This window comes from Pseudomonas sp. Sample_14, assembly GCF_004307515.1.
GTDB classification, from domain to species: domain Bacteria; phylum Pseudomonadota; class Gammaproteobacteria; order Pseudomonadales; family Pseudomonadaceae; genus Aquipseudomonas; species Aquipseudomonas atacamensis.
The window spans coordinates 1-57671 of the sequence record NZ_RCOC01000051.1 but is presented as its reverse complement, the minus strand read 5'-3'; the positions used below and the strand labels follow the sequence as shown (position 1 = coordinate 57671).

Below are 57671 nucleotides of genomic sequence, written 5' to 3'. Positions count from 1 at the left end.
GATCGACTCGATATTTCTTTTGCCGCAGTCCGCACTACCACCTCGGTCAGTTCCCTCTCCCTCCGGGAGAGGGCTAGGGTGAGGGGCTTTTGCTCTTCGCCTTTCAGGAACCCTTGTTGCCCTTTTCATGCGACGGGTCGTAGACCTTGGTCAGGTCGCCGCCAAGACGGAAGGTCTTGAACGGTTGCATGTCGCGCTTCTTCTCGATCACATCCGGCGCACAGGTGTAGAGCGTGCAGAACGGTTCGAGCCAGGCGAATTTCATGTCCTCTTTCAGGTCGGTCATGTCCTGCTTTTTGCCGTTCTTTTCTTCGAACTCGTCAGGGTCCTTGACGCCGGCCAACACCCGATCACCCAGACGCTTCAGTGCGCCATTGTTTTCCTGACGCAGATCGACACCGTTGACCTGGGCGAAACTGGCGATCATCGCCAGCGGCGGCAGGGCGTAGTTGTGATAGGCGAGGGCGCGTTGCTGGCGCTTGAGCTCGTTGGGCAGGAAGCCATCGGCATCGACTTGATTGACGCCAACCTTGTATTCCTTCACCGCCCAGTCGAACAGGTCGCGGCGGTTGGTGGCGACGGCGGTGGCCATCACCGACCAGGCGGCCCAGTACGAGTGGTTGTTGGTTTTTTCCAGCGGCAGGTTGTCCCAGTCGCTGACCACCTGATCGGCCATTTTGCTGAACCAGGCTTCGATCAGCTGCGCTTCCTGCTGATGCTGGGCCAGCGGATGCGAGTCGGAAAACTTCAGGCGAATGTACGACGAGGCCATGCTGCCCAGCGCCCATTTGCGCATCGACTTGCCGGTGTGGTTGAAGTCTTTGGACATCAACGCGTCAGCCTTGGCCCACGCGGTCAGCCAGTCGAGCGTGCATTCGAGCTGTTCCGGGCGACCGTCGCGCATGAACTGCATGACGCGCTTGGCGGTGCCGCGTTCCAGCGTGGTGATGTCTTTGGTGGTGTCGCGAAAGGCTTTTTCCGACTGCACGTTCAGCGTCGCGCGGGCCTTGTCCGAACCTTCGTATTTGCTGCGAAATTGCAGCGGACCGGTGTACGGCGCCGGCATCGCGTCGCAGCCATCGCTCTTGTCGCCGGTCTTGAATTTATCCACCGGGGCGAAGTAGCCCTGCGGTGGACGCAATGGCGCGGCAGCCTGAGTTGCCCCGGCGAACATCGCCAGGCTCAGGAGTGTCGGTGCCAACAGGTTTTTCAGTTTCGGATTTCGCATAGCAGACCTCATTGCCCGAGCTGCGCGGTCTGTTGACCAGCGCCCGGGAATACGTTGCGTTTGCAGATTTTCGCTTCGACTTTTTGTGGCGCGGCGTCAGGTCCGGCTTCAGGACCCTGGACTTCGACCGCCAGCAGGTTTTGCGAGGCCCAGTCTTCGTCCGTGCGCAGCTCAAAGGCGAAACGACCGTCGGTGTCGGAGGTTTCCGGTTTCTCGATCTTGATGTCCTCGTGGCGACCGTTCATGTACCAGAGGGTGGCTTGCAGGGTTTTCACCGAGGTGTCGGCGAAGCGGATGTCGACCTGATGGTTGGCGTTCTGCAGGTTCAGGTTCTTGCTGTTGACCAGCAGTTCTTGCTTGCTGCCCGGCTTCAGCGTGGCACTGGCGGACATCTGCGCGTCTTTGCCTTCGCAACCGTTATCGAGCAGCGCCATCATCTGGCGATAGATGGTTTCCTGATCGAGGCGATACAGCGGCGAGAATTCCCAGATGAGAATCTTCGGCGGGGTCTTCTGGAATTCCTCGCTGCCCAGGTATTGCAGCATCGAACCTTCGAAACCGCCGCCGGGGAAGGCCACGTTAAGGATGTCGGCGCCGATGGCTTCTTCAAGGAAACCGGCGAAGTTGTAGTTCTTGCCGCTGTGCGACGTACCGACCAGGGTGATCTGCGGATTGCCGGAATCGCCGAACAGATCGCCGTCACCGGCCTCGCCTTTCGGCTCGGTGGTGAACTGGTCCATGTACTGGATCGCGTAGCTGGTGCCGCACAGTTGCCCGGCCATGTTGTGCAGAGTGCCGGTCTTGCCCATGCGTCCAGAGCGCTTGGTCTCGAATTCACGCTTGGGAATGTCGGCGAAGGCCGGGATCTGCTTGACCTTTTCGGCGACGATTTTTGCCGTGCGCTGGGCACCGTAAGGTGTCCAGTGCTGGTCGCCACGGAAGTAGAAATCGTGGGCGGGCAGGGTGTCCGGCAGCGATTCGTTGGTCAGTGGCGACAGGTCCGGCACCACATAGCCCATCTTGGCGAAACGGCCGAGCATGGTCTTGTAGTTGCCCAGCGCTTTCTCGTAATCGAACGCGGCTTTTTCCTGCGGGTTGAGCTTGTTGCGGTTCACCAGGCCACGGGTCGGCTGGTAGACGATCACCAGCTCAACGCCTTTGCTCTTGAATGCATCGTGCAACTGTTGCAGGCGCTTGTAGCCGGCCGGCGTGGTGTTGAACTCGGTGCGCAGGTCTTCCTGGGTTCGGAACAGCCAGTCGCCCTGGGCCTGTACCAGGGTGGTGAAGTTCTGCTGATAACGCGTGGTGTAGTTCTTCGCGTCATGGGCCGCCGGGCACAGGTTGCAGCACGGTTCGGCGGTGAACTTCGGTGGCGTGACGCTTGCGCCGTCAGCGTCGGCGCGGGCGTTGCCGGCAGCGAGAATGCCGAGGGTCAGGGCCGAGAGGCTGAGCAGTTTGATCATGTGTGGGTGCATAAAAATTATCCTCAGTCCTGCAATTCGGTCTGGCGTTCGACAGGGTCGATCAGCACGGCTTTCTGCTGGCGCACCAACAGATCGAGAATTTCATCCTGGCGCTCGCCGAGGATGCCGTTGAAGCTGATCCCGCTGGACTTGGTCGGCGCCAGCATCGACACGCGATACAGCTCGACACTCAGCGGCGAGTCGATCGACAGCGGGCCGCTGCCGTTGGCTGCCAGCTCGCCGCCGACGACGATCAGCGAGACCTGCGCGTCGAACGGGTCGAGCTTGATGTCACGGTCGGTGTCGGTCAGGTCCTTGATGTGGCCGTAGATACCGGTCAGGCCGTTGGTCATGGCAACGTTTTCGTAGAGGCGGATGTTCACGCTGTTACGGATACGAATGCCGTGACGGGTATTGCTGATGACCTTGTTGCCCCACAGCAGGTTGTCGGCAGACTCGTAGAGCGTGATGCCGTCGGTGTGGTTCTTGTAGATCTCGTTGTAGGCAATGATGTTGTTGACGCTGTTACGGTCGATCACCAGGCCCGACAACTTGTTGTCGAAACTCTTGTTGTTGAAGATGAAGCTGTCGTTGACCTCACGGGAAATAATGATCCCGTGCTTCTTCTTCGTGCCGTGAACGGTGTTCTCGGCAATGATCAGACGGTGCGAGCGGTCATGCGGGTCGATGCCGTAGACGATGTTGTCTTTGTAGGTGTTGCCCTTGACCACAAAGTCGCTGGTTTCGTAGCAGTAGAAGCCGTACCACATGTCCGAGAACTCGGAGCCGACGATCCAGCCGGTCGGTTCCGGGCGCTTGAGGACCTTGGCCATGTTCGGCGTGTACTGGGAAATACTCACCCCGTACGACTTACTGTTGGCGTAACCGAAACTGGCCATCTTGCTGTTGACGATGTAGGTCTCGGTGCCGCCCCAGGAGAGCAGGAACGGACGGAATTCCTTCGGCGAACGGAAGGTCGCCGGGCCGTTTTCCTTCTCGCGCCAGCCGGTGACTTTGGTGTCACGCACGAACAGTTTGCCGTCATTGACCAGGAACGAACCGGCCTCTTGGGACAGGCGCAGTTCCTGGGTCTGACCGTCGATTTCGAGGATGCCTTTCTCGCCGACCACGATCGGCAATTTGGCCAGGTACACGCCCGGAGCGGTCTCGCTGAAATACTGCTTGGGCAGTTTTTTCGCCAGATCCTTGAGGTTCATGTAGCCGTCGTCGATGAAGATCGCCTGCGGGATGCCGTGCTGACGCACCACCCATTCGGCCATCTTGTTATCGCCGCCGATGAAGTCCTTAAGAGCGTTTTCCTGCATCATCCGGCGCACGCTGATCTTGCCCGGCTTGCTGCGCACGATCTTCGCCGCAGCGGCTTCGGCGGTGAAGCCGGACAGGTCGGGCAGTGTCGGCTTGGCCAGTTTCAGTGCGTCGGTCGGCGCGCTGCTGACGGTGTAGGTCTTGGCCTGTTGCAGTTCTTTGGCCACGGTCGCAGGTTTCGCCGGTTCAACATTGGCGAAGGCGCCGGCGCTGGCCAGCAGCATCGCGCCGGCCAGCAGGCTGAGTGAGCCTGTTCTGGTGCTGATCATGTCGGGCACTCCCTTGGCGGTTTGCATCAGAAGCGCCAGATCACGTCAATGAATGCGCGGTGCATGTAGGAATCAACCTGGCTGCCATAGGCATCGCCCGGTTTGAACACACCGCCACGGAAACGCACCAGTGCCGAAGGCTCGTCGATCGACTGGCTCAACGCCGCCGGCAACAGGCCCTGCTTGAAGTACTTGGTGACGACCAGGTCCATTTCCTGACCCAGGTCCTTGTTGCCATCTTCAAGCGGCAAGGATGTGCTGGAGAGGATTGCGCCGGTGACGTCGTCGGTGTTGTTTTCCACCGCGTTGATGCCGTTGCTGCCGACCGGCTTGTTGCCGTCGACACGCCAGAACTTGTGGTAGATCAGGCTGGCGTCGTACTCGTCGTTGACCATCCACGAACCGAACAGGGTGGCGGTCTGCATGTTGTTCATTTCGCCACGGAACGCTTCGCCGAAACGGTGCACGCGCGAGCGGGTACCGGTGTAGTTGGAGCGGTTGCTCTCCAGACCGTTCTGTTCGTAATCGGCACTGGCGCGGGCGTAGGCACCGCCGACTTGCCACTGCGGATCGAGGCGCAGACGCACGCCGACGTCGGCTGCCCAGCCGCTGATGTCATCGCTGCGCTTGGCTTGTGTCGGGCGCGTGCCATCGGCGTTCAGCGCGTTGACCGTGTCGCGGTCGCCGCTCATGCCGGTGATGCTGCCCCAGTAGTTGACGGTGTTGGTGTTGCGCCAGTTGTAGGCGTCGCTGTCGGCAGTCAGGCCGATCCAGCTGATGTCGCCGTTCTCGGTCTTGTCCAGCGAGTCGCGCGGTACGCCCGGCTCGGCGTAATCGAGTTTGCCGTCATCGTGAGTGTGGTGGCCGCGAATGCCGACCCACTGCCCTGGCGTCCACTGGTAAGCGGCGTCGGCGTAGGCGTGCAGGCGATCCTTGTCTTTCGGTGCCAGCTCTTTCAAGTCGGTGCGGTATTCGCTGAAACGCTCGGCAACACCGGCATTGGCGCGCAGCAGTGTGGTATCGAAGGTCCAGTTCAGCGCTTCGATGTTGGTGTCGCGCCATTGGCCGTCGTCATTGCGCAGACGCTGACGACCGAACTTCAGAATCTCGCCAGGGTAGGGCGTGAAGCCGCTGTAGCCGACCCAGAATTCGCGCATCGCCAGGTAGTTTTTCTTGGTTTCGCGATCACCGCTGTCGGTGGCCTGTTCGCCGTCCGATTGTTGCAGGGTGTCGGTCTCGATGATGTCGGTCGAGGTCACCGCCTGACCCATCGCATAGGCGCTCCACGCGCCGCTTTCGCCGTAGATCCACGGACGCAGGTCGAGGCCCACGCCGTTGACATCGCCGCCGCCGGCAGTGCCGAGGTCACGGTCGTCTTCGGACTGGCCGGTGAGTTTCACTTCCAGACCGAAGTTCTTGGTTTCAGTCATCGCAGCCAGTGTCGGGCAAGACCAGAGCAGCGCGAAGGTGAGGCCAATACCGGCCTTCACGAATGGGTTCAGCTTCATAGTTTTTCCTCGCCGTCTTCTTCTTGCAGGGCGTGCAGTTGCAGCGTGTTCGAGTTCAGGGCGCCACGGCTGGCCTGTTCCTGTTGCAACAGGCGGCGGGCTTCGGGCAGGCGCTCGGGCGGCAGTTGCGCCTCGAGGGTCGCTGCCAGTTCATCGGCTTGCGGGGTGTTCTGGGCCTTGGCCAACTGGCTGAATACGTAGGCGTTCAGCGGGTCGGGCTTGGTGCCCTTGCCTTGCGAGAACAGCTGGGCGATGGCGAAGTCGGCACTGTTCTGGCCGTTGCGCGCAGCGGTCAGCAGGTGGTCGAGAGCCTTCTGCGGGTAGACCTTGCCCAGGTAGCCACGACGGTAGATCTGGCCGAGGTAGTAATCGGCAGCGACTTCGCGGCCGACGGCTTTCTGGAAATGTTCCTCGGCGACTTTCGCGTCAGCCGGGACCATTTTGCCTTCGTAGTAGACCTTGCCCAGCAGCAGTTCGGCGCGCGGCTGGTCGGCAGCGCGGCCGTTGTCCAGATACTTCATCATCTGGTCGACGTCGCCCAGTTCGGGGAAGTCGTAAAGCAATTGCGCGAGGGTGACCCACGACGCCGGGTAGCCGGGAGCGATCGGCTCGAGCAGCGCCTGCGCGGTTTTTTCGTCGGTCTTGCCCAGGGTCGAATCGGCCAGCACGCGGGCCACCGAATCGACACGCTGCGCGGTGACGGTGCCACGGCTGTAACCGGCCTGCATCTGCTTGATCAGCTCGGCCTGTTGCTCCGCCTGGCCACGTTTCTGGTAAACGGTGGCCAGTTCGACGTAGCAGATGTCGGTGGTGTTGAGCGCGGCCTTGCAGATTTTTTCCACGTCATCCAGATGCTGGTCGTAAGTGCCCTGGGTGCGATACAGCAGCACTTGCGCCAGACCCGCTTCCGGGTAACCGGATTTGCGCCACTGATCGATCTGCTGCTGGGCGTTGATGTTCGGGAAGCTGTGCGGGTATTGCAGATACAGCATCGCCAGCGGGATCAACGTGTTGCCTTCGCCATTGGCGGCGGCTTTTTTCAGCAGGGTTTCGGCTTCGTGGTGCTCGGCTTCGGTGGAGCCCGGCTTGGCCACCAGCAGACGACCCAGACGTGCCTGGGCACGCGGCGACACGCTGGCCGCTGCGCGGTAAGTCGCTTCGGCCTGTTTCATCTGCGCCGGGTCACGGCTGTCGACCTGGATATCGGCCAGGCCGACTTGCGCCTCGCTGTAACCCAGATCGGCCAGTTGCTGGTAATTCTGCGCAGCGGTGGCGGTGTCGCCACGCTTGAGCGCTTCGTTGGCCAGACGCTGATCGGGCAGCCCGGCGCAACCGGCTAGAGAAACTGCTAGTGCCAGCGAGCACACCATCAATCCCATGTGGGAGCGAGCCTGCTCGCGAAGCAGTCGACTCGGTACTTCAGACAAACCGCGCTGGCCCTTTCGCGAGCAGGCTCGCTCCCCCAGGGTCGGCGGTGTGTTCAAGTTATGCGTAGTCACAGGCATGTCCTCGACTTAAAGACCGGCAGCCATGGCTTTGTCGATCAGCCAGTTCAGGTTCGGGCCACGGTCGCTGTTCACTTCCACCGGGCGGCCGGCCAGGCTGCTGTCGAGCGGCTCGTCAGGCTGGATCTGTACGCGAATGTCGGAGGACAGGTCGGCGCTCTTCAGGCTGGTGCTGCTGACGATCTTGCCGGTGCGGGTCTTGTCTTCGCCGGCGATCTGGAAGCTCACCGGGGTGCCTGGACGCACGTCGCCGAACTGACGATAGGAGAAGCGTGCTTCAACGTTGGCCTGGGTGTTGCGCGGCACCAACTGGAAGATCACGTCGCCCTTGCTCGCGTACTGACCGTCAGCCACCAGTTGCTGGGCCACGGTGCAGTCGCACGGCGAGGTCAGGGTGCCGGTCATTTGCTTGCCGAACAGTTCTTCAACCTTGGCCGGGGCCAGTTGGTCTTCGGCCAGATGGCCCTTGAGCACGTCGAGCATGCTGGTGCTGAAGGTCGCCAGTGGGGCGCCTTTGGCGGCAACGCCGTCGGACTTGACCAGGCTCTGCACGGTGCCGTCACGCGGCATGGTGATGTTCATCCCCGGCACGCTGACCAGACCGGCCTGGGCGTGGCTGACGAAGTACATGCCGTACACCGACTTGAAGATGAAACCGGCAGCGACCAGACCAACAGCGAAAATACCGGCGCTGAAGGTCACGGCTTTCAGGCGGCCGAACGGGGTCATGCCGGTGTCGTTGGTCTTGTTCTTGCGCGCCTTGGTGAAGTTGTCGCGCTGCAGGGTCGCCAGCACTTCGCCGATGCTGACGATGTCGCCGGCCAGGTGCGAAGTGATCAGGTGGCGCAGGGTGGAAATGTCCTGCGGCTCGAGGTTCTGGAACTGGCAGCCGGCGCGGCCGGTGGCGCGATCGAAGGAACGCACTTGCAGTTCAACGTCCATGGCCAGGCCGAGGTTGTCGATGACAAATTGCAGACGCGCCTTGTACACCTCGCCGATGGTCAGCGGCATCTGCCCGGCGTTGAACGCCAGACCGCCAGCCGACAGATCGAGGACCCGCGCTTCGAGCGGCGTCCGGTCAGGGCCGAAGAAACGCAGCTTGGCCGGGATTTTCACGCGAGCGTGCTGGCGCTGGGCTTCGGATTCATGCACTACGTTGACGTTGACGGCGGTATTCATAGGGGCGATTTCCTTGTTAATTCAATAGGAGCGGGTCAGACCATCATCAGCAGCACGGCGACAAAAATGCTGCCGGCGGAGAAGGTCATGGTCCGAGACGACCAGGTGTTGAACCAACGTTGAAAGCTGGCGAGATCACGGGTCAGGGATGTGGGCTGGCGAGTCCAGGATTGTTGGTCGAGGCGGAAGAACACGTAGATCTTCACCAGGGCGCCAACGATCTGGTTGTAATACAGAATCGCCGGGTAAGCAGGGCCGATGCGGTGGCCGGAACACGACAGCAACAGCGTCAGGATCAGGCGGGTGATGCCGATCCACAGCAGGTACACGAGGATGAACGCGGTGCCGTACTTGAAGCTGGCGATCAGCGCAACGGTCAGGCCGAGCAGCGAAGTCCACATCGATACGCGCTGGTCGAACAGCACCACCGAGGTGAACGCGCCCAGGCGGCGGATACCCAGACCCAGTGCACGGGAGTTCTGGCGCAGATTGTTGCCGTACCAGCGGAACATCAGCTTGCGGCTGGCCTTGATGAAGCTCTTTTCCGGCGGATGTTCAACGGTGTTGATCGCGGCGTCCGGCACGTAGAAGGTGTCGTAACCCAGGCGCATCAGGCTGAACCAGCTCGACTTGTCGTCACCGGTCAGGAACTTGAAGCGGCCCAGACGCCAGTGTTGCAGCGAGTCGCTTTCAACGTCGGCGATGAACTCCGGATTGGTCACCACGGAGGCTTTGAACACCGACATCCGACCGGTCATGGTCAGTACGCGCTTGGACAGAGCCATCGAGCACATGTTGATGTGGCGCTGGGCGAAACGCAGCTTGTGCCATTCGCTCATGATGTAGCCGCCACGCACTTCGCAGAACTCGTTGGTGGTCAGGCCGCCGACATTGCCGAACAGCTGGAACCACGGCACGGTCTTGCGCACGACGCCTTCGCCGAGCACGGTGTCGCCGTCGATCACGGCCACCACGGCACGGTCGTCCGGCAGGTGACGGGAGATCGCGCGGAAACCGAAGGCCAGACCATCGCGCTTGCCGGTACCGGGAATACGCACGAAGTCGAGCTTGACCCGCTCAGGCGGATTCATCCGCGCCCACAGCGCCTTGACCAGCAGCTCGTCGGACATTTCCACGATCGAGCAGACAATGGTGGTCGGCAGTTCGCAGTCGATGGCTTCGCGGATCACCGAGCTGTAGACCTGCGCGGTGGTCAGCGCGTCAATACGAAAGCTGGTGACCATCAGAAACACATGCGACGGATCGGCCGCTTTACCCAGCTTGCGTACTTTGCGACGCAAGTGCGGGTAAACGATGTAGAGAAAAATCATGCCGCGCACAAAGTGCGTTGCACCCATCGAGTAGCGCCAGATACCCACGGCGCCAATCAGGAAAATGAAGTCCTTCGACTCGGAGTCGAATGTGGACGTGGGCAGCATCAAGGCCAGGCCCATCAGCAGACTGAGATAAAAAAGCCAGCCGGCTGATTGCAGAAAAAAATGTTTGAGCTTGGTCATAACCGTCATCCGAAGGTGATGGAGGCTTCAAGCCGCAAGCGTGTTGCCTTTGCTTGCGGCTTGAAGCTTGAGGCTTGCCTTACCAGCAAATGCCTTCGGTGCGGCTACCGGCGCTGGTGGGCTTGGACATGAAGCCCACCAGGTCGATGACTTGCTTGCCGTGCGGCGCTTCCTGGGCCAGCGAACGGAATTTCTCGTCGCGGTTGCCGAGGATGATCACGTCGGAGTTGTCGATCACCGAGTCGAAGTCGGAGTTGAGCAGGGACGATACGTGCGGAATCTTCGATTCGATGTAGTCCTTGTTCGCACCGTGGACACGGGCGTATTCGACGTTGCTGTCGTAGATGCTCAGGTCGTAACCCTTGCCGATCAGCATTTCCGCCAGTTCGACCAGCGGGCTTTCGCGCAGGTCGTCGGTGCCGGCCTTGAAGCTCAGACCGAGCAGGGCGACTTTGCGTTTTTCATGGCTTTCAACGATGTCGAAAGCGTTCTGCACTTGCGATTCGTTACTGCGCATCAGCGAGTTGAGCAGCGGCGCCTCGACGTCCAGGGAACCGGCGCGGTAGGTCAGCGCACGTACGTCTTTGGGTAGGCACGAACCGCCGAAGGCGAAGCCCGGGCGCATGTAGTACTGGGACAGGTTCAGGGTCTTGTCCTGGCAGACTACGTCCATCACTTCACGACCATCGACGCCGACCGCTTTGGCGATGTTGCCGATCTCGTTGGCGAAGGTCACTTTGGTCGCGTGCCAGACGTTGCAGGTGTACTTGATCATCTCGGCAACGGCGATGTCCTTGCGGATGATCGGTGCGTCGAGTTCTTCGTACAGCGATTGCAGAACGTCGCCCGAAGCGGTATCGAACTCGCCGATTACGGTCATCGGTGGGTGATCGTAGTCGGCAATGGCGGTGGATTCGCGGAGGAATTCCGGGTTGACCGCTACGCCAAAATCGACGCCAGCCTTCTTGCCCGAGCAGTCTTCCAGAATCGGGATGACCACGTTGGCCACGGTGCCTGGCAACACGGTGCTGCGCACGACGATGGTGTGACGGGTGGTTTTTTCACGCAGGACAAAACCGATCTCGCGGCACACGGCCTCGATGTAGTTCAGTTCCAGGTCGCCGTTCTTTTTGCTCGGCGTGCCGACGCAGATCATCGACAGGTCGGTATCACGAATCGCCTCGGCGAAGTTGGTCGTACCGCGCAGACGAGCGGTCTGGACTCCCTGTTGCAGCAGTTCGCCCAAGCCCGGTTCTACAATCGGCGATTTGCCGGCGTTAATCATGTCGATCTTGTCTTTGGCAACATCGACGCCAACTACGTCATGGCCCCGTGCAGACAGGCAACCGGCACATACTGCGCCAACGTAACCCAAACCAAATATGCTGATGCGCATCGCAATTACCTCTGTATATATCAGGCCTTAGAGGCCGGAGTTAATGGTGTTCAGCGGTCACTAGTGCACTCGGAAGTGCGGCTTACAGGCGCAACAATGCCGTGTGCAGGCATACAAAGTTCCGAGTGTCTAATAAGTGCACTCAAGATGTGCGCAACTAGGCCTTGTTGTTATGACTTGCCCTGTTATGCAGCCGATCTTCCGTGCGGGAAGACTCTAGTGCAGTCGTGTAGCCTGCTCGACGTCCGGTAGGGAGCCGGTAAATCAAGCAGTTAGGTGCTCAGGCGAGCACGTTTATAGGGGCGCGGCCTTGGCCTTTGTAGGGGATATTAATGGTGCGTATCTCCTGTCCTTCGATTGTTTTGAGACTAGTTAGTCACTCAGGCAAGTTGCTGTGACAACTTGGTTACATGGCTATCAGCTCTGCGTAAGTTATCTCGTACAAACTCGGCGAGAATCGTTACCGGTGGTATGAGCAACGCATTTGGACATAGTTCCAGCCCGCTCATCGTGCCAGCCGAAATTTTTTGAAATATTGATGAAGATGGCACTGGGTGCAAATTGATAGCACTAACGATTTCGCCCTTTAATTATCGGGGCGAAACCGGGGCCGATAGTTTTGTGCCACTACGGGTAAAAAATTTAGGTGCCACTACTGAAAAAAACTTCAGTGTCGAGTGAAACTAAAATTAGAAAATAGAGTGTGGTTTTATTGGCGCCATGAATTTGGCGATATGTCGCGGGGGGATTTTGACTTCGGGCGGACTGCACGACTCCTGACGAAAAGAGTCGTGCAAAGGGCATGCTTTATTCCGGGGCGTGGTCACGCAAAAACACCAGGTTGTCGGGTTTCGACTGCTCGGCGCTGTAGCGATAACCCTGTACATCGAATTGCTTGAGCTGAGCCGGGTCGTTGATGCGTTCCTGGATAACAAAACGGCTCATCAGACCGCGCGCTTTCTTCGCGTAGAAACTGATGATCTTGTACTGACCGTTCTTCTGATCCTTGAACTCGGTGTTGATGATCCGCGCCTTCAACGCGCTGCGCTTGACCGCGGAAAAGTATTCGTTGGATGCAAGGTTGAGCAGTACGTCATCGCCTTGCTCGGCCAGCGCTTCGTTCAGCCACTCGCTGATGCGCGTGCCCCAGAACGCATACAGATCCTTGCCACGGGCGTTGGCCAGTTTGGTGCCCATTTCCAGGCGATAGGGTTGCATCAGGTCCAGCGGCCGCAGCAGGCCATAAAGGCCAGAGAGCATGCGCAGGTGCTTTTGCGCGTAATCGAATTGCGCCTCGCTGAAGGATTGCGCGTCGAGGCCGGTGTACACATCACCCTTGAAGGCGAGCAGCGCCTGCTTGGCGTTCTCTGGGGTGAAGGCGGGTGTCCAGCTGCCGAAACGCGCGGCGTTGAGGCCACCGATCTTGTCGGACACGTGCATCAACTCGCTGATCTGCGCCGGACTCAGCTCGCGCAACTGCTGGATCAATTCCTGGGAATGGTCGAGGTACTGCGGCTGGGTGAAGCGCTGGGTCGCCGGCGGTGTTTCGTAGTCGAGGGTCTTGGCGGGGGAAATCACCATCAGCATGAAGTCGTCTCCTTTAATCGTGGGGGCGATTCTAGGGGGTTGTCCGGGTTGACTCCAGCTATCAAGCCCATAGGTGATCGACGGCTTAACTCAAACCCCTTGTGGGAGCGAGCCTGCTCGCGAAAGCGGATTTACATGATCATTCCCACGCTCCGCGTGGGAATGCAGCCCGTGACGCTCTGCGTCACAGTCGTCGGACGCGGAGCGTCCGGGGAGGCGTTACCACGCAGAGCGTGGGAACGATCATCCGTGGCTGAGGGGGAACAGGACAGGATCAGCTATAGTGCCGCGCGGGTTTTGTTATGGAGACATCCCTTTGCGCATTGTTCTTATATTCACCGCGTGGCTGCTGAGCTTCGGCGCCATGGCGGCGCCCGGCGACGCGGCGACGCTGGATCGCACGACCTGGCCGGAGCAGCTCAGCAATCCGACCCTGTTCGACGTCGCGTCGCGGGCGGAAATCCTCATGTTCGCTCGCGGCCTGCTCGGCACCGAGTCCATCGACGAGGCAGCACTGGCCCAGCGCCTGGGCCTGCGCACGGTCAATATCGATGCGGTCAATCAGCTGCGCCAGCGCCTCTGGCAGCGCTTGCTCGCCAACTACAACCACGCCCAGCAAAGCTGCGATCAGGACGCCTCGTTCTGCTTCCTCGTCGAAGACCTGCCGACCCTGCGCGAGCAGGCGGCCAAGTTCGTGGTCAGCGACGACAGCTATTACACCAAATGGGCCGAGCCGAGCCGGATCTTCCATCTGCAGTACCTCGACGAGCTGATGCGCAAGGCGGCGCTGTCGCCGCAAACCAGTAACGAATTCGATCGTTTCGGCGACTACGAGCGCAACGGCGACGACATGCACGACCGGCTGTTTCTGCTGACGTTCGACAGCGCCGCCAACGTGCAACCGGACAACACCGACTGGCTGGCCGAGTACCTGCGCAAATCGAACCTGAGCGGGACATTCTTTGTCCTGGGCAAGGATATTCAGGCACGACTCGCCGGCCGTTCGGTCAGCAGTCTGCAGGCGAGTTTCTCCCGGCAGTGCGTGGGCGTGCAGGGCTGGGAGTTCCGCTCCCACAGCCATTGGCAGGACTGGCAGGATTCGGTACGGCGCAGCGCCGATCTGGTGAAGAACAAACTGCCGGAAAACTACGTGCCGCTATTCCGTCCGCCGGATGGCCAGCGCCGCAGTGACGCGCAAGGTTTTTTCAATAGCCAGGGCCTGCAAGTGGCACTGTGGGACATCGATGCCCAGGACGGTGCCGGCAAGCTCAAGGGTCCGGCCAGCGCGCAGCGAGTGTTGACCCTGATGCTGCTGTGGCGGCACGGGGTGATCAATTTCAACATGAAACAGGATGCGGTGAAGACGTCGCTGCCGTGGCTGATCACCCAGACTGCGCAGAGCGGCATTGGCTGGGAAGACTGTCAGGACGCGTTTCGTTGAGAAACGACAAAAAGCCCGGAAACATTGGGCTTGGGGTAATTTTCAGGAGGAATTCGATGCAGGCGGACTTCCGACTTTAGCGGGGTACGGGGAGTCCGCCAAGGGCTTTTCGTCACTCTGCAAAATAAACTTAAAAAAACCGTCAAAGTGCTTTTTTATGTCATCGGTTTTGGAGTATTACGAAGACAGACCGCCGAAACCTGCAACACAGGTGGCGTCTTCCCAGACTCCTATTGTGTGCAGCTCATCCAGGCCCTCGTGGATGAATTCGGCAGTCACCTCGAGGCGCAGCACTGTCAAGGTATTGCGTCGAATGGCTCCCACAAAGGTGACCGAGTATGGATGATCACGGACGCAGCCCTTCCTCCAACCAGCCAATCCTGTATGTACTCGATACCAACGTATTGATTCACGATCCAAATGCCCTGCTGAATTTCGAAGAACACCACGTCGCCATCCCGATGACCGTGCTGGAAGAGCTGGACAAGCTCAAGAGCGGCCATCACAGCGTGGCCGCCGAATGCCGTCAGGCGATCCGCCTGATCGACAAGACCCTGGGCGATGCGTCCCCCGAGGACGTCGAACTGGGTGTGCCGATCCAGCGCGGCAAGGGCGGGCCGAAAGGCTTGCTGTCAATTCTGATGAGCAAACAGGCCGAGTCGAACCTGATTCTGCCCGAGCACCTGAACGACAACAAAATCATCAACCAACTGATTGATCTCCATACCCGCGATCCGCAAAAACCGGTGGTGCTGGTCACCAAAGACATCAACATGCGCCTCAAGGCGCGCGCCTGTGGCATCGACGCCGAGGACTACAGCACCGACCAGTTGGTCGATGACGTGTCCCTGCTGCCCAACGGCTACCACAACATGACCGGCTCCTTCTGGGACCGCGTGAGCAAGGTCGAAACCCGTCAGGACCACGGCCGCACCTGGCATCAGGTGCAACTGATCGACAACCTGCCGGTCGTGCACATCAACGAGTTCATCATCGACGAGCAGGGCTTTGTCGGCTGGATCAAGGAAATCCAGGAAGACCGCCTGCTGATCCTCGACCTGCATCAGGAACCGCTGCTGCATCAGGAGGCCTGGGGCCTGAAGCCGCGCGACATCTATCAGAGTCTGGCCCTGTATGCGTTGCTTGACCCGGACATTCATCTGGTCAACCTGTCTGGCGCCGCCGGTTCCGGTAAGACCATTCTGGCGCTGGCCGCTGCGATCGAGCAGACCATGGTCAGCAAGCGTTACCGCCGCATCATCGCCACCCGCAGCGTGCAGGGTCTGGACCAGGAAATCGGCTTCCTGCCCGGCACCGAAGCGGAGAAAATGGAGCCTTGGCTGGGCGCCATCACCGACAACCTCGAAGCCTTGCACATGGATGACGAAAACACCCATGGCAGCGTCGACTACATCCTCAGCAAAGTGCCGTTGCAGTTCAAATCGCTCAACTACATTCGCGGTCGCAGCTTCCAGCAGAGCCTGATCCTGATCGACGAATGCCAGAACCTCACGCCGCACCAGATGAAAACCATCATCACCCGTGCCGGCGCCGGTTCCAAAGTGGTGTGCCTGGGCAACCTGGCGCAGATCGACACCCCTTACCTGTCCGCGACCAGCTCCGGGCTGACCTACCTGACCGAACGCTTCAAGGACTTCCCCAACGGTGTGCACATCACCCTGCAAGGGGTGCCTCGCTCGATCCTGGCCGAATACGCCGAATCGCATCTGTAACCCTTCCCACAAGACCGGGCGGCCCTTAAAGCCGCCCGGTTTTTTTATGGATGAATGCATATCTCCTGTGGGAGCGAGCCTGCTCGCGAATGCGGTGTATCAGTCGACATCTATAGTGAATCTGAATCCGCTTTCGCGAGCAGGCTCGCTCCCACAGGGGGCAACGGTGATTTCATAATCAGTGATGCGGATATCTGACCCACAGGTTTACAATCCACGCCCCTGATCAGGAGTAATCCCGTGCTGACTCATCTCGATTCCCAAGGTCGCGCCAACATGGTAGACGTCACTGAAAAAGCCGTGACGTTCCGTGAAGCGACGGCTCAAGCGCTGGTGCGCATGCTCCCTGAAACCCTGCAGATGATCGTCAGCGGCGGCCACCCCAAGGGCGATGTGTTCGCCGTGGCGCGCATTGCCGGGATTCAGGCGGCGAAGAAAACCAGCGATCTCATTCCCCTGTGCCATCCGCTGATGCTGACTGGCGTCAAAGTCGAACTCAGCGCCGAGGGTGAGGACAGCGTGCGTATCGTCGCCCGCTGCAAGTTGTCCGGGCAGACCGGTGTCGAGATGGAAGCGCTGACCGCCGCCAGCGTCGCCGCCCTGACCATTTACGACATGTGCAAAGCTGTCGACCGTGGCATGACCATCGAAAGCGTGCGGCTGCTGGAGAAAGTCGGCGGCAAGAGCGGCCACTTCCAGGCGGAGCAGCCATGAAACTGACGGTGAAATTTTTTGCCCGCTACCGTGAAGCGCTGGGCGTGGATTCGGTTGCGGTTGAAGGCGATTTCGCCACCGTCGATGACGTTCGGGCACTGTTGGCAGAACGTGATGGCGCCGAAGTGCTGAGCGAGCAGAACCTGATGTGCGCACGCAACGAAGACCTCTGCCAGCTCGACGAGCCAGTTGTCGATGGTGATGAAGTGGCGTTTTTCCCCACCGTGACCGGAGGCTGAACATGGCGATTCGCGTGCAGGCCACGCCGTTCGATCCGGGCGCTGAAGTCAATGCGATGCACGCGGCCAATGTCGGTGTGGGCGCGGTGGTGAGCTTTGTCGGTTATATGCGCGACTTCAACGACGGGCTCGACGTGGCCGGGATGTTCCTCGAACACTATCCGGGCATGACCGAAAAGGCCCTCGGCAAGATCGCTGTCGAAGCCGAGCAGCGCTGGCCGCTGTTGAAACTGGAAGTGCTGCATCGCATTGGCGCGCTGGAACCGGGCGAACCGATCGTCTTCGTCGGCGCCGCCAGCGCCCATCGCCAGGCCGCGTTCGATGCCTGCGCCTTCGTCATGGACTACCTGAAAACCCGCGCGCCGTTCTGGAAGAAAGAAAATACCAGCGATGGACCACGTTGGGTCGAAGGGCGGGACAGTGATCATGCCGCCGCCGATCGCTGGAAGAAGTAATTCCTGTAGCGCCCTCCAGTCAGTCTTCGCGAGCAGGCTCGCTCCCACAATTGGAATGCGTTCCCCTGTGGGAGCGAGCCTGCTCGCGAAGTCATCATCTGCGACACCGAAAATCCTTCCTTCTCTACCCGATTGACGATTTGTACCTGAGAGTCCAGTATGGATTTCCAAGTATAAAAAAACTTCTGTCTTGCAGCTATCAGCTTGCCGCTTGTAGCTGCTCTTCTTCGCCAAACCAACAACAACCCGCGAGAGAACGAACATGAAGAAACTCCCCCTCATCACCGGTCTGGCCCTCAGCCTGTTGGCCACCGCCAGCGTCTTTGCCGCCGAGAAAACCCTGCGCATCGGTATCGAAGCGGCTTACCCGCCGTTCGCGTCGAAAACCGATAAAGGTGAAATCGTCGGTTTTGACTACGACATCGGCAATGCCCTGTGTGCGCAGATGAAGGTCAAGTGCGTGTGGGTTGAAGGTGAGTTCGACGGGCTGATTCCTTCGCTCAAAGTAAAGAAGATCGACATGGCGCTGTCGTCGATGACCATCAACGAAGATCGCAAGAAGTCGGTGGATTTCAGCCACAAGTATTACTTCACTTCTTCGCGTCTGGTCATGAAGGAAGGCGCTACGGTGGATGATCAGTACGCCAGCCTCAAAGGCAAGAACGTCGGCGTGCAGCGCGCGACCACCACTGATCGTTACGCCACCGAGGTGTTCGAACCCAAGGGCATCAACGTCAAGCGCTACGGCAACAACGAAGAGATCTACATGGACCTGGCGGCGGGGCGCCTTGATGCGATTTTTGCCGACACCATTCCGCTCAATGACTTCCTGTCGATGCCGCGTGGCAAGGGTTACGCGTTTGTCGGGCCGGAGCTGAAGGATCCGAAGTACGTCGGCGAGGGTGCCGGGATTGCCGTGCGCAAGGGCAACGGTGAACTGGTCAGCCAGTTGAACAACGCCATCGACGGGATTCGCGCGAATGGCGAGTACCAGAAGATTTCCGAGAAGTATTTCAAGACCGATATCTACGGCGATTGATCAAGCGCCTTCGCGAGCAGGCTCGCTCCCACAGGGGGTAACGCATTCCAAATGTGGGAGCGAGCCTGCTCGCGAAGAGGCCAGCGCTAGCGATGCAAATCTTCAGCCCTTCAATTCCTTCAAATGCTTGTACACCGTCGCCCGCCCCATGTTCAGCACATTCGCCACGTAGTTCGAGGCGCTCTTGCCCTTGAACGCGCCCTCGGCGTGCAGCGCCAGCACCAGTTCGCGTTTGTGGTCACGGGTCAGCAGATTCAGGCTCAACTGCCGCTCGCGCAACCAGGCGTGGAGGAAGGTGTTGATGCGCTCCTGCCAGTCATCACGGAACAGTGAGTCCGGCTGCGGAATCAGTTTGCTCGGCGAGAGAAACAGGTCCAGCGCCGCCTTGGCGTTCTCGAACAGGGAAATATTCAGATTGATGCACAGCACCGCCAGCGGACGACCTTCGCTGTCACGTAGCACGGTACTCAGGCTGCGAATCTTCTGACCGTCCCAGTTGAGCTTTTCGTACGGGCCGATGTTCCTGTCGCTGACATCCTCGCTGAGCATGTCTTCCAGCGACGAGTCGTCGCCGATCTCGCGCTTGGACAGGTTGTTGGCGATGTAGTCGACTTTCTGCGTGCGCAGGTCGTGCAGCACCACCTCGGCGTGGGGGAAGAACAGCGTGGCGATGGCGTCGGCGATGGCGCGGAAGTTATCCAGCGCCGGATCGAATTCGGGGGCAGTCATGACAGTGGAGCTCCAGGCAGCGTCAGTGCCCCTTGTGCCGGGGCGCTGCGAGTGTGCCGCAATCTTTTCGACGAGTCGATGCGATCAAGCCAGTCGGGCCGGGGAGAGCATGGCGCTGTCCAGACCGAATTCATGCAGGTGCTCGGGAAACGGCTCGCCGCGCACCAGCGCCGCACTGGCCTGGCCCATCGCCGGCGACGTCTGGATGCCGTAACCGCCCTGCGCGGCGACCCAGAACAGCCCCGGAACTTGCGGATCGAAGCCGCTGAGCAAATCACCGTCGGCAACGAAACTGCGCAGACCGGCCCAGGTGCGGGTCGGACGGCGGATGGTCAGCGTGGTGGCGTCTTCGATCTGATAGATGCCCATGGCGATGTCGAGTTCTTCCGGCTGCACGTCGTGCGGTTCGACCGGATCGGCGTTGGCCGGCGAGCCGAGAAACATGCCGGCGTCGGGCTTCATGTAGAAGGATTCGTCGAGGCTGACCAGCATTGGCCAGTGATGAGTGTCCACGCCTTCCGGGCCGGCAAAGATAAATGCGGCGCGGCGCTTCGGTTGCAGCCCCAGCGGCTGCGCTCCGGCCAGGGCAGCGATCTTGTCGGCCCAGGCACCGGCGGCGTTGATGAGCACTGGTGCGCTGAATGTCTCGCCGTTGGTCTGCACGATCCACAGGCCATCGGCATCGCGGCTCAAGCCAAGCACCTCGCAATCGGTGCGGACTTCGCCGTGATTGCGCCGAATGCCGCGCAGGTAGCCTTGATGCAGCGCGTCGGTGTCGATGTCGCAGGCCGATGGGTCGTAGATCGCGCCGTGGACTTTTTCCCGGCGCAGGATCGGCAGGCGCGCGCAGGCTTCGTCGGCGCTGAGCAGTTGCATCTGCGGCACGGTGGCTTTGGCGCTGAGGTATTGATTGTTCAGTTCGGCGGGATCACCGATGAAGTCGACGGTCATTTCGCCGCGCGGGGTCAGCAGTGGGTGCTCGCAGAAGCCGCTCGGAGGATTGTCGAAAAACGCGCGGCTGGCCTGAGTCAGTGCGCGGACCTGTGCGGTGCCGTAGGCGGCGGTGTACAGCGCGGCGGAGCGACCGGTGGAGTGATAGCCGGGATGGGTTTCACGCTCGAGCACGATCACTTTGCCGTGCGGCGCCAGCCAGAACCCGGTAGAAGCGCCGGCAATCCCGCCGCCGATGATGATGAAATCTGCGTGGCTCATGTGGGTCTCCAGTGGGTACGCAATATCAAGGCGTACGCTAGTCCCTTGTGGGAGCGAGCCTGCTCGCGAAGCGGTGTATCAGTCGACATCTTCGGTGAATGTCAGTCCGCATTCGCGAGCAGGCTCGCTCCCACAGGGGATTTTTGGCGTTAGTGGGTTAAGTGATAAACCGCATTGGCGAGGGCAATGTCTTCCAGGCCCAAGCCGATTGAACGGAAGAACACGTGACGGTCGTAACCCGGGCGCTGCACTTTTTCGCTGAGCAAGTCGGCGAGGTCGCCGACAATCGAATCCTTGCTCCAGCCATGCTGTTCGGCGGCAATCAGCATCTCACCTGCCGAACCCGGCGTGGTCTGACGATAGTCGCAGAACACCTGCATGTCGTTGAGGCTTTGCGGCGGTACTTCATGGGCGCGCGGGGCGTTGGTGCTGATCGAGGTGATCAGCGCCGGTTTGTGCAGTTGCGCCGGATCGATCACCGGCCCGGCAGACGAGGTGCAGAGCATGATCACGTCAGCATCGGAGATGGCGGTCTCGCGGCTGTCGGCAATCTTCAGTGACGGCGCGATGGACTTCAACACAGTCTGTGTTTCCGCATCTTCCAGCAGCGATGGCGAATACAGGCTGATGCTCTGCCAGTCGCGCAGCGCCTTGGCGTAATGCAGATGCGCCTGAGCGACCTTGCCGCTGCCGATGATTGCCAGTCGCTGGGCGTCCAACGGGGCGAGGGCGTCGACCGCCACTGCCGTGGTCGCGGCGGTGCGCGCGGTGGTCAGTTCGCCGGCATCACAGAGCAGCAGCGGCTGGCCGGTTTTCATCGACATCAACAATGTCCACGCCGTCACCAGCGCACCCTGCTCACGGACGATGTACGGCGAAGTCTTCACTCCGTACACGCCATCCTCGGCCAGCACGCCCAGATAATTGATGAAGTCGCCGGCGCCCTGCGGGAACTCGACCAATTGCTGCGCCGGCTGTGCGGCGTTACCGGCCGCCAGATCGCGGAACAGCTTGCGCAGGATCTGCGGCACATCGATACGCGCCAACAGCTGATGGGCCTGGGCTTGATCGATCACATAGGGCGTACTGGACATTTCGCGCTCCAAAACTAAACTTATTTTTCCATTATGGACTTTTAGTTCTGGCGAGCAACCATCGGGCATAAAAAAAGCGCAGTCCGTTTCCGGCTGCGCTTTCTCATATAGCGGGGCTTACTGCGGACGCTTGCGCTCAACCGCGCGCAGCAGATGCGTCGGTGGGGTTTCGCAGCTGATCTTGCGACCGAGTTTTTCTTCGATGGACGGCAACTGGTAGGAGTCGTCCTCGCCGGCAAAGCTGATCGACACACCGTCAGCGCCTGCGCGACCGGTACGGCCGATGCGGTGCACGTAGTCGTCCGGCACTTCCGGCAGGGTGAAGTTGATCACGTGGCTGATACCGTCGATGTGGATGCCGCGACCGGCGACATCGGTGGCGACCAGCACGCGAATCTTGCCTTCGCGGAAACCTTCCAGAGTCTTGATGCGCTTGTGCTGCGGTACGTCGCCGGACAGCTGCGCGGCGTTGATGCCGTCACGCACCAGACGCTCTTCGATGCGGCGTACTTCGTCCTTGCGGTTGGCAAACACGATGACCCGCTCCCAACCGTTGTCGTTGACCAGGTTGTAGAGCAGTTTGTATTTGTCGGCAGCGGCCACGGCGTAGATGTGCTGCTCGACGTTCTCGTTGGCGACGTTGGTGATTTCGATTTCGACGATGGCCGGGTCGGTGGTCCATTGCTTGGCCAGATTCATCACGTCTTCGGTGAAGGTTGCGGAGAACAGCAAAGTCTGGCGTTCGGACTTCGGCGGGGTCTGGCGAATGATCTGCCGTACCTGCGGGATGAAACCCATGTCGAGCATGCGGTCGGCTTCGTCCAGGACCATTACTTCAACCATGTCCAGATGCACGTCGCCGCGCTGGTTGAAGTCGAGCAAGCGGCCCGGCGTGGCGACGAGGATGTCGCAATGACGTGCTTCGAGGTGCTTGAGCTGTTTGTCGAAGTCCATGCCGCCGACGAAGGTCATGACGTTGAGGCCGGTGTACTTGGTCAGGTCAGCGGCGTCCTTGGCGATCTGCACCACCAGTTCGCGGGTCGGCGCGATGATCAGCGCGCGCGGCTCGCCCATGTAGCGCTCTTTCGGCGGCGGCGTCTGCAGCAACTGGGTGATGATCGAGATCAGGAACGCGGCGGTCTTGCCGGTGCCGGTCTGCGCGCGGCCAATGGCGTCTTTGCCGGCGAGGGTGAAACCCAGCACCTGCGCCTGGATCGGCGTGCAGTACGGAAAGCCCAGGTCCTGGATGGCGTGCATCAGTTCCGGAGCAAGCTTGAAATCGTGAAAGCGGGTTTTGCCTTCCTGCGGCTCGACGACGAAGTCTTCGAGTTTCCATGGAATGACCGGTGCCTTGGGCTTCGGTTCGCGACGTGGCCTGGCCGGTTTCGGCGCTTCGCTGGGTGCAGGCTCTACGGCAATTGGCGCTGGCGCAGCGGGTATTTCTTCTGGCTTCGGTGCGGCTGCGGGAGCGGGGCGGTCGGCCTGCGGGGCATCGGTGCGATGACCGGGGGCGTGCGACGGCGCACTGGGAACTGGCGCGAGCTGCTCAGCCTCGCTTTTACCGAACATCTTCTTGAGTGCTTTGAGCACGGTCATCTCATCAGTTGGTTAAGGAATGTACGCCGGCCAGTGTAATGCAAGAATCGGGCGCGGCGTAGTAGGAGGGATCAATGGGCGGACATTGCTCGCAAATCAGCGCAGGCGTTCGCTCAGCCAGACGCCGACGTCGCGAATCTCTTCAGGTAACACTTCGTGCTCCATTGGGTATTCCTGCCATGTCACGGTGACACCATGCTTCACCAAATGCTCATAGGCAGTGCGCCCCATCGAGTTCTGCACCACGCCATCGAACTGACCGTGCAGACACAGCACCGGAATACGCTGCTGACTGGCGGATAACTCCAGTTCGTCGCTGAATGTCGGTGCGTACGTCGACAACGCCAGCACCCCGCCCAACGGCCCCTGCCATTTCAGAAAAGCGGTGTGCAGCACCACTGCGCCGCCCTGGGAAAACCCGGCAAGGAAAATCCGCGAGGCGTCTATTCCGCTGGCGCGCTCGTTTTCGATCAGCTCGATGATGCGCTCTGCCGAAGCTTCCAGTTCGTCGCGATCGATCGCCCGGGCCGGGCTCATGGCCTTGATGTCGTACCAGCTGGGCATGGCATATCCGCCATTTATCGTCACTGGACGGGTCGGTGCCTGCGGCAGCACAAAGCGCGTGCTCAACAGACTTTCCTGCAACGCCTCGGCCACCGGCAGGAAGTCGTAGCGGTCGGCGCCGAGGCCGTGCAGCCAGATCACGCAGGCATCCGCGGGCTTAACAGGCTGAAGAATCAAGGGCTCGGTCATGTCTGCTCCAAAAATGTGCGGGCGCTCTCATTGAGTGCGTGATTGAAGTGCGCGCCCGGTTGATCCGTTAACAAGATGTCGCAAGGTTACAAGTTTAGCTATTGACGTGTCGCGCAATCACTTTCGCAAGCGGTGTGGTACGGCGTTTGCTATGGAGCTTTGCGTACGAAGCATCCGTTGCGCGGCGGTAACACTATCAGTGTCAGTCGCACGATGGGATAGCAACGAATCCGGTGATGGATGTTCGCCAATGGCCGCAACGGGCTTAGCGAACGTGAAAGGGCTACAGCCCGTTCGGCCGATTGGTGAGAAGTGAGTGATCCATGATGTGGATTTTCTCCTACTAGACTCATAGCGAAGGTCTTACGTCGGTTGACCCCAAAAAAAGCCAACACGGGTCAACAACGCCTCAAAAGGGTGCGACAGGACTCAAGCTCCGACACAACAAGAGCAAAACTGGAGGTTTGAATGAAGATGTTGAAATCCACTCTGGCGGTCGTGACTGCTGCAGCAGTACTCGGCGTCAGCGGGTTCGCTCAGGCGGGTGCAACCCTGGATGCGGTACAGAAAAAAGGTTTCGTGCAGTGTGGCGTGAGCGACGGTCTGCCGGGCTTCTCGGTACCGGATGCGACCGGCAAGATCCTCGGCATCGATGCCGACGTCTGCCGCGCTGTGGCCGCAGCCGTTTTCGGCGACGCCAACAAGGTCAAGTTCAGCCAGTTGAACGCCAAGGAGCGCTTCACCGCGCTGCAATCCGGCGAGATCGACATCCTGTCGCGCAACACCACCATGACCAGTTCCCGTGACGCGGGCATGGGCCTGAAATTCCCGGGCTTCATCACCTACTACGACGGCATCGGCTTCCTGGTGAACAACAAGCTGGGCGTGAAAAGTGCCAAAGAGCTCGACGGCGCGACCATCTGCATCCAGGCCGGTACCACCACCGAACTGAACGTTTCCGACTACTTCCGTGGCAACGGTCTGAAATACACCCCGATCACCTTCGACACCTCCGATGAAAGCGCCAAGTCGCTGGAATCCGGTCGTTGCGACGTGCTGACCTCCGACAAGTCCCAGCTGTTCGCCCAGCGCAGCAAGCTGGCCTCGCCGAAGGACTACGTGGTGCTGCCGGAAACCATTTCCAAGGAACCACTGGGCCCGGTTGTACGTAACGGCGACGACGAGTGGCTGGCGATCGTGCGTTGGGTCGGCTACGCGCTGCTCAATGCCGAAGAAGCCGGCATCACTTCGAAGAACGTCGAAGCTGAAGCCAAGTCCACCAAGAACCCGGACGTGGCCCGTATGCTCGGCGCTGACGGCGAGTACGGCAAAGACCTGAAACTGCCGAAAGACTGGGTGGTGCAGATCGTCAAGCAAGTCGGCAACTACGGCGAAATCTTCGAGAAAAACCTCGGCAAGAGCACTCCGCTGGAAATCGACCGTGGCCTGAACGCCCTGTGGAACAACGGCGGCATTCAGTACGCACCACCAGTGCGCTAATGGTTCTATCGCCCGGCGGGCCAACCGCCGGGTGATGTTCTTGTTCCATTTCTTCCGGGGCACTTCATGCAAAATTCTATCGGCGCACCAAAGCAGAGGCTCAGCCTCAGCGATCCACGAGTGCGTGCGTGGCTATTCCAGATCATCACGGTTGTGGCGGTGGTCTCGCTTGGCTGGTACCTGTTCGACAATACGCAAACCAACCTTCAGCACCGGGGCATCACCTCCGGCTTCAGCTTTCTGGAGCGCAGTGCCGGATTCGGCATCGCTCAAACCCTGATCGACTACACCGAAGCGGACAGTTACGCGCGGGTGTTTGTCATCGGCCTGCTCAACACCTTGTTGGTGACCTTTATCGGCGTGATCCTGGCGACGATTTTAGGTTTCATCGTCGGTGTAGCGCGGCTGTCGCAGAACTGGATCATTGCCAAACTGGCGACGGTGTATGTGGAAGTATTCCGCAACATTCCGCCGCTGCTGCAGATCCTGTTCTGGTACTTCGCGGTGTTCCTGACCATGCCGGGGCCGCGCAACAGCCACAACTTCGGCGACACCTTCTTCGTCAGCAGCCGTGGCCTGAACATGCCGGCCGCACTCGCTGCCGACGGCTTCTGGGCGTTCGTGATCAGCATCGTCCTGGCCATTGTCGGCATCGTGCTGATGTGCCGCTGGGCCAACAAGCGCTTCGAAGAAACCGGCGTACCGTTCCACAAGTTCTGGACCGGCCTGGCAATTGCGCTGGTGATCCCGACCCTGTGCGCGCTGATCTTCGGCGCTCCGCTGCACTGGGAAATGCCTGAGCTCAAGGGCTTCAACTTCGTCGGCGGCTGGGTGTTGATCCCGGAACTGCTGGCGTTGACCCTGGCGCTCACCGTGTACACCGCAGCGTTCATCGCCGAGATCGTGCGTTCCGGGATCAAGTCGGTCAGCCACGGCCAGACCGAAGCGGCGCGTTCGCTTGGCCTGCGCAACGGCCCGACCCTGCGCAAAGTGATCATCCCGCAAGCCCTGCGCGTGATCATTCCGCCGCTGACCAGCCAATACCTGAACCTTGCGAAGAACTCCTCGCTGGCCGCCGGTATCGGTTACCCGGAAATGGTTTCGCTGTTCGCCGGCACCGTGCTCAACCAGACCGGGCAGGCCATCGAAGTGATTGCCATCACCATGAGCGTGTACCTGGCGATCAGTATCAGCATTTCCCTGCTGATGAACTGGTACAACAAGCGCATTGCGCTGATCGAGCGGTAAGGAAAAGCGCATGAGTACTCATACTTTCAAACCCGACATGCCTCCACCGAACAGCAGCATCGGCGTGGTGGCGTGGATGCGCGCTAACATGTTCTCCAGCTGGCTCAACACCCTGCTGACGCTGTTTGCGTTCTACCTGATCTACCTGGTTGTGCCACCGATTCTCAGTTGGGCGATCGTCGATGCCAACTGGGTCGGCACCACCCGCGCCGACTGCACCAAGGAAGGCGCCTGCTGGGTGTTCATTCAGCAGCGTTTCGGCCAATTCATGTACGGCTACTACCCGACCGAACTGCGCTGGCGCGTCGACCTGACCGTGTGGCTGGCGGTCATTGGCGCAGCACCGCTGTTCATCTCGCGCGTGCCGCGTAAAGCGGTGTACGGCCTGAGCTTCCTGGTGCTGTACCCGATCATCGCCTTCATCTTGTTGCACGGCGGTTTCGGTCTGACCACCGTGCCGACCAGCCAGTGGGGTGGCCTGATGCTGACCCTGGTGATCGCCACCGTCGGCATCGCCGGAGCATTGCCGCTGGGCATCGTGCTGGCGCTGGGACGACGTTCGAACATGCCGGCGATTCGTGTGGTCTGCGTGACTTTCATCGAGTTCTGGCGCGGCGTGCCGTTGATCACGGTGCTGTTCATGTCCTCGGTAATGCTGCCGCTGTTCCTGCCCGAAGGCATGAACTTCGACAAGCTGCTGCGGGCGCTGATCGGCGTGATCCTGTTCCAGTCGGCGTACGTCGCCGAAGTGGTGCGTGGCGGTCTGCAAGCGATTCCCAAAGGGCAGTACGAAGCGGCAGCAGCGATGGGCCTCGGTTACTGGCGTTCGATGGGCCTGGTGATTCTGCCGCAAGCGCTGAAGCTGGTGATTCCGGGCATCGTCAACACGTTCATTGCGCTGTTCAAGGACACCAGCCTGGTGATCATCATCGGCCTGTTCGATCTGCTCAACAGCGTCAAGCAAGCCGCGGCCGACCCGAAATGGCTGGGCATGGCCACCGAAGGCTACGTGTTCGCCGCCTTGGTGTTCTGGATTTTCTGTTTTGGTATGTCGCGCTATTCCATGCATCTGGAACGCAAGCTCGACACTGGCCACAAGCGTTAGGAGTTCTCTGTAAATGAGCGAAGCAATCAAAAAGCCTGTGGGTCCGGAAGGCATCATCCAGATGCAGGGCGTGAACAAGTGGTACGGCCAGTTTCACGTACTCAAGGACATCAACCTCAACGTCAAACAGGGCGAGCGCATCGTTCTGTGTGGCCCGTCGGGTTCCGGTAAATCGACCACGATTCGTTGCCTCAATCGTCTGGAAGAACACCAGCAGGGGCGCATCGTCGTCGATGGCGTGGAACTGACCAACGACCTCAAGCAGATCGAAGCGATCCGCCGCGAAGTCGGCATGGTGTTCCAGCACTTCAACCTGTTCCCGCACCTGACCATTCTGCAGAACTGCACGCTGGCGCCGATGTGGGTGCGCAAGATGCCCAAGCGCAAGGCCGAAGAAATCGCCATGCATTACCTGGAGCGCGTACGCATTCCGGAGCAGGCGCACAAGTATCCGGGGCAGCTGTCCGGCGGTCAGCAACAGCGTGTGGCGATCGCCCGCGCCCTGTGCATGAAGCCGAAAATCATGCTGTTTGACGAGCCGACTTCAGCGCTCGATCCGGAAATGGTGAAAGAGGTTCTCGACACCATGATCGGTCTGGCCGAAGACGGTATGACCATGCTTTGCGTGACCCACGAAATGGGCTTTGCCCGCACCGTGGCCAACCGCGTGATCTTCATGGACAAGGGCGAAATCGTTGAACAGGCCGCGCCGAACGATTTCTTCGACAATCCGCAGAATGATCGGACCAAGTTGTTCTTGAGTCAGATTTTGCATTGATGGTTGATGAGTGAAACCAACCCGGCCATGTGCCGGGTTGTTTTTTCGGGGTCAGGAAACCGAAAGGGATTCATGTTCTTTGTGGACGATGTGCTCGAAACCTCTCAAATCTGCACCTTCGCCGAGAGTCTTTGCATCGGTTAGCAAATATGGGTAACGATCCAATAAACGCATCAGCAGTATGAGTGCCTTGGGCGGCAAGATTTCGCCGCGCTCGTAGCGAGAGAATGCGTTATGCCCACCCCCAGATAGCAGTTGCACCGTCTCTTTTTGCGTCAGATGCAATTTGCGGCGAATCCGCTTCATCTCGTCGCCAATCATTTTCCTGGCAGCGATGACCAACTCATCACCTGCGTCGCAATAACGTTCCGCGCTATCGGTCTCGGCGTCCCATTCAATCTCACCGCACTTCTGGCATTCCCAGCCAGAAAGATTATCGACACGACGCTCCATGCCTTTGACTTTGAGGGTTTCGCCACGCCCCTGAAAATGCGTCATTCCCTCACGTGCACCGCAGCTGACACATTGCTGGGTTTTCATGGGTTGTTCTCCTTGAGGGAGATCACCGGTGGGCTGCCGCCGGGGCGGTATGTCACCTTGATGTAAATCTCCTGATCTCGTGAATTGATGTGATACACGTCTTGCCAGATTCGATGATCCTCATAAGTAGTCATCGATTTGTACAACATCTTGGTTTGTAGCTCGAAAACAATCTCCTGCATTTCGCTGACATTGAAGCCGAGCTTCTCAGCTGACCTTACTGAAGTTTTGGTGAAAGCGTTTTGACCCAGTCGCCTCACTTCAGACTTGATCACCGCCAAGTCGTAATGGGGTGTGTTCTTTTCCATAAGAAGCTAAAACCCTGTCCCTGAAATTACCCTTAAAGGGTAATTTTGACCAATCGAAAATGCCGCTTCATGTGTCTCCGATTGACCCTAGGTGGTTGCCGTCCTACATGGGTCTGACTAACATGTCGGAAAATTCATCCTATGATTGGATGAAAAGGTGAGGTTCATGTCCGACATTTCCCCTTTGATCAAGCGATCCCTGGTCGATCAGGCTTTGGATCAACTGCGTCAGCGCATCAACAGCGGTGCGTGGCAGGTCGGCGAGCGTCTGCCGACCGAGCCTGAGCTGTGCGCCGAGCTGGGCATCAGCCGCAACACGGTGCGTGAGGCGATGCGTGTTCTGGCGTTCTCGGGATTGATCGAAATTCGCCAGGGCGACGGCAGTTATCTTCGTGCGCTGGTCGACCCGCTCGACACACTTAAAGCGCTATCGCGTTGTTCGCTGGAGCAGGCCCGGGAGACCCGGCACATCCTTGAAGTCGAGGCCATCGGCCTGGCGGCGTTGCGTCGTACCGATGAGGATCTGGCGGCGCTGCGTGAAGCGCTCGGCACCAGCGGCAGCCATTACCACGGCGATCTCGACACCTATATCGCCTGCGATCTGGTGTTCCATCGCCGACTGGTCGACGCCGCGCACAACCCGACCCTCAGCGAGTTGTATCGCTACTTCTCCAGCATCGTCGGCGCGCAATTGCGCCAGACCCTGAATATCTCCCCGCGCCGTCAGGAAGTGTTCGATCTGCACATCGACTTGCTCGATGCGGTCGAGCAACGCGACCCGGAACGGGCCAAAGCCTTGTCGAGGCAGTTGATCAATGAACCTTGAAACCGAGAAAACCATGTCCCGCAGTGAGTTATCCACAGCGTCGAAACGCACCCCCGAACTTGAAGAGCTGCTGATCGATGCCGAGGCTGATGACGAGCAGGTGCAGCAAAGCCATCCGTTGGTGAAACGTCCATGGTTGCTGCTGCTCGGGCTGATTCTGGTGGCGCTGAACCTGCGCCCGGCGTTGTCGAGCATGGCGCCATTGCTCAGCGAGGTCTCCAGAAGCCTCGGGCTGTCTGCGGCGCAGGCGGGATTGCTGACCACGTTGCCGGTGCTGTGCCTGGGCTTGTTCGCACCGCTGGCGCCGATCCTTGCGCGGCGGTTTGGTGCTGAGCGCGTGGTGTTGGGGATTCTGCTGACACTGGCCGGCGGCATCATCCTGCGCAGCAATTTCGGCGAGATCGGGCTGTTCGCCGGCAGCGTCCTTGGCGGCGCCAGCATCGGCATCGTCGGCGTGCTGCTGCCGGGCATCGTCAAGCGCGACTTCGCCAAACACGCCGGGACCATGACCGGCGTCTACACCATGGCGCTGTGCCTGGGCGCAGCGATGGCGGCGGGTTCGACCGTGCCGCTGAGTGAACACTTCGGCAACAGCTGGGCGATGGGCCTGGGCTTCTGGGTGATTCCGGCATTGGTGGCGGCGGTTTTCTGGCTGCCACAAGTCGGCTCCAAACATGGCGCACACAACGTCGCCTACCGCGTGCGCGGGTTGCTGCGTGATCCGCTGGCCTGGCAGGTGACCTTGTACATGGGCCTGCAATCGTCGCTGGCCTACATCGTGTTTGGCTGGTTGCCGTCGATCCTCATCGGGCGCGGGCTGACACCGACTCAGGCCGGATTGGTGCTGTCCGGTTCGGTGATCATTCAGCTGGCCAGTTCGCTGGCCGCGCCGTGGCTGGCGACCCGTGGCAAGGATCAGCGTCTGGCGATCGTCGTGGTCATGGCGCTGACCCTGGCCGGCCTGTTCGGCTGCCTGTACGCACCTATCGAAGGTCTGTGGGGCTGGGCGATTCTGCTCGGGCTGGGGCAGGGCGGTACGTTCAGTCTGGCCCTGACCCTGATCGTGCTGCGCTCGCGCGATTCCCATGTCGCGGCGAACCTGTCGAGCATGTCGCAGGGTTTTGGCTACACCCTGGCGTCCATGGGGCCGTTTGCCGTGGGCGTGGTGCATGACTGGACCGGCGGCTGGAATGCGCTGGGCTGGATTTTCGGCATTATCGGCGCCGGTGCAATCCTCGCCGGGCTGGGTGCCGGCCGGGCGCTGTATGTGCAGGTGCAAAGCGAAAAGATCTGAATGCACTGGCTGCAAATGTGGGAGCGAGCCTGCTCGCGAAAGCGGTGTTTCAGTCAACATGGATGTCGAATGTTGAATTGCCTTCGCGAGCAGGCTCGCTCCCACAAGGGTTTTGCGTATTGCCGATAGTGTTTCTGCGCGCGGCAGATTATGGTGCTGGCAATCTGTACCTATTTCTTTGGAGATTGCCTTGAGCGAAGCCCATAGCGCCCTGATCACCCGCTTCTACCAAGCCTTTCAGCGCCTTGACGCCGAAGCCATGGCCGCCTGCTACACCGATGATGTGGTCTTCAGCGATCCGGCGTTCGGTGAGTTGCGCGGGCGCGATGCCGGCGACATGTGGCGCATGCTGACTACCCGCGCCAAGGATTTCTCCCTGACCTTCGACAACGTCCGCGCCGACGAACGCAGCGGCGGCGCACACTGGGTCGCGACCTACCTGTTCAGCCAGACCGGCAACATCGTCATCAACGATATCCAGGCGCGTTTCGTGTTCCGTGACGGCAAGATCTGTGAGCACCACGACCACTTCGATCTGTGGCGCTGGTCGCGCCAGGCGTTGGGTTTCAAAGGCCTGCTGCTGGGCTGGACGCCGCTGGTGCGCAACGCCGTCCGCGCCCAGGCGCGCAAGGGACTGAAGGCATTTCAGGCCGGGCGCTGATAAGATCGCCGCCTGTTTTCCTACACGTTCAGATCACCCAAGTGACCAGTCTTAGCGAACAATCCGTCGATGCTGCCGAGCCAGTGAGCAAATCCTGGTTCGTCTACCTCGTGCGTGCCGCCAATGGCTCGTTGTACTGCGGAATCAGCGACGACCCGGTGCGGCGTTTCGCCAAGCATCAGAGCGGCAAGGGCGCGCGGTTCTTTCTCTCCAGCCCGGCGATGGCGCTGGTCTACACCGAACTGTGCCGCGACAAAAGCGATGCTTTGCGCCAGGAACGGCTGATCAAAAAGCTGCGCAAAAGCGCCAAGGAATGCCTCGTCGCGTCTTATCAATCTGACTGATTGGCTCCCATCAGGCAGATCTGTAGGCTGCTAATCAAATGCACGCTAAGCTGCGGGCTCACTATCTGAGCGGCGGAGCCGAGCATGTCCGAGTTGATTCTGCACCATTACCCGACCTCTCCATTCGCCGAGAAGGCCCGCCTGCTGCTGGGCTTCAAAGGCCTGTCCTGGCGTTCGGTGCATATTTCCCCGGTGATGCCAAAGCCGGATCTGACCGCGTTGACCGGTGGCTACCGCAAGACCCCTGTGTTGCAGATCGGTGCTGACATCTATTGCGACACCGCACTGATCGCTCGACGCCTGGAACAGGAAAAAGCCCTGCCGGCGTTCTTCCCCGAGGGTCAGGAAATGACCTGCGCCAGTTTTGCGGCGTGGGCCGATTCGGTGGTGTTCCAGCACGCCGTGAGCCTGGTGTTCCAGCCGGAATCGGTGGCGGTGCGTTTCGGCAAATTGCCCCCGGAAGCGATCAAGGCATTCCTGGCCGACCGCGCCGGTCTGTTCAGCGGTGGCAGCGCCACGCGTCTGTCCGCCGAGCAGGCCAAACATCAGTGGCCGACGATCATGGCGCGTCTGGAGCAGCAGTTGCAGCGCGAGCAGGGCGACTTCCTCTTCGGCGAGCCATCGATTGCCGACTTCGCCCTGGCGCATCCGCTGTGGTTCCTCAAGGCGACGCACGTGACGGCGCCGCTGGTGGATGAATATCCGGCAGTCGCGGCGTGGCTGGGTCGGGTGCTGGGGTTCGGCCATGGCGCGGCGAGCGAGATGTCTTCCGCCGAGGCACTGGAGGTCGCGCATAACGCGACGCCAGCGGCATTGCCGGATGAGCGGTTCGTTGATCCGAACGGCTTCAAGGCGGGCCAGCAAGTGGCAATTGCCGCTATCGATTACGGCGTTGATCCGGTGGTGGGCGAGCTGCTGTTTGCTGGCAGTGAAGAGCTGATCATTCGCCGTGAAGACGAACGTGGCGGCGTGGTGCATGTGCACTTTCCGCGCTTTGGGTTCCGTATCGAAGCGCGCTGATTTATCGAGTCAGCTGCAAACCTGTGGGAGCGAGCCTGCTCGCGAAGACGAAGGATCATTCAACATGGTTGTTGGCTGATGCAGCGCTTTCGCGAGCAGGCTCGCTCCCACCGTTGATTATTTCAGGGCAGCGAGGATTTCTTCCGGATCGAACCCGCGAATCAAGGTGCCGTTCACATCAATCAGCGGAATCCCGCGTCCACCCAATGCCTCATACCCCTTGCGCGCATCGGCATCCTTCTCGATGTCGTACTCCTTGAACGGTATGCCCTTGCTGTCGAGAAAGCGTTTGGTCTGTTTGCAGTAGCCGCACCAGTCGGTGGCATAGAGCACGACATTGGCGTGCGCCCGCGTCTGCTCAGAAACCATTTGCGCGGGATTGAACACCCGCTCGATTTTGCCCCAGTTCTGATAGACCACGACCACCAGCAGTACCAGGGCGACTTTTTTCAGCACGTTGCCGAGCATCAGTTACGCCGCTTCAGCTGGTCGGTCAGCGAAGTCGGCAGGCCTTTGATGATCAGGGTGCCGTTCTCTTCGTCGTACTCGATCTTCGACCCCAGCAGATGCGCTTCGAAGCTGATCGACAGGCCTTCGGCGCGGCCGGTGAAGCGGCGGAATTGGTTGAGGGTACGTTTGTCCGCCGGGATCTCCGGCGACAGGCCGTAGTCCTTGTTGCGAATGTGATCGTAGAAGGCCTTCGGGCGTTCTTCGTCGATCAGTTCCGACAGCTCCTCAAGTCCCATCGGTTCGCCGAGCTTGGCCTGGCTGCTGGCATAGTCGACCAGAGTCTTGGTTTTCTCGCGGGCCGAGTCTTCCGGCAGGTCTTCGCTCTCGACAAAGTCACTGAAGGCTTTGAGCAGGGTGCGGGTCTCGCCGGGGCCGTCGACGCCTTCCTGGCAGCCGATGAAGTCGCGGAAATATTCCGAGACCTTCTTGCCATTCTTGCCCTTGATGAACGAAATGTACTGTTTGGACTGCTTGTTGTTCTGCCACTCGGAAACGTTGATCCGCGCTGCCAGATGCAACTGGCCAAGGTCGAGATGGCGCGAAGGCGTCACGTCGAGCTCATCGGTCACCGCCACGCCTTCGCTGTGGTGCAGCAGGGCGATTGCCAGATAGTCGGTCATCCCTTGCTGATAGTGGGCGAACAGCACGTGGCCGCCCACCGACAGGTTGGATTCTTCCATCAGCTTCTGCAGATGCTCGACCGCCACTTTACTGAACGCGGTGAAGTCACGGCCGCCGTCCATGTACTCCTTCAGCCAGCCGCTGAACGGGAACGCGCCGGATTCCGGATGGAACAGGCCCCAGGCTTTGCCCTGTTTGGCGTTGTAGCTTTCGTTGAGGTCGGCGAGCATGTTTTCGATGGCGGCGGACTCGGCCAGTTCAGAGTCACGGGCGTGCAGAACTGCGGGCGTGCCGTCGGGTTTTTTGTCGATCAGGTGGACGATGCAATGACGGATCGGCATGGGCTTCTCGGCTGTTGGAAGGGAGGAGGGCAGGCTCCCCCGAAAAAGCGCTCAGTGTACCGCAACCACTGGTTTTGGCGCGGGTTGCAGGGCAAAACCGGGGCGCGCGCCCGGCCTTAAGCGGTTTTTTACCGATTTAGCGCAATAAAGCTGACCAAATGGGTAGCTAGAGGCGGATATTTCCTTGTCGCTGTGCTAGTTTTGCCCGGTCTTACGCGAAGTCACTGCGTTAAGCGTGCATTCAGCATTTGTCAGGTCGAACCAAACCCTGATTTCGGCATCTATAACCCGACTCGTCGTGGTTATCGCCGAGGGTGCCAGATCCAGAAGATCGGGCTCGATGGCTGACACTGCACTCTGCAATCCATATGAATTTGATAGGGAAGGAACACTACATGGCTCTTACTAAAGACCAACTGATCGCCGACATCGCTGAAGCTATCGACGCGCCGAAAACCACCGCGCGTAACGCTCTGGACCAACTGGGCCAAATCGTTGCCGATCAGCTGGAAAACGGCGGCGAAATCACCTTGCCAGGTATCGGCAAGCTGAAAGTGACCGAGCGTCCTGCCCGCACCGGCCGTAACCCTTCGACTGGCGCTGCCATCGAAATCCCTGCAAAGAAAGTGATCAAGCTGGTTGTGGCCAAAGGCCTGACCGACGCTGTGAACAAGTAAGACGCAGCGATAAAAAAAACCGTGCTTCGGAGTGATCCGGGGCACGGTTTTTTTGTGTCTGTGATTTGGCGATTGACTCATGAATGCCATAAACCATTGTGGGAGCGAGCTTGCTCGCGAAAGCAGTGTGTCAGTCAACTTCAATGTCACTGATATACCGCATTCGCGAGCAAGCTCGCTCCCACAGCGATCTGCTGTGTCTTAGCGCACCCAGCGCTCGCGCCGCCAGATCTGCTGCTCGGACTTGGTCTGAAAGGTCCAGGCGACAAAGCGGCTCTGCTTCTGCCCCTGCGACATCTCCACGACCTGGCTCTCCAGCACGCCAGCCTTCTTCAGTGCCGTCTCGATGGCCGGCAGGTTCGAGGCCTTCGACACCAGCGTGCTGAACCACAACACCTTGTGCTGGAAGTTCGCGCTCTCGGCAATCAACTGCGTCACGAAGCGCGCTTCACCGCCTTCACACCACAGCTCCGCCGATTGCCCGCCGAAGTTCAGCACCGGCAGCTTGCGTTTCGGGTCGGCCTTGCCCAAGGCGCGCCACTTGCGCTCGCTGCCCTTGGTCGCTTCTTCCATCGAAGCGTGGAACGGCGGGTTGCACATGGTCAGGTCGAAACGCTCGCCCGGCTCCAGCAAGCCGATGAGGATGTGCTTGCGGTTTTCCTGCTGGCGCAGCTGGATCACTTTGCTCAGATCATTGGACTGCACGATGGCTCGAGCCGCCGCCACGGCTGTCGGGTCGATCTCCGAGCCGAGGAAGTGCCAGCGGTATTCGCTGTTGCCAATCAGCGGATACACGCAGTTGGCGCCCATGCCGATGTCCAGCACGTTGACGATCGCGCCGCGCGGCACTTTACCGTCGTTCATGCTCGCGAGCAGGTCGGCGAGAAAGTGCACGTAATCGGCACGCCCCGGAACCGGAGGGCAGAGGTAGTCCGCCGGGATGTCCCAATGTTGAATGCCGTAGAACGCCTTGAGCAGCGCCCGATTGAACACACGTACCGCGTCGGGGCTGGCGAAGTCGATGCTTTCCTTGCCGTACGGGTTGGTGATCACATACTTGGCCAGTTCCGGCGTGGTCTTGATCAGTGCCGGAAAGTCGTAACGACCCTGATGGCGATTGCGCGGATGCAGGCTGGCCTTCTCGCGCGGCTCGACGGCTTTGCTCGGGGACGCGGCGTCAGGCTTCTTGCGCGCAGGTTTGGGTGTGCGGGGGGCGGTCATGGGCGAGGTCGATTCGGGTATGGCTGAAAGTGGCGGGTATTGTCCCACATCTGAAGGCAACACCGTTCAAACTGTGGGAGCGAGCCCGCTCGCGAAGGCGGTTTCACATCCGGCAGATTTGTCGGCTGATACAGCGCTTTCGCGAGCAGGCTCGCTCCCACAGGGGACTCGAGGTTTTGCAGGAATAAAAAAGGGAGGCCACCTGGGCCTCCCTTTTTCAGTGCGGTTTGCCGTTACAGACTGGCAATCCGCGCGTGCTGCTCGGCCAGTTTGCCCAGGGCTTGTTCGGCCTCGGCCAGTTTGGCGCGTTCCTTCTCGATGACTTCGGCCGGGGCCTTGTCGACGAATCCTGCGTTGGAGAGCTTGCCGCCAACGCGTTGGACTTCGCCCTGCAGACGCAGGATTTCCTTGTCCAGACGTGCCAGTTCCGCGCCCTTGTCGATCAGACCGGCCATTGGTACCAGCACTTCCATCTCGCCCACCAGTGCGGTAGCGGACAGCGGTGCTTCTTCGCCAGCGGCGAGTACGGTGATCGATTCCAGGCGCGCCAGCTTCTTCAGCAGCGCTTCGTTCTCGGTCAGGCGGCGCTGGTCTTCAGCGCTGACGTTCTTCAGGAAGATCGGCAGTGGCTTGCCCGGGCCGATGTTCATCTCGCCACGAATGTTGCGCGTGCCGAGCATCAGTTCCTTGAGCCATTCGATGTCGTTTTCCGCCGCCGGATCGATGCGCTCCTCGTTGGCCACCGGCCAAGGCTGCAGCATGATCGTTTTGCCCTGAATGCCGGCCAGCGGCGCGATGCGCTGCCAGATTTCTTCAGTGATAAACGGCATGAACGGATGCGCCAGACGCAGCGCCACTTCCAGCACGCGCACCAAGGTCCGGCGAGTGCCGCGCTGACGTTCGACCGGCGCGTTCTCGTCCCACAGCACAGGCTTGGACAGTTCCAGATACCAGTCGCAGTACTGGTTCCAGATGAACTCGTACAGCGCTTGTGCGGCGAGGTCGAAACGGAACTGATCCAGTTGGCGGGTCACTTCGGCTTCGGTGCGTTGCAGCTGCGAGATGATCCAGCGATCAGCCAACGACAGCTCGTAGGCTTCGCCGTTCTGGCCGCAGTCTTCGCCTTTGTCCAGAACGTAACGCGCGGCGTTCCAGATCTTGTTGCAGAAGTTGCGATAGCCTTCGACGCGACCCATGTCGAACTTGATGTCGCGACCGGTCGAGGCCAGCGAGCAGAACGTGAAGCGCAGGGCGTCGGTGCCGTAGCTTTCGATGCCGTTGGCGAACTCTTCGCGGGTGGCTTTCTCGATCTTCTTCGCCAGTTTCGGTTGCATCAGGCCCGAGGTGCGCTTCTGCACCAGGGTTTCCAGGTCGATGCCGTCGATGATGTCCAGCGGGTCAAGGACGTTGCCCTTGGACTTGGACATCTTCTGGCCCTGGCCGTCGCGTACCAGACCGTGTACGTACACAGTCTTGAACGGAACCTGCGGCGTGCCGTCTTCGTTCTTCATCAGGTGCATGGTCATCATGATCATCCGGGCAACCCAGAAGAAAATGATGTCGAAACCGGTGACCAGCACGTCGGTGGAGTGGAATTTCTTCAGGAACTCGGTCTGCTCAGGCCAGCCCAGGGTCGAGAAGGTCCACAGGCCGGAGCTGAACCAGGTGTCGAGTACGTCGTTGTCCTGTTGCAGCGCAACGTCCGGGCCGAGGTTGTGCTTGGCACGCACTTCGGCTTCGTCGCGACCGACGTAGACCTTGCCCGACTCGTCGTACCAGGCCGGAATCCGGTGGCCCCACCACAGCTGACGGCTGATGCACCAGTCCTGGATGTCGCGCATCCACGAGAAGTACATGTTTTCGTACTGCTTGGGCACGAACTGGATGCGACCGTCTTCAACGGCAGCAATCGCCGGCTCGGCCAGAGGCTTGGTCGATACGTACCACTGGTCGGTCAGCCACGGCTCGATGACCGTGCCGGAGCGATCGCCTTTCGGCGTTTTCAGGTTGTGATCGTTGACGCTCACCAGCAGGCCGGCAGCGTCGAACGCGGCAACGATCTGCTTGCGCGCCTCGAAACGCTCCAGCCCGGCGAACTCGGCCGGAATCTTGCCGTCGATGCTCTCGTTCAGCGTGCCGTCAAGGTTGAACACCTGCGCGGCAGGCAGCACGTTGGCGTTCTTGTCGAAGATGTTCAGCAGCGGCAGGTTGTGGCGCTTGCCGACTTCGTAGTCGTTGAAATCGTGGGCCGGGGTGATTTTCACGCAGCCGGTGCCGAATTCAGGGTCGCAATAATCGTCGGCGATGATCGGGATGCGCCGGCCAACCAGTGGCAGCTCGACGAATTTGCCGATCAGCGCTTTGTAGCGTTCGTCGTTCGGGTTAACCGCGACGGCGGAGTCGCCGAGCATGGTTTCCGGACGGGTGGTGGCGACGATCAGGAAGTCATTGCCCTCGGCGGTTTTAACGCCATCGGCCAATGGGTATTTCAGGTTCCACAGAAAGCCTTTCTCTTCGTGGTTTTCCACTTCGAGGTCGGAAATCGCCGTGTGCAGTTTGGTGTCCCAGTTGACCAGACGCTTGCCGCGGTAGATCAGGCCGTCTTCATGCAGACGTACGAAGGCTTCCTTGACCGCTTCCGAGAGGCCGTCGTCCATGGTGAAGCGCTCGCGGCTCCAGTCGACGGACGAGCCGAGGCGACGGATCTGCCGGCTGATGTTGCCACCGGACTGATCTTTCCACTCCCAGACTTTCTCAAGAAATTTTTCCCGGCCCAGATCGTGACGATTCTGGCCTTGGGCTTCGAGTTGGCGCTCCACCAGCATCTGCGTGGCGATACCGGCGTGGTCGGTGCCCGGCTGCCACAGGGTGTCGCGACCCTGCATGCGGCGGAAACGGATCAACGCGTCCATGATCGCGTTGTTGAAGCCGTGACCCATGTGCAGGCTGCCGGTGACGTTCGGCGGCGGGATCATGATGGTGTAGGACTCGCCCGCGCCTTGCGGGGCGAAGTAGTTCTCGGACTCCCAGGTCTTGTACCAGGAAGTTTCAATGGCGTGCGGCTGGTAGGTCTTATCCATGCGCGGCGGGACCCTATTGGCATTTATTCAGGAAAAGCCGGGAAGTATAGCCGTGGGGACAGCCACAAGCCACAAGCTGCAAGCTGCAAGCTTCAAGAGGAGCACGGCGGATTTGCTTTGGCTTTGGCTTGCAGCTTAAAGCTTGCCGCTTGCAGCTGCGGCGAGCAGCCGCTCCAGCCGCGCATCGAGGCGGCGTTTGATTTCGGTCTCGATGTGAGGGGCGAAGTCGTCGATCACGTCTTGCATGATCAATTGCGCGGCGGCGCGCAGTTCGCTGTCCAGGTGCAGCAAAGCGTCCGGGCCTTTATCGACCGGTGCGGCAGCCGGGGCAGCCGGGGCAGCCGGCGGCGCTGGTGGCGGCTCGACAGCCGCCGGCTGATTGCCGACGGAATCGAACAGCATCGGAATCTGTTCCTGTTCGCCGTCATCGACCGTATCGGTCAAGAGCGGCGGTTGCAGGTTGTCATCGCCGAGCAACTGGCGGATCGATTCGAGATCGTCCAGCAGGTGAGCGGATTTCTGTTGCGGTTTCGGAGTGTCCATTGGAGTGCTCAGAGTCGCTGTAAACGGTGGTCTTGCAGAGAATAGCCCTGTTCGCGGTAGAAACGGAAACTCTCCCGCGCCGCCGCTCGGATGGTCGGATCTTCCACCACCACTTCCGCCACGCGGGCAAATTTGCTGGCGAAGGCCGGGACTTTCAGGTCGAGATTGACCAGCAGATCCTGATGTTCACCGCAGTTTTCGCCCAGTCCCAGCACGATCAAACCGTCCGGTTCGCTGTCGGCAGGGCCGTGAGGCACGAAACTTTCGCCCTTGAATGCCCACAGCCGCGCATCGAGATCGTCACGTTGGGCCGCATCGCTGCAATGCAGGTAGATGCGATGGCCCATGCGCCAGGCTTTCTCGGTGAGCTTGCAGGCGAAATCCAGACGCGCTGAAGGATCGGCGCTGGGCAGGATATAGAAGTCGACTTTGGTCATTGCGGTTCCAGAGCGGCAAGCGGCGTCACCCGAGAGTGACGCCACCTTTCAGCGGTTTCAGGCCTTGGCGCGATCCAGCAGGTACTGGGTCAGCAGCGGAACCGGACGGCCAGTGGCGCCCTTGTCCTTGCCGCCGCTGGTCCATGCCGTGCCGGCGATGTCCAGGTGCGCCCAGTTGAGGTTCTTGGTGAAGCGCGACAGGAAGCAGGCGGCAGTGATGGTGCCGGCCTTCGGCCCGCCAATGTTGGCGATGTCGGCGAACGGGCTGTCCAGTTGCTCTTGATACTCATCGAACAGCGGCAGTTGCCAGGCGCGGTCGTCGGCAGCCTTGCCGGCGCTGAGCAATTGCTCGATCAGTTCGTCGTTGTTGCCCAGCAGGCCGGACGTGTGTGCGCCCAGGGCCACCACGCAAGCGCCGGTCAGGGTGGCGATGTCGATCACCGCTTGTGGCTTGAAGCGCTCGGCGTAGGTCAGCGCATCGCACAGCACCAGACGGCCTTCGGCGTCGGTGTTGAGGATTTCCACGGTCTGGCCGCTCATGGTGGTGACGATATCGCCCGGGCGCGACGCGTTGCCGCTCGGCATGTTTTCGGCGCAGGCGAGGATGCACACCAGATTGATCGGCAGTTTCAGCTCAAGCACTGCACGCAAGGTCCCGAACACGGAGGCAGCGCCGCCCATGTCGTATTTCATCTCGTCCATGCCGGCGCCCGGCTTCAGGCTGATGCCGCCAGTGTCGAAGGTGATGCCCTTGCCGACCAGCGCGTATGGCTTCTCGGATTTCTTGCCGCCGTTGTATTGCATGACGATCAGGCGCGGCGGCTGGGCGCTGCCCTGGCCCACAGCGTAGAACGAGCCCATGCCGAGGGATTTGATCTTCTTCTCGTCGAGCACTTCGACTTTCAGATCCTTGAACTCTTTGCCCAGATTCTTGGCTTGTTCGCCCATGAAGGTCGGGTGGCAGATGTTCGGTGGCAGGTTGCCCAGATCGCGGGTGAAGGCCATGCCGTTGGCAATCGCGGTGGCGTGATTCACGGCACGCTGCACTTCGGCTTGCGCAGCCTTGATGGTCAGCAGGGTGATTTTCTTCAGGGCGCGCGGTTCGGCTTTCTGGCTCTTGAACTGGTCGAAGGTGTAGCCGCCGTCGACCAGGGTTTCTGCCAGCAGGCGAGTCTTGCCGTAGCTGTCGCGACCTTTGACGATGACTTCATCCAGCGCCAGCACGGCGTCACCGCCGCCCAGGCCTTTGAGGGTGTTGAGGATGCCGGCAACGATTTTGCGGAATGGCCGGTCGCCCAGTTCTTCGTCCTTGCCCACGCCGACCAGCAACACGCGCTCGGCTTTCAGGTTCGGCAGGCTGTGCAGCAGCAGGCTCTGACCGACCTTGCCAGCCAGGTCGCCACGCTTGAGCACGGCGCTGATCGCACCGCCGCTCGACTCGTCGACCAGTCTGGCGGCGACACCGAGTTTGCGGCCTTCGCCGACGGAAACCACCAGGGTGGCGGTTTTCAACGTTTCTGGGCTAACGCTTTTTACAACCAGTTCCATGTCCGGATCCCTGAATGAATGGTCAACACGCAGGCGTTCGACGTTGTCCGCAGTCGCCTGCTTATAGATAGAAGAGGCGCAGGCCAAAGCCTGCGACAAGGGCCGCAGTTTGAACCTCGCTCCCCGCGCCTGACAACCCTCAGCAAAGGATTACAGCGATGGATGAGTGTGCGCAGTGACAGGCGCACCCAATCACAGGATAATGCCGCATCTTTTTTCGACCGCTCTGCATGGCGGGCCGGTCGATGTGTTTGCTTGTTTGGCCGCCTTAGCCTGACAACCCTGGAGTGTCTGGTTTGATCGTCTTCCGTTATCTGTCCCGCGAAGTCCTGTTGACCCTCAGCGCCGTAAGTGCCGTGCTGCTGGTCATCATCATGAGCGGTCGCTTCATCAAATACCTGGCGCAGGCTGCGGCCGGTCAGCTCGATCCGGGCTCGCTGTTCCTGATCATGGGCTTTCGTCTGCCGGGTTTCCTGCAACTGATTCTGCCGCTGGGCCTGTTCCTCGGGATCCTGCTGGCCTACGGTCGGCTGTACCTCGAAAGCGAAATGACCGTGCTCTCGGCCACCGGCATGAGCCAGCAGAAGCTGTTTCGCATGACCCTGTTTCCGGCAACGCTGGTGGCACTGGTGGTGGCGTGGCTGAGCCTCGGCCTTGCGCCGCAGGGCGCCAACCAGTTTCAGCTGCTGCTGAACAAGCAGGACGCGCTGACCGAGTTCGATACCCTCGAACCGGGCCGCTTCCAGGCCTTGCGTGACGGTACTCGAGTGACTTACACCGAAACCCTGAGCGACGACCGCGTCAATCTCGGTAGCGTGTTCATTTCGCAGAAGAACCTCGGCGCCGATAAGAAGGATCGCGGGATTTCCGTACTGGTGGCCGAGTCGGGCCGTCAGGAAATCCGCCCCGACGGCAATCGTTACCTGATTCTCGACAACGGTTACCGCTATGACGGCAGCCCCGGGCAGGCCGATTACCGCGCCATTCATTACGAAACCTACGGCGTGCTACTGCCCAAGCCGGACGTCAGCGAAGAAGTCACCGATCGCGATGCGATGCCGACCTCGTCCCTGTGGGGCAGTGATGACATCCGTTCGAAAACCGAGCTGCAATGGCGCATGTCGCTGCCATTGCTGGTGTTCATCGTGACCCTGATGGCGGTGCCGCTGTCGCGGGTGAATCCGCGTCAGGGGCGTTTTCTCAAGCTGCTGCCGGCGATTCTTCTTTATATGGCTTACCTGACCATCCTGATTGCCGCTCGCGGCGCCCTTGAAAAAGGCAAGATTCCGCCAGCCCTCGGCCTGTGGTGGGTACACGCGATCTTCCTGGTGATCGGCCTCGGCCTGCTTTATTGGGAGCCGCTGCGCCTGAAGCTGGCCAGCCGTCGCAGTGCTGCGCTGGAGGTGGCCCGTGGTTAAACTCGACCGCTACATCGGCAGCAGCGTATTCATGGCGATCATCGCCGTGCTGGCGATCATCCTCGGCCTGGCGACGCTGTTTGCCTTCATCGATGAAATGGGCGACGTCAGCGACACCTACACCCTGGTCGACGTGCTCGGTTTTGTATTGCTGACCGCACCGCGCCGGCTGTATGAAATGTTGCCGATGGCCGCATTGATCGGCTGCCTGATCGGTCTCGGCAGTCTGGCCAGCAGCAGTGAGCTGACGGTCATGCGCGCTGCTGGCGTGTCGATCGGCCGTATCGTCTGGGCCGTCATGAAGCCGATGCTGGTGCTGATGCTCGCCGGCGTGCTGATTGGCGAATACGTCGCCCCGGCCACCGAAAGCATGGCACAGGCCAATCGCTCGCTGGCCCAGGGCAGCGGCGATGCGCAAAGCGCCAAACACGGTATGTGGCACCGTCAGGGTGAGGAATTCATCCACATCAACGCCGTTCAACCGAACGGTCTGTTGTACGGCGTGACGCGCTATCACTTCGACAAGGAACGCCATCTGCTCAGCTCCAGCTTCGCCAAAAAGGCCGAGTTTGACGGCAGCAAGTGGCAGCTCACCGACGTTGCCACCACGCTGTTCCACGAGCGCAGCACCGAGGTCGTCAATGCCCCGAGCGAGGAGTGGGACGTGGCGTTGAGCCCGCAACTGCTCAGCACCGTGGTCATGGCGCCGGAATCGCTGTCGATCAGCGGTCTGTGGGGCTACATCCACTATCTGGCTGAGCAGGGCCTGAGCAATGGCCGCTACTGGCTGGCATTTTGGGTCAAGGTGTTGCAGCCGCTGGTGACCGCCGCGCTGGTGCTGATGGCGATCTCGTTCATCTTCGGCCCGCTGCGTTCGGTGACCCTCGGTCAGCGTGTTTTCACCGGCGTGCTGGTGGGCTTCACCTTCCGCATCGTCCAGGATCTGCTGGGGCCGTCGAGTCTGGTGTTCGGTTTCCCGCCGCTGTTTGCGGTGCTGGTGCCGGCCGGCGTGTGTGCGCTGGCGGGCGTCTGGCTGCTCAGACGCGCGGGCTGATGAACAAGCTTTCATTCAGCGCTTGAACCCTGAAAACGCCTCGGTCGCCAGACCGGGGCGTTTTTGCATGCGATCCGGGTGACAGGCGAACGTGACGCTTGCGCCGTGTATCAGGTACAATTCCCGGCTATTTTTCGGCGGGCCAAGCCTGCAGCCTTTTTGAGTGTTGATCCGTGAGTGATTTGAGTCATATCCGCAATTTCTCCATCATCGCCCACATTGACCATGGCAAGTCGACGCTGGCTGACCGTTTCATCCAGATGTGCGGCGGCCTGGCCGAGCGTGAAATGGAAGCCCAGGTACTGGATTCCATGGATCTTGAGCGTGAACGCGGGATCACCATCAAGGCCCACAGCGTTACCCTCTATTACAAAGCCAAAGACGGCATCACCTACCAGCTGAACTTCATTGACACCCCGGGCCACGTCGACTTCACCTATGAAGTCAGCCGTTCCCTGGCCGCGTGCGAAGGTGCCTTGCTGGTGGTCGATGCGGGGCAGGGCGTCGAAGCCCAGTCCGTGGCCAACTGCTACACCGCCATCGAGCAGGGCCTGGAGGTCATGCCGGTCCTGAACAAGATCGACCTGCCCCAGGCCGAGCCGGATCGCGTCAAGGACGAGATCGAGAAGATCATCGGCATCGACGCCACCGACGCCGTTACTTGCAGCGCCAAGACCGGCCTGGGTGTCGACGAAGTGCTCGAGCGTCTGGTGCACACCATCCCTGCGCCGACCGGCAATATCGAAGATCCGCTGCAAGCGTTGATCATCGACTCCTGGTTCGACAACTACCTGGGCGTTGTTTCCCTGGTACGCGTGCGCCACGGCCGTGTGAAGAAGGGCGACAAGATTCTGGTCAAGTCCACCGGCAAGGTGCACCTGGTCGACAGCGTCGGCGTGTTCAACCCGAAACACACCGCCACCGTTGATCTGAAGGCCGGCGAAGTGGGCTTCATCATCGCCAGCATCAAGGACATTCACGGTGCGCCGGTCGGTGACACCCTGACCCTGAGCTCCACGCCGGACGTGCCGGTGCTGCCGGGCTTCAAACGCATTCAGCCACAGGTTTACGCCGGTCTGTTCCCGGTCAGCTCCGATGACTTCGAGGATTTCCGCGAAGCGCTGCAGAAGCTGACCCTGAACGACTCCTCGTTGCAGTACACCCCGGAAAGCTCCGACGCCCTGGGCTTCGGCTTCCGTTGCGGCTTCCTCGGCATGCTGCACATGGAAATCATCCAGGAGCGCCTCGAGCGCGAATACGACCTGGACCTGATCACCACCGCGCCGACGGTAATTTTCGAGCTGGTGCTGAAAACCGGTGAAACGATTTACGTCGACAACCCGTCGAAGCTTCCGGACGTGTCGGCGATCGAGGACATGCGCGAGCCAATCGTGCGCGCCAATATCCTCGTACCGCAGGAACACCTGGGCAACGTCATCACCCTGTGCATCGAGAAACGCGGTGTTCAGGTCGACATGCTGTTCCTCGGCAATCAGGTGCAAGTGACCTACGACCTGCCGATGAACGAAGTGGTCCTGGACTTCTTCGACCGTCTCAAATCCACCAGCCGCGGCTATGCTTCGCTGGACTACCATTTCGATCGTTACCAATCGGCTAATCTGGTGAAACTGGACGTGCTGATCAACGGCGACAAGGTCGATGCCCTGGCATTGATCGTGCACCGTGACAATTCGCACTTCAAAGGTCGCCAGTTGACCGAGAAGATGAAAGAACTGATTCCTCGTCAGATGTTCGACGTGGCGATTCAGGCTGCCATTGGTGGTCAGATCGTGGCGCGGACAACCGTCAAGGCGCTCAGAAAGAACGTATTGGCCAAATGCTACGGCGGTGACGTCAGTCGTAAGAAGAAGCTGCTCGAGAAGCAGAAGGCCGGTAAGAAACGCATGAAACAGGTCGGCAACGTGGAAATTCCACAGGAAGCCTTCCTCGCCGTGCTCAGGTTGGAATAATCAGGTCCTATGTCGCTAAATTTCCCGCTGTTGCTGGTCATCGCCGTGTTCGTCTGCGGCCTGTTGGCGTTGCTTGATCTGCTGTTCCTGGCACCGCGTCGGCGTGCTGCCATTGCCTCTTATCAAGGCAGTGTCAGCCAGCCCGAGCCTGTGGTGGTCGAGAAGCTGAACAAAGAGCCGCTGCTGGTTGAATACGGCAAGTCGTTCTTTCCGGTGCTGTTCATCGTGCTGGTGCTGCGTTCGTTCCTGGTGGAGCCGTTCCAGATCCCGTCCGGCTCGATGAAACCGACCCTGGATGTCGGCGACTTCATTCTGGTGAACAAGTTTTCCTACGGCATCCGTCTGCCGGTGATCGACAAGAAGATCATCGAAGTCGGTGACCCGCAGCGCGGCGATGTGATGGTGTTCCGCTACCCGAGCGACCCGAACGTCAACTACATCAAGCGTGTGGTCGGCCTGCCGGGTGACACGGTGCGTTACACCGCCGACAAGCGCCTGTTCGTCAACGGCGAATCGATTGCCGAGAAGATGGTCGGCGCCGAAGCGGGTTCGCTGGGCAGCGCGGAGCTCTATCAGGAAAAACTCGGCGCAGCCGAACACCTGATCCGTAAGGAAATGAGCCGTTACCGCGCCACCCCGGACCGTTCGTGGACAGTGCCTGCCGGGCACTACTTCATGATGGGCGACAACCGCGACAATTCGAATGACAGCCGCTACTGGGATGATCCGAACATTCCCAAGGATCTGCTGGGCATGGTTCCCGACAAGAATATTGTCGGCAAAGCCTTCGCGGTCTGGATGAGCTGGCCGGAGCCGAAACTCAGCCACCTGCCGAATTTCTCGCGGGTTGGCCTGATCAAGTAATCAAACACGGCGCTGTTGACCACAGCGCCGAATGCATTTCTGGAGCCGGCACAATCGGCTTCGCAATCGCCAGGATTTATTTTTTGAACACAGCGTTAATTGTCCCAGGCCTGCGCCGTACCCCGGCGATGGCAGTGGAAACCAGCCACGAACTCAGCGTGGGTAAACCGTGAGCGTTTCTCTAAGCCGTCTCGAGCGCCAGCTCGGTTACACCTTCAAGGATCAGGAGCTGATGCTGCTGGCCCTCACGCACCGCAGTTTTGCCGGGCGCAACAACGAGCGTCTGGAGTTCCTCGGTGATGCCATCCTCAACTTCGTCGCTGGCGAGGCGCTGTTCGATCGCTTCCCGCTGGCCCGCGAAGGCCAGTTGTCGCGTTTGCGCGCACGGCTGGTAAAAGGTGAGACCCTGGCCGTACTGGCTCGCGGTTTCGACCTCGGCGATTATCTGCGCCTGGGTTCGGGCGAACTGAAGAGCGGTGGTTTCCGCCGTGAATCGATTCTGGCCGATGCCCTCGAAGCGTTGATTGGCGCGATCTACCTCGATGCCGGCATGGACGTCGCCCGCGAGCGCGTGCTGGCCTGGCTGGCCGGCGAATTCGAAGGGCTGACGCTGGTCGACACCAACAAGGATCCGAAAACCCGCTTGCAGGAACACCTGCAATCGCGCGGTTGCGAACTGCCACGCTACGAAGTGGTGGATATCCAGGGCGAACCGCACTGCCGAACCTTCTTCGTCGAATGCGAAGTGGTCTTACTGAATGAAAAAAGCCGAGGTCAGGGTGTGAGCCGTCGTATTGCCGAACAGGTAGCGGCCGCCGCAGCACTGATTGCCCTGGGCGTGGAGAATGGCAATGACTGATACAAACGCAACTCGCTGTGGCTACGTTGCCATCGTCGGCCGTCCCAACGTCGGCAAGTCGACGCTGCTCAACCACATCCTCGGGCAGAAGCTCGCGATCACTTCGCGCAAGCCGCAGACCACCCGCCACAACATGCTCGGCATCAAGACAGAGGGCGACGTGCAGGCGATCTACGTCGACACCCCGGGCATGCACAAGGGTGGCGAAAAGGCCCTGAACCGTTATATGAACAAAACCGCTTCGGCGGCGTTGAAAGACGTCGATGTGGTGATCTTCGTCGTCGACCGCACCAAGTGGACCGACGAAGACCAGATGGTGCTCGAGCGTGTGCAGTATGTGACCGGCCCGCTGATCGTCGCGCTGAACAAAACTGATCGCATCGAAGACAAAGCCGAGCTGATGCCGCACCTGAGCTGGTTGCAGGAACAGCTGCCGAACGCGCAGATCATCCCGATTTCCGCGCAGCACGGACACAACCTCGAAGCGCTGGAAAAGGTCATCGCCGATCACTTGCCGGAGAATGATCACTTCTTCCCGGAAGACCAGATCACCGACCGCAGCAGCCGTTTCCTTGCCGCCGAACTGGTGCGCGAGAAAATCATGCGCCAGATGGGCGCCGAGCTGCCGTACCAGATCACGGTTGAAATCGAAGAATTCAAGCAGCAGGGCAAGACCTTGCACATCCACGCGCTGATTCTCGTCGAGCGTGACGGCCAGAAGAAAATCATCATTGGCGACAAGGGCGAGCGCATCAAGCGCATCGGCACCGAAGCGCGCAAGGACATGGAGCTGCTGTTCGACTCCAAGATCATGCTCAACCTGTGGGTCAAGGTGAAGGGCGGCTGGTCCGATGACGAGCGCGCGCTGCGTTCGCTGGGTTATGGCGATCTGTAAGTAGCGATCTCGAAAACACCGCTACTCACTGTGGGAGCGAGCCTGCTCGCGAAGAGGATGTAACATTCAGCATTGATGTTGACTGTCACTCCGCTTTCGCGAGCAGGCTCGCTCCCACAGTGGTTTTGGGTTGTAAGTAAAACCGCGTTTCTTCATCGAGAACTCAATGTCGCAAAACCCGCCTCCCGCCCAACCCGCCTACGTCCTGCATTCGCGCGCCTATCGCGAAACCAGCGCATTGGTCGATTTCCTTACGCCGCAAGGTCGGCTGCGGGCGGTGTTGCGCAGTGCGCGAGGCAAGGCCGGGACGCTGGCGCGGCCGTTCGTGGCGCTGGAGGTCGAGTTCCGTGGCAAGGGTGAGTTGAAGAATGTCGGGCGCATGGAGAGCTCCGGCACCTCGGCATGGCTCAACGGCGAGGCGCTGTTCAGCGGTCTTTATCTCAACGAACTGTTGATTCGCCTGCTGCCCGCCGAAGACCCGCATCCTGCAGTATTTGATCATTACGCCGCGACCTTGCTGGCGCTGGCCGAAGGTCGGCCGCTGGAGCCTTTGTTGCGCTCCTTCGAATGGCGATTGCTGGATGATCTCGGCTACGGCTTCTCCATGAACACCGATATGCACGGTGAGCCTGTGGCACCTGACGGTCTCTATCGCCTGCAAGTCGATGCCGGTCTCGAAAGGGTGTATCTGCTGCAACCCGGCTTGTTCAACGGCACTGAACTGCTGGCCATGGCCGAAGCCGACTGGTCGGCGCCCGGTGCGCTGTCGGCGGCCAAGCGTCTGATGCGCCAGGCCCTGGCGGTGCATTTGGGCGGGCGTCCGCTTGTCAGTCGCGAGCTGTTTCGCAAGCCCTGATATGCTGTGCGCCGAACCTCTCAATTCAGGAGCGCATCCGTGACCAGCAGCAATCGCATTCTTCTCGGCGTGAACATCGACCACGTCGCCACCCTGCGTCAGGCCCGTGGCACGCGCTACCCGGATCCGGTCAAGGCGGCGCTGGATGCAGAAGAGGCGGGCGCCGATGGCATCACCGTGCACCTGCGCGAAGACCGCCGTCACATCCAGGAGCGCGACGTGTTGCTGCTCAAGGATGTGCTGCAAACCCGCATGAACTTCGAAATGGGCGTCACCGAAGAAATGATGGCGTTCGCCGAGCGCATTCGCCCGGCGCACATCTGCCTGGTCCCGGAAACCCGTCAGGAGCTGACCACCGAAGGCGGTCTGGATGTAGCGGGGCAGGAGGAGCGCATCAGGGCTGCGGTCGAGCGCTTGTCGAAAATCGGCAGCGAAGTGTCGCTGTTCATCGATGCTGACGAGCGGCAGATTGCGGCTTCCAAGCGCGTCGGTGCGCCTGCTATCGAGCTGCACACCGGTCGTTACGCCGATGCCGAAACCCCGACTGAAGTGGCCGAGGAATTGAAGCGTGTGGCGGATGGCGTTGCGTTTGGTCTGGCTCAAGGCTTGATCGTTAACGCCGGGCATGGCCTGCATTACCACAACGTTGAAGCCGTGGCTGCGATCAAAGGCATCAATGAGCTGAACATCGGCCACGCGCTGGTGGCGCATGCGTTGTTCGTTGGCTTCAAGTCTGCCGTATCGGAAATGAAAGCGCTGATTCTGGCTGCTGCCAAATCCTGAGCAGCTACACAAAACCCCTGTGGGAGCGAGCCTGCTCGCGAAAACGATGTATCAGTCAAAGATTATGTCGACTGACACGACGCTTTCGCGAGCAGGCTCGCTCCCACAGTTGGATTTGAGGTGTGGGTTAAAGCGGGGCAGGTTCTTGCGCGGGTTTCGACTTGTCGATCGCCGGCACATGCAGGTTGCCTTCAGCCACCTGATCGCCTTCAAGCTGCGGCTGGGTCACCCAGGTCAGGATGTCGTAGTAGCGACGGATGTTCGCTACGAAGTGCACTGGCTCGCCGCCACGGGCGTAACCGTAACGGGTCTTGCTGTACCACTGTTTCTGCGACAGACGCGGCAGGATCTTTTTCACGTCCAGCCACTTGTCCGGATTCAAGCCTTCCTTCGCCGCCAGTTTGCGCGCGTCATCCAGATGGCCGCTGCCGACGTTGTACGCCGCCAGGGCGAACCAGGTGCGATCCGGTTCCTGGATCGAATCGTCCAGCTGATCCTTCATATAAGCCAGGTACTTGGCGCCGCCCATGATGCTCTGCTTGGGGTCGAGGCGGTTGGACACGCCCATCGCTTGCGCGGTGTTCTGGGTCAGCATCATCAAGCCGCGTACGCCGGTTTTCGAGGTCACCGTCGGCTGCCACAGGGATTCCTGATAACCGATGGCGGCCAGCAGGCGCCAGTCGACTTTCTCTTTCTTCGCGTAATTCTTGAAGTGCTGTTCGTATTTCGGCAGGCGCTGCTGCAAGTGCTGGGCGAAGGTGGTGGCGCCCATGTAGCCAAGCACATCGACATGGCCGTAGTAGCGGTCCTTCAGGCGTTGCAGGGTGCCGTTCTTCTGCACCTTGTCCAGATAGGCGTTGATTTCATTGAGCAGGCTGTTGTCTTCGCCCGGGCCCACCGCCCAGCTCTGACTGCGCGCGTCGCCGAGGTCGAAGGCCACGCGGATGTTGGTGAAGTACACCTGATTCATCGCCACTTCGTTGGAGTCGACCAGGGTCAGGTCGATCTGGCCTTCATCAACCATGCGCAGCAGATCGACCACTTCAACCGCGTCGGATTCTTCGTATTCGATGCCGGGATATTTCTGTTTCAGCGCGGCCAGTTGCTCGGCGTGGGTGCTGCCCTTGAGCACGGTGATCTTCTTGCCGACCAGATCCGCCGGATCGGTGGGGCGCGACTGGCCGTTGCGGTAGATGATCTGCGGGGTGACTTCGAGGTAGGAGTGGGAGAACCGCACCTGCTTCTTGCGCTCGTCGCTGCTCACCAGACCGGCGGCCGCGAGTACCGGGCCGTTCGGCTTGCCGACCTGGTTGAACAGGTCATCGAGATTGTCGGCCGTCTCGATCTTCAACTCGACGCCCAAATCGTCGGCGAAGCGCTTCACCAGCTCGTATTCGAAGCCGGTTTCACCGCTGCGATCCTGAAAGTAGGTGGCGGGGCTGTTGCGGGTAACCACGCGCAGCACACCGTCCTCCTTTACGCGCTCGAGTGTGTTGGGTTTATCAACACAGCCACCGAGCACCAGGAAGAGTCCGGTTGCGATCAGCCATTTGGCGTATCGCGGACGCAAAGCCGTTGGGAAAAACATCTGCGCAGTATACGCAAACGGCCACGGGCGCCATATCTCGACAGCGTAGGACTAGTCTGCTAGCGATCACAAAATCGAACGAAATCCCTTGAATACGGGCCTTCAGGGCATTTTGTTACAGTAAAAATAAGCCATGCTGAAACGCTCGATTTACCTGACCCCGAAGGCAGAAACACAGATTGCTACCCGAGTGCAACCGTGCGTAGCGTTTCGGGTGATGTTGAGGTCGGTTTAGGCTAGAATGCACGGCCTCAAAGCACACCCCTTCCCGAGGCTGTCCCGAAGATGTTGATCCTGCGCGGCGCTCCTGCCCTTTCTGCCTTTCGCCACAGCAAACTCCTTGAGCAACTGAGCCAGAAGGTTCCAGCTGTCAGTGGCCTGTATGCTGAATTCGCTCACTTCGCCGAAGTCACCGGCGTCCTGACCGGCGACGAACAGCAGGTGCTAGCGCGCCTTCTGAAGTACGGCCCAAGTGTTCCGGTTCAAGAGCCTACCGGCCGTCTGTTTCTGGTGTTGCCGCGTTTCGGCACCATCTCGCCGTGGTCGAGCAAGGCCAGCGACATCGCCCGCAACTGCGGCCTGAGCAAGATCCAGCGCCTGGAACGCGGTATCGCCTTCTATGTTGCAGGGCAGTTCAGCGAAGCCGAAGCCCAACTGATCTCGGACGCGCTGCATGACCGCATGACCCAGATCGTGCTGGCCAACCTCGAGCAGGCCGCCGGTCTGTTCAGCCACGCCGAGCCGAAGCCGCTGACCGCCATCGACATCCTCGGTGGCGGCCGCGCCGCGCTGGAAAAGGCCAACACCGAGCTGGGCCTGGCCCTGGCCGAAGACGAGATCGACTATCTGGTCAACGCCTTCAACGGTCTCAAGCGCAACCCGCACGACATCGAATTGATGATGTTCGCCCAGGCCAACTCCGAGCACTGCCGCCACAAGATCTTCAACGCCAGTTGGGACATTGACGGCCAGAGCCAGGAAAAAAGCCTGTTCGGCATGATCAAGAACACCTATCAGATGCACAGCGAAGGCGTGCTGTCCGCTTACAAGGACAACGCTTCGGTGATCGTCGGCAACGTCGCCGGCCGCTTCTTCCCGAACCCTGAAACCCGCCAGTACGGCGCGGTGCAGGAGCCGGTGCACATTCTGATGAAGGTTGAAACCCACAACCACCCGACCGCGATTGCGCCGTTCCCGGGCGCATCCACCGGTTCCGGTGGCGAGATCCGTGACGAAGGTGCAACCGGTCGCGGCGCCAAGCCAAAGGCCGGCCTGACCGGTTTCACCGTCTCCAACCTGCAAATCCCTGGCTTCGAACAGCCGTGGGAAGTGCCGTACGGCAAGCCTGAGCGCATCGTCACCGCGCTGGACATCATGATCGAAGGCCCGCTCGGCGGCGCTGCGTTCAACAACGAATTCGGTCGTCCGGCGCTGACCGGCTATTTCCGTACCTTCGAACAATCGATCACTACCCCGCACGGCGACGAAGTGCGCGGTTACCACAAACCGATCATGCTCGCTGGCGGCATGGGCAACATCCGCGAAGAACACGTCAAGAAGGGCGAGATCGTCGTCGGCTCCAAGCTGATCGTGCTCGGCGGCCCGGCGATGTTGATCGGTCTCGGTGGCGGCGCGGCTTCGTCGATGGCCACCGGCACCAGCTCGGCGGATCTGGATTTTGCTTCCGTGCAGCGTGAAAACCCTGAAATGGAGCGCCGCTGCCAGGAAGTCATCGACCGTTGCTGGCAACTGGGCGACAAGAACCCGATCAGCTTCATCCACGACGTCGGCGCGGGCGGTCTGTCCAACGCCTTCCCGGAACTGGTCAACGACGGCGACCGCGGTGGCCGTTTCGAACTGCGCAACATTCCAAACGACGAGCCGGGCATGGCCCCGCACGAAATCTGGTCGAACGAGTCCCAGGAACGTTACGTGCTGGCAGTCGGCCCGGAAGACTTCGAGCGCTTCCAGGCGATCTGCGAACGCGAGCGTTGCCCGTTTGCCGTCGTTGGTGAAGCCACTGCCGAACCGCAACTGACCGTGACCGACAGCCACTTCGGCAACAACCCGGTGGACATGCCGCTGGAAGTGTTGCTGGGCAAGGCGCCGCGCATGCACCGTTCGGTGGTTCGCGAAGCCGAGCTGGGCGATGACTTCGATCCGTCGAACCTCGACATCAGCGAGTCCATCGAACGCGTTCTGCATCACCCGGCCGTAGCCAGCAAAAGCTTCCTGATCACCATCGGCGACCGCACCATCACCGGCCTCGTCGCCCGTGACCAGATGGTCGGCCCATGGCAAGTGCCGGTGGCCGACGTTGCCGTCACCGCCACCAGTTTCGACGTCTACACCGGTGAAGCCATGGCGATGGGCGAGCGTACTCCGCTGGCGCTGCTGGACGCGCCGGCCTCGGGCCGCATGGCCATCGGCGAAACCATCACCAACATTGCCGCCTCGCGCATCAACAAGCTCTCCGACATCAAACTGTCGGCCAACTGGATGTCGGCGGCCGGCCACCCGGGCGAAGACGCGCGTCTGTACGACACCGTGAAAGCGGTCGGCATGGAGCTGTGCCCTGAGCTGGGCATCACCATTCCGGTGGGCAAGGACTCGATGTCCATGGCCACGCGCTGGAACGACAACGGCGAAGACAAGACCGTCACTTCGCCGATGTCGCTGATCGTCACCGGTTTCGCGCCAGTGGCTGACATCCGTCAGACCCTGACCCCGGAACTGCGCATGGACAAGGGCACCACCGACCTGATCCTGATCGACCTCGGTCGCGGTCAGAACCGCATGGGTGCATCGATCCTCGCGCAAGTCCACGGCAAACTCGGCAAGCATGCGCCGGACGTCGATGACGCCGAAGATCTGAAAGCCTTCTTCGCGGTGATCCAGGGCCTCAACGCCGACGGTCACCTGCTGGCTTACCACGACCGTTCCGACGGTGGTCTGCTGACCTCCGTGGTGGAAATGGCCTTCGCCGGCCACTGCGGTCTGAGCCTGAACCTGGACAGCGTTGCCGAATCCGCTTCGGAAATCGCCGCGATCCTGTTCAACGAAGAACTCGGCGCGGTGATCCAGGTTCGTCAGGACGCCACCCCGGACATCCTCGCGCAATTCAGCGCGGCTGGCCTGGGCGACTGCGTGTCGGTGATCGGTCAGCCGATCAACAATGGCCAGATCAACATCACCTTCAACGGTGACACCGTGTTCGAAGGCCAGCGTCGTCTGCTGCAACGTCAGTGGGCCGAGACCAGCTACCAGATACAGCGTCTGCGCGACAACGCCGACTGCGCCGAGCAGGAATTCGACGCGCTGCTGGAAGAAGACAACCCGGGCCTGAGCGTCAAGCTCAGCTACGACGTCAATCAGGACATCGCCGCGCCTTACATCAAGAAAGGCATCCGTCCACAGGTTGCCGTGCTGCGTGAGCAGGGCGTCAACGGTCAGGTGGAAATGGCCGCCGCATTCGACCGCGCCGGTTTCAGCGCGATCGACGTGCACATGAGCGACATCCTCGCCGGTCGTGTCGACCTCAACGAGTTCAAAGGCCTGGTGGCCTGCGGCGGTTTCTCCTACGGCGACGTGCTCGGCGCCGGTGAAGGCTGGGCCAAATCGGCGCTGTTCAACAGCCGCGCCCGCGATGCGTTCCAGGGCTTCTTCGAACGTAACGACAGCTTCACGCTGGGCGTGTGCAACGGTTGCCAGATGATGTCCAACCTGCACGAGCTGATTCCTGGCAGCGAGTTCTGGCCGCACTTCGTGCGCAACCGCTCCGAGCAGTTCGAAGCGCGGGTGGCGATGGTGCAGATCCAGGAATCGAACTCGATCTTCCTGCAGGGCATGGCCGGTTCGCGCATGCCGATCGCCATCGCCCACGGTGAAGGGCATGCCGAGTTCGCCAGCGAAGAAGCACTGCTGGAAGCCGATCTGTCCGGTTGCGTGGCGATGCGTTTTGTCGACAACCACGGCAAGGTCACCGAAGCCTATCCGGCCAACCCGAACGGCTCGCCGCGCGGGATCACCGGCCTCACCAGCCGTGACGGCCGTGTGACGATCATGATGCCGCACCCGGAGCGTGTGTTCCGTGCGGTGCAGAACTCGTGGCGTTCGGAAGACTGGAACGAAGACGCTCCGTGGATGCGCATGTTCCGTAATGCGCGCGTCTGGGTGAACTAAGGCCTGTGTACAAGCTGGCGTTTTTTGTTCCTGACAGTCATGTCGAGGTGGTCAAAGGGGCTGTGTTCGCTGCCGGTGGTGGGCGGATCGGTGACTATGACCACTGTGCGTGGCAGGTGCTTGGCCTGGGCCAGTTTCGACCGTTGGACGGCAGTCAGCCGTTTATCGGTCAGGCGGGGCAGGTCGAGCGGGTTGAGGAATGGAAGGTTGAGCTTGTCGTTGCGGATGAGTTGATTGTGGCTGTTGTGGCGGCGTTGAAGCTCAGTCATCCGTATGAGACGCCGGCTTATGAGGTGTGGCGGCTGGAGGATTTCTGATCTTCTTGGCTGCTTGAACGGGAAACCCGCAGATGAGTGATTGTCTGCGGGTTTTTTGTTGCCGCTGATTTTTGGGCGGGCGCATTTTCACTGTGGGAGCGAGCCTGCTCGCGAAGGCGCCCCTACAGGCGAGCATGCTGGCTGATTGGGTGAATATCCGTTGCTTCGGGTGTGGCGGCTGGCGGTTTCGCCCTTACGGCGACTCACTTTTTTTACAAACGCCTAAAAAAAGTAAGCAAAAAAACGCTTGCTCCTACGTTCGGCCCTCGCAGGCTCGGGTTCCTTCGCTCCGGGACTGAT

50 protein-coding genes are annotated in these 57671 nt (G+C 60.2%); 26 read left to right on the top strand and 24 right to left on the bottom strand.

The window, feature by feature from the left end:
* Positions 1-103: 103 nt before the first annotated feature.
* The 9 genes from D8U61_RS11650 to yaaA form a co-directional block, all read right to left on the bottom strand.
* Positions 104-1228 carry a mannuronate-specific alginate lyase gene (locus tag D8U61_RS11650; protein WP_016771602.1) on the bottom strand — a complete coding sequence of 375 codons (1125 nt, stop codon included), beginning with the start codon at positions 1226-1228 and terminating at the stop codon, positions 104-106.
* Positions 1229-1236: 8 nt separating this feature from the next.
* The gene (locus D8U61_RS11645) at positions 1237-2703 is read right to left on the bottom strand and encodes an alginate O-acetyltransferase (RefSeq protein ID WP_130926963.1); all 1467 of its coding nucleotides are present in this window, start codon (positions 2701-2703) and stop codon (positions 1237-1239) included.
* Positions 2704-2714: 11 nt separating this feature from the next.
* Entirely contained in the window at positions 2715-4286 is a 1572-nt protein-coding gene (gene algG / locus D8U61_RS11640; RefSeq protein ID WP_130926962.1) for a mannuronan 5-epimerase AlgG, read from the bottom strand.
* 26 nt (positions 4287-4312) lie between these two features.
* Positions 4313-5794, bottom strand: a complete 1482-nt coding sequence (locus D8U61_RS11635) for an alginate export family protein (RefSeq protein WP_076565962.1) — start codon at positions 5792-5794, stop codon at positions 4313-4315.
* Entirely contained in the window at positions 5791-7299 is a 1509-nt protein-coding gene (gene algK, locus D8U61_RS11630) for an alginate biosynthesis TPR repeat lipoprotein AlgK (protein WP_177433325.1), read from the bottom strand. Before algK ends, D8U61_RS11635 begins: the two co-directional genes overlap by 4 nt.
* Positions 7300-7308: 9 nt before the next feature.
* Positions 7309-8478 carry an alginate biosynthesis protein Alg44 gene (locus tag D8U61_RS11625; protein ID WP_024011680.1) on the bottom strand — a complete coding sequence of 390 codons (1170 nt, stop codon included), beginning with the start codon at positions 8476-8478 and terminating at the stop codon, positions 7309-7311.
* 35 nt (positions 8479-8513) lie between these two features.
* Positions 8514-9995: a mannuronan synthase gene (gene alg8 / locus D8U61_RS11620; RefSeq protein WP_162098720.1), complete on the bottom strand. Its 1482-nt coding sequence runs from the start codon at positions 9993-9995 to the stop codon at positions 8514-8516.
* A gap of 79 nt (positions 9996-10074) precedes the next feature.
* The gene (locus D8U61_RS11615) at positions 10075-11391 is read right to left on the bottom strand and encodes a UDP-glucose/GDP-mannose dehydrogenase family protein (RefSeq protein WP_125927509.1); all 1317 of its coding nucleotides are present in this window, start codon (positions 11389-11391) and stop codon (positions 10075-10077) included.
* A gap of 807 nt (positions 11392-12198) precedes the next feature.
* The gene (gene yaaA / locus D8U61_RS11610) at positions 12199-12978 is read right to left on the bottom strand and encodes a peroxide stress protein YaaA (protein ID WP_016771594.1); all 780 of its coding nucleotides are present in this window, start codon (positions 12976-12978) and stop codon (positions 12199-12201) included.
* Between the two features lie 316 nt (positions 12979-13294).
* On the opposite strand from yaaA, the gene D8U61_RS11605 reads away from it, so the two are divergent.
* From D8U61_RS11605 to D8U61_RS11580, 6 genes are all read left to right on the top strand, one after another.
* On the top strand, positions 13295-14419 hold the full coding sequence (locus D8U61_RS11605) for a polysaccharide deacetylase family protein (RefSeq protein WP_130887018.1): 1125 nt from the start codon (positions 13295-13297) through the stop codon (positions 14417-14419).
* 338 nt (positions 14420-14757) lie between these two features.
* The gene (locus D8U61_RS11600) at positions 14758-16152 is read left to right on the top strand and encodes a PhoH family protein (protein WP_130926960.1); all 1395 of its coding nucleotides are present in this window, start codon (positions 14758-14760) and stop codon (positions 16150-16152) included.
* Between the two features lie 240 nt (positions 16153-16392).
* The gene (gene moaC / locus D8U61_RS11595; RefSeq protein ID WP_008080206.1) at positions 16393-16866 is read left to right on the top strand and encodes a cyclic pyranopterin monophosphate synthase MoaC; all 474 of its coding nucleotides are present in this window, start codon (positions 16393-16395) and stop codon (positions 16864-16866) included.
* A complete protein-coding gene (locus tag D8U61_RS11590; RefSeq protein WP_024011686.1) occupies positions 16863-17105 on the top strand; it encodes a MoaD/ThiS family protein in 243 nt (80 codons plus the stop codon). Before moaC ends, D8U61_RS11590 begins: the two co-directional genes overlap by 4 nt.
* 2 nt (positions 17106-17107) lie before the next feature.
* A complete protein-coding gene (gene moaE / locus D8U61_RS11585) occupies positions 17108-17560 on the top strand; it encodes a molybdopterin synthase catalytic subunit MoaE (RefSeq protein WP_130901544.1) in 453 nt (150 codons plus the stop codon).
* 262 nt (positions 17561-17822) lie between these two features.
* A complete protein-coding gene (locus D8U61_RS11580; RefSeq protein ID WP_130926959.1) occupies positions 17823-18599 on the top strand; it encodes an ABC transporter substrate-binding protein in 777 nt (258 codons plus the stop codon).
* Between the two features lie 102 nt (positions 18600-18701).
* On the opposite strand, the gene D8U61_RS11575 is transcribed toward D8U61_RS11580, so the two are convergent.
* From D8U61_RS11575 to D8U61_RS11555, 5 genes are all read right to left on the bottom strand, one after another.
* Positions 18702-19328, bottom strand: a complete 627-nt coding sequence (locus D8U61_RS11575; RefSeq protein WP_122610760.1) for a transcriptional regulator — start codon at positions 19326-19328, stop codon at positions 18702-18704.
* Between the two features lie 84 nt (positions 19329-19412).
* Positions 19413-20540, bottom strand: coding sequence for an FAD-binding oxidoreductase (locus D8U61_RS11570; RefSeq protein ID WP_130926958.1), 1128 nt, complete (start codon positions 20538-20540; stop codon positions 19413-19415).
* Between the two features lie 149 nt (positions 20541-20689).
* Positions 20690-21634, bottom strand: coding sequence for an ornithine cyclodeaminase family protein (locus D8U61_RS11565; RefSeq protein WP_130926957.1), 945 nt, complete (start codon positions 21632-21634; stop codon positions 20690-20692).
* 117 nt (positions 21635-21751) lie between these two features.
* Positions 21752-23230: an ATP-dependent RNA helicase RhlB gene (gene rhlB / locus D8U61_RS11560; protein ID WP_016771585.1), complete on the bottom strand. Its 1479-nt coding sequence runs from the start codon at positions 23228-23230 to the stop codon at positions 21752-21754.
* Between the two features lie 96 nt (positions 23231-23326).
* Positions 23327-23983, bottom strand: a complete 657-nt coding sequence (locus D8U61_RS11555; protein ID WP_016771584.1) for an alpha/beta fold hydrolase — start codon at positions 23981-23983, stop codon at positions 23327-23329.
* A gap of 468 nt (positions 23984-24451) precedes the next feature.
* On the opposite strand from D8U61_RS11555, the gene D8U61_RS11550 reads away from it, so the two are divergent.
* The 4 genes from D8U61_RS11550 to D8U61_RS11535 all read left to right on the top strand — a co-directional run bounded on the left by D8U61_RS11550 (position 24452) and on the right by D8U61_RS11535 (position 28614).
* Positions 24452-25483, top strand: a complete 1032-nt coding sequence (locus tag D8U61_RS11550) for an amino acid ABC transporter substrate-binding protein (protein WP_016771583.1) — start codon at positions 24452-24454, stop codon at positions 25481-25483.
* 66 nt (positions 25484-25549) lie between these two features.
* Positions 25550-26731 carry an amino acid ABC transporter permease gene (locus D8U61_RS11545; RefSeq protein WP_071174462.1) on the top strand — a complete coding sequence of 394 codons (1182 nt, stop codon included), beginning with the start codon at positions 25550-25552 and terminating at the stop codon, positions 26729-26731.
* Between the two features lie 10 nt (positions 26732-26741).
* Positions 26742-27836 carry an amino acid ABC transporter permease gene (locus D8U61_RS11540; RefSeq protein WP_024011693.1) on the top strand — a complete coding sequence of 365 codons (1095 nt, stop codon included), beginning with the start codon at positions 26742-26744 and terminating at the stop codon, positions 27834-27836.
* Positions 27837-27849: 13 nt separating this feature from the next.
* A complete protein-coding gene (locus D8U61_RS11535) occupies positions 27850-28614 on the top strand; it encodes an amino acid ABC transporter ATP-binding protein (protein WP_016771581.1) in 765 nt (254 codons plus the stop codon).
* 51 nt (positions 28615-28665) lie between these two features.
* On the opposite strand, the gene D8U61_RS11530 is transcribed toward D8U61_RS11535, so the two are convergent.
* Both D8U61_RS11530 and D8U61_RS11525 read right to left on the bottom strand, forming a co-directional pair.
* Positions 28666-29154, bottom strand: a complete 489-nt coding sequence (locus D8U61_RS11530) for a type II toxin-antitoxin system MqsA family antitoxin (protein ID WP_130926956.1) — start codon at positions 29152-29154, stop codon at positions 28666-28668.
* On the bottom strand, positions 29151-29462 hold the full coding sequence (locus tag D8U61_RS11525; RefSeq protein ID WP_130926955.1) for a type II toxin-antitoxin system MqsR family toxin: 312 nt from the start codon (positions 29460-29462) through the stop codon (positions 29151-29153). The genes D8U61_RS11530 and D8U61_RS11525 overlap by 4 nt, the downstream gene beginning before the upstream one ends.
* 166 nt (positions 29463-29628) lie before the next feature.
* Between D8U61_RS11525 and D8U61_RS11520 the strand changes: the two genes are divergently transcribed.
* The 5 genes from D8U61_RS11520 to D8U61_RS11500 all read left to right on the top strand — a co-directional run bounded on the left by D8U61_RS11520 (position 29629) and on the right by D8U61_RS11500 (position 33607).
* The gene (locus D8U61_RS11520) at positions 29629-30288 is read left to right on the top strand and encodes a FadR/GntR family transcriptional regulator (RefSeq protein ID WP_016771578.1); all 660 of its coding nucleotides are present in this window, start codon (positions 29629-29631) and stop codon (positions 30286-30288) included.
* Positions 30278-31582, top strand: a complete 1305-nt coding sequence (locus D8U61_RS11515; RefSeq protein WP_123443481.1) for a CynX/NimT family MFS transporter — start codon at positions 30278-30280, stop codon at positions 31580-31582. The genes D8U61_RS11520 and D8U61_RS11515 overlap by 11 nt, the downstream gene beginning before the upstream one ends.
* Positions 31583-31772: 190 nt before the next feature.
* Positions 31773-32243 (top strand): nuclear transport factor 2 family protein, encoded by a 471-nt coding sequence (locus D8U61_RS11510; RefSeq protein WP_071174467.1) that lies wholly within the window; start codon positions 31773-31775, stop codon positions 32241-32243.
* Between the two features lie 41 nt (positions 32244-32284).
* Positions 32285-32587, top strand: coding sequence for a GIY-YIG nuclease family protein (locus D8U61_RS11505; RefSeq protein ID WP_073473642.1), 303 nt, complete (start codon positions 32285-32287; stop codon positions 32585-32587).
* An 84-nt stretch (positions 32588-32671) separates the two neighbouring features.
* Positions 32672-33607 carry a glutathione S-transferase family protein gene (locus D8U61_RS11500; protein WP_123443484.1) on the top strand — a complete coding sequence of 312 codons (936 nt, stop codon included), beginning with the start codon at positions 32672-32674 and terminating at the stop codon, positions 33605-33607.
* 117 nt (positions 33608-33724) lie between these two features.
* On the opposite strand, the gene D8U61_RS11495 is transcribed toward D8U61_RS11500, so the two are convergent.
* Positions 33725-34075, bottom strand: coding sequence for a glutaredoxin family protein (locus tag D8U61_RS11495; protein WP_125918307.1), 351 nt, complete (start codon positions 34073-34075; stop codon positions 33725-33727).
* On the bottom strand, positions 34075-35079 hold the full coding sequence (gene yejK / locus D8U61_RS11490) for a nucleoid-associated protein YejK (RefSeq protein ID WP_016771572.1): 1005 nt from the start codon (positions 35077-35079) through the stop codon (positions 34075-34077). Before yejK ends, D8U61_RS11495 begins: the two co-directional genes overlap by 1 nt.
* 395 nt (positions 35080-35474) lie before the next feature.
* Here yejK and D8U61_RS11485 point away from each other — a divergent pair, with 395 nt between their 5' ends.
* Positions 35475-35756: an HU family DNA-binding protein gene (locus D8U61_RS11485; protein ID WP_003221909.1), complete on the top strand. Its 282-nt coding sequence runs from the start codon at positions 35475-35477 to the stop codon at positions 35754-35756.
* Positions 35757-35957: 201 nt separating this feature from the next.
* Here D8U61_RS11485 and rlmF read toward each other — a convergent pair whose 3' ends face one another.
* The 5 genes from rlmF to D8U61_RS11460 all read right to left on the bottom strand — a co-directional run bounded on the left by rlmF (position 35958) and on the right by D8U61_RS11460 (position 42585).
* The gene (rlmF, locus tag D8U61_RS11480; RefSeq protein WP_016771571.1) at positions 35958-36977 is read right to left on the bottom strand and encodes a 23S rRNA (adenine(1618)-N(6))-methyltransferase RlmF; all 1020 of its coding nucleotides are present in this window, start codon (positions 36975-36977) and stop codon (positions 35958-35960) included.
* Between the two features lie 233 nt (positions 36978-37210).
* On the bottom strand, positions 37211-40057 hold the full coding sequence (locus D8U61_RS11475) for a valine--tRNA ligase (protein WP_073473636.1): 2847 nt from the start codon (positions 40055-40057) through the stop codon (positions 37211-37213).
* 135 nt (positions 40058-40192) lie between these two features.
* Positions 40193-40600 carry a DNA polymerase III subunit chi gene (locus D8U61_RS11470; RefSeq protein WP_130926954.1) on the bottom strand — a complete coding sequence of 136 codons (408 nt, stop codon included), beginning with the start codon at positions 40598-40600 and terminating at the stop codon, positions 40193-40195.
* Between the two features lie 8 nt (positions 40601-40608).
* Complete coding sequence (locus D8U61_RS11465) at positions 40609-41037, bottom strand: DNA polymerase III subunit chi (protein ID WP_130926953.1); 429 nt, start codon at positions 41035-41037, stop codon at positions 40609-40611.
* Between the two features lie 57 nt (positions 41038-41094).
* On the bottom strand, positions 41095-42585 hold the full coding sequence (locus D8U61_RS11460; RefSeq protein WP_130926952.1) for a leucyl aminopeptidase: 1491 nt from the start codon (positions 42583-42585) through the stop codon (positions 41095-41097).
* A gap of 296 nt (positions 42586-42881) precedes the next feature.
* Here D8U61_RS11460 and lptF point away from each other — a divergent pair, with 296 nt between their 5' ends.
* The 8 genes from lptF (at position 42882) to pdxJ (ending at position 51284) form a co-directional block, all read left to right on the top strand.
* The gene (gene lptF, locus D8U61_RS11455; protein ID WP_016771566.1) at positions 42882-44003 is read left to right on the top strand and encodes an LPS export ABC transporter permease LptF; all 1122 of its coding nucleotides are present in this window, start codon (positions 42882-42884) and stop codon (positions 44001-44003) included.
* Positions 43996-45057 carry an LPS export ABC transporter permease LptG gene (gene lptG / locus D8U61_RS11450; protein WP_130926951.1) on the top strand — a complete coding sequence of 354 codons (1062 nt, stop codon included), beginning with the start codon at positions 43996-43998 and terminating at the stop codon, positions 45055-45057. Before lptF ends, lptG begins: the two co-directional genes overlap by 8 nt.
* A 173-nt stretch (positions 45058-45230) precedes the next feature.
* Entirely contained in the window at positions 45231-47027 is a 1797-nt protein-coding gene (gene lepA, locus D8U61_RS11445; RefSeq protein WP_016771564.1) for a translation elongation factor 4, read from the top strand.
* 9 nt (positions 47028-47036) lie between these two features.
* Complete coding sequence (lepB, locus tag D8U61_RS11440) at positions 47037-47891, top strand: signal peptidase I (RefSeq protein ID WP_016771563.1); 855 nt, start codon at positions 47037-47039, stop codon at positions 47889-47891.
* Positions 47892-48060: 169 nt separating this feature from the next.
* Entirely contained in the window at positions 48061-48750 is a 690-nt protein-coding gene (gene rnc, locus D8U61_RS11435) for a ribonuclease III (RefSeq protein ID WP_024011703.1), read from the top strand.
* Positions 48743-49645, top strand: coding sequence for a GTPase Era (era, locus tag D8U61_RS11430; protein ID WP_016771562.1), 903 nt, complete (start codon positions 48743-48745; stop codon positions 49643-49645). Before rnc ends, era begins: the two co-directional genes overlap by 8 nt.
* 166 nt (positions 49646-49811) lie before the next feature.
* Positions 49812-50501, top strand: coding sequence for a DNA repair protein RecO (recO, locus tag D8U61_RS11425; RefSeq protein ID WP_016771561.1), 690 nt, complete (start codon positions 49812-49814; stop codon positions 50499-50501).
* Between the two features lie 39 nt (positions 50502-50540).
* A complete protein-coding gene (gene pdxJ, locus D8U61_RS11420; RefSeq protein ID WP_076566005.1) occupies positions 50541-51284 on the top strand; it encodes a pyridoxine 5'-phosphate synthase in 744 nt (247 codons plus the stop codon).
* A 127-nt stretch (positions 51285-51411) separates the two neighbouring features.
* On the opposite strand, the gene mltF is transcribed toward pdxJ, so the two are convergent.
* Positions 51412-52872, bottom strand: coding sequence for a membrane-bound lytic murein transglycosylase MltF (gene mltF, locus D8U61_RS11415; protein WP_024011704.1), 1461 nt, complete (start codon positions 52870-52872; stop codon positions 51412-51414).
* Positions 52873-53157: 285 nt separating this feature from the next.
* On the opposite strand from mltF, the gene purL reads away from it, so the two are divergent.
* Both purL and D8U61_RS11405 read left to right on the top strand, forming a co-directional pair.
* Entirely contained in the window at positions 53158-57054 is a 3897-nt protein-coding gene (gene purL / locus D8U61_RS11410) for a phosphoribosylformylglycinamidine synthase (RefSeq protein ID WP_024011705.1), read from the top strand.
* A gap of 5 nt (positions 57055-57059) precedes the next feature.
* The gene (locus tag D8U61_RS11405; RefSeq protein ID WP_016771558.1) at positions 57060-57371 is read left to right on the top strand and encodes a YqfO family protein; all 312 of its coding nucleotides are present in this window, start codon (positions 57060-57062) and stop codon (positions 57369-57371) included.
* The last annotated feature ends 300 nt before the right edge of the window (positions 57372-57671 follow it).

Coding starts and splice junctions, on each gene's coding strand:
- D8U61_RS11650 (WP_016771602.1), bottom strand. CDS start 1,228: ATGCGAAATCCGAAACTGAAAAACCTGTTGGCACCGACACTCCTGAGC.
- D8U61_RS11645 (WP_130926963.1), bottom strand. CDS start 2,703: ATGCACCCACACATGATCAAACTGCTCAGCCTCTCGGCCCTGACCCTC.
- algG (WP_130926962.1), bottom strand. CDS start 4,286: ATGATCAGCACCAGAACAGGCTCACTCAGCCTGCTGGCCGGCGCGATG.
- D8U61_RS11635 (WP_076565962.1), bottom strand. CDS start 5,794: ATGAAGCTGAACCCATTCGTGAAGGCCGGTATTGGCCTCACCTTCGCG.
- algK (WP_177433325.1), bottom strand. CDS start 7,299: ATGCCTGTGACTACGCATAACTTGAACACACCGCCGACCCTGGGGGAG.
- D8U61_RS11625 (WP_024011680.1), bottom strand. CDS start 8,478: ATGAATACCGCCGTCAACGTCAACGTAGTGCATGAATCCGAAGCCCAG.
- alg8 (WP_162098720.1), bottom strand. CDS start 9,995: ATGACCAAGCTCAAACATTTTTTTCTGCAATCAGCCGGCTGGCTTTTT.
- D8U61_RS11615 (WP_125927509.1), bottom strand. CDS start 11,391: ATGCGCATCAGCATATTTGGTTTGGGTTACGTTGGCGCAGTATGTGCC.
- yaaA (WP_016771594.1), bottom strand. CDS start 12,978: ATGCTGATGGTGATTTCCCCCGCCAAGACCCTCGACTACGAAACACCG.
- D8U61_RS11600 (WP_130926960.1), top strand. CDS start 14,758: ATGGATGATCACGGACGCAGCCCTTCCTCCAACCAGCCAATCCTGTAT.
- D8U61_RS11590 (WP_024011686.1), top strand. CDS start 16,863: ATGAAACTGACGGTGAAATTTTTTGCCCGCTACCGTGAAGCGCTGGGC.
- moaE (WP_130901544.1), top strand. CDS start 17,108: ATGGCGATTCGCGTGCAGGCCACGCCGTTCGATCCGGGCGCTGAAGTC.
- D8U61_RS11580 (WP_130926959.1), top strand. CDS start 17,823: ATGAAGAAACTCCCCCTCATCACCGGTCTGGCCCTCAGCCTGTTGGCC.
- D8U61_RS11575 (WP_122610760.1), bottom strand. CDS start 19,328: ATGACTGCCCCCGAATTCGATCCGGCGCTGGATAACTTCCGCGCCATC.
- D8U61_RS11570 (WP_130926958.1), bottom strand. CDS start 20,540: ATGAGCCACGCAGATTTCATCATCATCGGCGGCGGGATTGCCGGCGCT.
- D8U61_RS11565 (WP_130926957.1), bottom strand. CDS start 21,634: ATGTCCAGTACGCCCTATGTGATCGATCAAGCCCAGGCCCATCAGCTG.
- rhlB (WP_016771585.1), bottom strand. CDS start 23,230: ATGACCGTGCTCAAAGCACTCAAGAAGATGTTCGGTAAAAGCGAGGCT.
- D8U61_RS11555 (WP_016771584.1), bottom strand. CDS start 23,983: ATGACCGAGCCCTTGATTCTTCAGCCTGTTAAGCCCGCGGATGCCTGC.
- D8U61_RS11550 (WP_016771583.1), top strand. CDS start 24,452: ATGAAGATGTTGAAATCCACTCTGGCGGTCGTGACTGCTGCAGCAGTA.
- D8U61_RS11545 (WP_071174462.1), top strand. CDS start 25,550: ATGCAAAATTCTATCGGCGCACCAAAGCAGAGGCTCAGCCTCAGCGAT.
- D8U61_RS11540 (WP_024011693.1), top strand. CDS start 26,742: ATGAGTACTCATACTTTCAAACCCGACATGCCTCCACCGAACAGCAGC.
- D8U61_RS11535 (WP_016771581.1), top strand. CDS start 27,850: ATGAGCGAAGCAATCAAAAAGCCTGTGGGTCCGGAAGGCATCATCCAG.
- D8U61_RS11530 (WP_130926956.1), bottom strand. CDS start 29,154: ATGAAAACCCAGCAATGTGTCAGCTGCGGTGCACGTGAGGGAATGACG.
- D8U61_RS11525 (WP_130926955.1), bottom strand. CDS start 29,462: ATGGAAAAGAACACACCCCATTACGACTTGGCGGTGATCAAGTCTGAA.
- D8U61_RS11520 (WP_016771578.1), top strand. CDS start 29,629: ATGTCCGACATTTCCCCTTTGATCAAGCGATCCCTGGTCGATCAGGCT.
- D8U61_RS11515 (WP_123443481.1), top strand. CDS start 30,278: ATGAACCTTGAAACCGAGAAAACCATGTCCCGCAGTGAGTTATCCACA.
- D8U61_RS11500 (WP_123443484.1), top strand. CDS start 32,672: ATGTCCGAGTTGATTCTGCACCATTACCCGACCTCTCCATTCGCCGAG.
- D8U61_RS11495 (WP_125918307.1), bottom strand. CDS start 34,075: ATGCTCGGCAACGTGCTGAAAAAAGTCGCCCTGGTACTGCTGGTGGTC.
- yejK (WP_016771572.1), bottom strand. CDS start 35,079: ATGCCGATCCGTCATTGCATCGTCCACCTGATCGACAAAAAACCCGAC.
- D8U61_RS11485 (WP_003221909.1), top strand. CDS start 35,475: ATGGCTCTTACTAAAGACCAACTGATCGCCGACATCGCTGAAGCTATC.
- rlmF (WP_016771571.1), bottom strand. CDS start 36,977: ATGACCGCCCCCCGCACACCCAAACCTGCGCGCAAGAAGCCTGACGCC.
- D8U61_RS11475 (WP_073473636.1), bottom strand. CDS start 40,057: ATGGATAAGACCTACCAGCCGCACGCCATTGAAACTTCCTGGTACAAG.
- D8U61_RS11470 (WP_130926954.1), bottom strand. CDS start 40,600: ATGGACACTCCGAAACCGCAACAGAAATCCGCTCACCTGCTGGACGAT.
- D8U61_RS11465 (WP_130926953.1), bottom strand. CDS start 41,037: ATGACCAAAGTCGACTTCTATATCCTGCCCAGCGCCGATCCTTCAGCG.
- D8U61_RS11460 (WP_130926952.1), bottom strand. CDS start 42,585: ATGGAACTGGTTGTAAAAAGCGTTAGCCCAGAAACGTTGAAAACCGCC.
- lepB (WP_016771563.1), top strand. CDS start 47,037: ATGTCGCTAAATTTCCCGCTGTTGCTGGTCATCGCCGTGTTCGTCTGC.
- era (WP_016771562.1), top strand. CDS start 48,743: ATGACTGATACAAACGCAACTCGCTGTGGCTACGTTGCCATCGTCGGC.
- recO (WP_016771561.1), top strand. CDS start 49,812: ATGTCGCAAAACCCGCCTCCCGCCCAACCCGCCTACGTCCTGCATTCG.
- mltF (WP_024011704.1), bottom strand. CDS start 52,872: ATGTTTTTCCCAACGGCTTTGCGTCCGCGATACGCCAAATGGCTGATC.
- purL (WP_024011705.1), top strand. CDS start 53,158: ATGTTGATCCTGCGCGGCGCTCCTGCCCTTTCTGCCTTTCGCCACAGC.